Source organism: Desulfofustis glycolicus DSM 9705 (assembly GCF_900130015.1).
Lineage (GTDB): Bacteria > Desulfobacterota > Desulfobulbia > Desulfobulbales > Desulfocapsaceae > Desulfofustis > Desulfofustis glycolicus.
On the sequence record NZ_FQXS01000018.1, the window covers coordinates 57,539 to 110,382 of the forward strand.

Genomic DNA, 52,844 nt, shown 5'->3' on the forward strand with positions numbered 1-52,844 from the left:
CGAGAGCACCTTTGCCGCCGGCCCGCTGGAGAAGCGAACTTGTCGCCACCCCTTCATGAATCGCGACTCGCTGCTGGTGCTGGCCGATTACGTGACGCTCGAGGCCGGTACCGGCTGTGTGCATACCGCTCCCGGACACGGCACCGACGACTATCAGACCGGCCTGCGCTACGGGCTCGATATCCTCTCGCCGTTGGACGATGACGGTTATTACACCGCCGAGGCCGGCGTTTACGAAGGACTCCGCGTTCCCGAAGTGAATGACCGGATCAACGGAGATCTGGTCGAATCCGGGCATCTGCTCCACCAGGCGGCGATTACCCACAGCTACCCGCATTGCTGGCGCTGCAAGCAGCCGGTCATCTATCGGGCGACGCCGCAGTGGTTTATTTCCATGGAGCATGACGACCTGCGTCGTAAATCCCTGGAACAGATCCGTCAGGTGGTTTGGACGCCGGGGTGGGGGATGCAGCGCATCTACTCGATGATCGAAAACCGGCCCGATTGGTGTTTGTCGCGGCAGCGCGCCTGGGGCGTGCCGATCACGGTGATCAGTTGCCGGGATTGCGGCGCGGTGATCAACGACGAGACGATCGCCGGCACGATCGACGAGTTATTTCTGCAGGAAGGCGCCGATGCCTGGTTCAGCCACGGTGTGGACGATTTCCTGCCGGCCGATAAAACGTGTCCGTCCTGCGGGTCCGTGGAATTTCGTCAGGAGACCGATATTCTCGATGTCTGGTTCGATTCCGGGGTCAGCCATGCCGCGGTCTGCGAACGGCGCGAAGAATTGACCTCGCCGGCCGATCTCTATCTGGAGGGCAGTGATCAGCATAGAGGTTGGTTTCACAGTGCTCTGCTGACGTCGGTCGGCACCAGGGGCCGGGCTCCGTATAAAGGGGTGCTGACCCACGGCTACGTAGTCGACGGACAGGGCAAGAAAATGTCCAAATCGGTTGGTAACGTCGTGGCGCCGCAGGAGGTGATCGAGCAGTATGGTGCCGAGATCTTGCGTTTGTGGGTTGCCAGTGAAGACTATCGTGACGACGTCAAGGTGTCCGACGGCATCCTTCGTCAGGTAACCGAGTCGTATCGCAAGATCCGCAACACCATTCGCTATATGCTCGGCAATCTCGCCGATTTTCAGCCGGATCGGGACGCGGTACCGCTGGAGCAGCTCGATGAGCTGGACCGTTGGGCTCTGGCCAGGTTCGAGGAAGTCAAGGAGAAGATTGTCGCCGCCTACGAACGCTACGAGTTCCACGGGGTCTATCATGGACTCAACTATTTCTGCGGCATGACCATGAGCGCCTTTTACCTCGATATCATCAAGGACCGCCTCTACGTCTCCGGCACCGACTCGCCGCTGCGGCGCGGCGCCCAGACCGTGCTCCGGGAGATCACCGAGGGGCTGCTGCAGTTGATGGCGCCGATACTCTGCTTCACCGCTGCCGAGGCTTGGGATGCGCTGCACGGCCGCGATCGGCAGGACGATCTGGCCGGCAGCATCTTCTTTACCGATTTTCCGGCCGGCAACCGGCGCAATCATTTGGACGAAGCGACCGAGCAGCGCTGGAAGCGGCTGGCCCGGATTCGCGCCGATATTACCCGGGCACTGGAAAAGGCGCGGGCCGGCAAGATTATCGGTCATTCGCTGGAGGCCGAAGTACTCGTCGCCGGTGAAGGAGAACTTGCCGCATTTCTTGCCGACCAATGGCAAACGCTGAAAGAGATCACCATCGTTTCCGCGCTGCGGCTTGTCGGCCCCCAGGAACTGGCCGGGCTTGATGCAACGACCGGAGAAGAGGTCGAGGGCCTGCGGGTGGCCGTCGGCCCGGCACCGGGTGAAAAGTGCGAGCGTTGCTGGATCAGATCGACCAGCGTCGGGACCTCCGCCGGTCATCCGACCATCTGTGATAGGTGCCTGAACGTGATCGGCACGATGAACCTGCATGAGCAGTCATAACGGTGCGGCTCTATTTTCTGATCTTTGTTGTCATCCTTGCCGGTGACCAGCTGAGCAAGTTCATTATTGTCGCCAATCTGCCTCTCTATGACGTGCGCGAGGTGATTCCCGGCCTGTTCAATCTGGTCCACGTGACCAATAAGGGGGCGGCTTTTTCGCTGTTCGCATCGATCGACTCGCCGCTACGACACTACTTTTTTGTCGGTGTCAACAGCCTGGCGGTAATCGGTTTGACGGTTGCCGCCTGGAAAATCGGCGGCGACCTGAAGCGTCTCTACCGCATCTCGTTTGGCCTGATCGCTGCCGGGGCACTCGGTAACCTGATCGATCGGTTGCGCCACGGCGCCGTCACCGATTTTCTTGATTTTTATCTCGGCAGTTATCACTGGCCGGCCTTTAACGTCGCGGATTCCGCGATCTGTGTCGGGGTCGGGGTGATGGTTCTGGCCAATATCCTCGACATCCGCAACGAGAAAAGGAGAAGGCAATGAAACTTGGAGTACTCTTTCCCGGCCAGGGCTCGCAATTCGTCGGGATGGGCCGGGAGTTCATCGACAGACTGCCCGAGTGCGCGACGATCATGGCAACGGCCGAGGCGGTCTGCGACTTTCCGTTGCGCCGCCTCTGTCTTGACGGGCCGCTGGAGGAGTTGACCCGGGCAGCGGTCCTGCAGCCGGCCATCACCGTCACCAACCTGATGTGTTTGCAGGCTCTGCAGATGCGGCTGCCCCCTGAGCTGCCGATTTCCTGCTGCGCCGGCCACAGCCTCGGTGAATTTTCGGCCCTCTGTGCGGCCGGGGTGATCTCGGTTGAAGATGCGGTCCGGCTCGTCGAGCGCCGCGGTTTTTTCATGGAGCGGGAAGGGCTGAAACATCCCGGCGGCATGCGCGCCGTCCTCGGCCTCTCCATCGACGTGGTCGAAGCGGCAGTGGCTGCGTATCAGGGCGAAGGGAGTGTTACGGTGGCCAACTACAATACCCCGCAACAGATCGTCGTCGCCGGTAGCGAGGATGGCCTGGACGTGGTTTGCGCAGCGCTGGCCGACAAGGGTGCCAAGGTGATCGCGCTCAACGTCAGCGTCGCCAATCACTCCCCGCTGGTGGCCGGAGCGGTGCCCGATTTTGCCGCATATCTCGAAACCGTCACCTTCAATCGTCCGCAGCTGCCGGTCTTTTTCAATGTTACCGGCCAACCGGTCGATGACCCGGCGGCTATCAAAGAGATCATGGCTCGGCAGATCATCTCCCGGGTGCGTTGGTGCGAGAGTATCATTGCTATGATCGACGACGGTGTCGACACCTTTATCGAAGTCGGGCCGAAAAATGTCCTCAAGGGGATGATGCGCAAGATCGTTCCGAAGGGGCAGCGGGTTACCGCACTGCAATTCGACAGTCCGGACGGCCTGGACGAATGTTTGCAAAAACTTGGTATCAATGGCTGACAAGGAATCCCGGAGCGGTCTTCGACCGGTGAGCGATCGGCACCTGCGGGAGTTGGTAGCGCGAATTATTGGTGGCGAACAGCTGTCCCTGGAAGAGGCCCTGGAATTGGCCGACAAGACCGGTCCGGAAGAGCTCTGGGCGGCCGCCGACGAGCTGCGTCGCAGGGTCCATGGCGATCGCTTCGATTATTGCTCGATCATCAACGCCCGGTCCGGTAAGTGCTCGGAAAACTGCCGATTCTGCGCCCAGTCGTCGCGCTATCAAACGGCCATCGAGACCTATGACCGGGTGGACTATCAGGAGGTGCGGCGGCAGGCCCTGGAGAACGAGAGCCACGGGGTGGAGCGATTTTCCCTGGTCACCGCCGGCCGCGAGGTGGCAGCCGCAGATCTCGACGCCTTCGCCACCATGTACGAGCGGCTCGGAGAGGAAACCGGACTCTCCCTCTGCGCCTCGATGGGCTTTCTCACCCCGGAAAAGGCCCGGCGGCTTGTCGACGCCGGAGTCAGGCGGTATCATTGTAATCTGGAGACCTGTCGCAGTTTCTTTGCCGAAGTGTGTACGACGCACAGCTGGCAGGATAAGGTCGAAACCATCAAGATCGCCCGGCAGGCCGGCATGGATATCTGTTCCGGCGGCATTATCGGCCTGGGAGAGAGTTTTCGGCAGCGGTTGGAATTGGCGGTCGAGCTGCGGGATCTCGGTGTACTGTCGATCCCGATCAACATCCTCACCCCGATTCCCGGCACGCCGCTGGCCGAGCGGCCGGAATTGACGATTGAGGACGTGCTCACCGCCATCGCCCTGTTCCGGCTGACCAACCCCGCCGCGGTGATCAGGCTGGCCGGCGGGCGAGCCCGGTTCGGCGTCGGGCAGTATCGGTTTTTCCTGGCCGGCGCCAACGGGGCCATTGTCGGCAACTATCTGACCACCGCCGGCAACAGCATTGCTGAGGATATCGGTATGATCGAGTCTCTCGGATACCGGCCGATGGCCTGTAATAAGGAGTAAGTAGTGGAATCGAAATCGGAAATTCGCAGCTTGCTGGATTTTGACCGGGACCATCTCTGGCATCCCTACACGTCGATCAGCGAGCCGCTGCCGGTCTTGCCGGTGGCCTCGGCCAGTGGTGTCCGGCTGCGTCTGATGGACGGCCGCGAATTGATCGACGGTATGGCATCCTGGTGGTCGGTGATTCACGGTTACGGCCATCCCCGGCTGGTGGCGGCCCTGCAGGAGCAGGCGGCGTCCCTGAGCCATGTGATGTTCGGCGGTCTGACCCACCGGCCCGCCGTCGAGCTGGGTCGGCGGCTGGTGGCCCTCGCCCCGGACGGGCTGGAACGGGTCTTTTTGTGCGATTCCGGATCGGTCGCCGTCGAGGTCGCGATGAAGATGGCCCTGCAGTATCAGCACGCTCGCGGTCGGGCCGATAAGTGCCGCTTTGCCACGATCCGCTCCGGCTATCACGGTGATACCTTCCATGCGATGTCGGTCTGCGACCCGGTGACCGGCATGCACCACATCTTTGGCGGGGTGCTGCCGAAATACCATTTCGCGCCGCCGCCCCAGTGCGCTTTTCACGAGGACTGGGACCCGGAGGATAGCGAGGCCCTGGAGGAGTTGGTCGCCGGACACCGCGAAGAGCTGTGCGCCCTGATCCTCGAGCCGATTGTCCAGGGCGCCGGCGGCATGCGCTTTTATCATCCAAACTACCTGAAAGAGGCCCGCCGGATCTGCGATGAATACGACCTGCTGCTGATCGCCGACGAGATCGCCACCGGTTTCGGCCGCAGCGGCGCACTGTTCGCCTGCAACCACGCCGAAATCACCCCGGACATCATGTGCCTCGGCAAGGCCCTGACCGGAGGGTTCATGACGCTTGCCGCGGTGCTGGCCACCGATTGTGTCGGCCGGACCATCTCCGCGGCAACGCCCGGCGTGTTCATGCACGGCCCGACCTTTATGGGCAATCCGCTGGCCTGCCGGGTAGCGGTCGAATCGATCGATCTGCTGCTCGCCTCCGACTGGCGGGAAAACGTTGCCCGCATCGAGCGTGGCCTGACCGAAGGACTGGCACCGTGTCGGGTCTTGCCGCAGGTTGCCGATGTTCGCGTGCTCGGGGCGATCGGGGTGGTCGAATTACGGCGGCCGGTGGATGCGGCCGCCATCCAGCACCGCTTCGTCGCCAGAGGGGTCTGGGTGCGCCCGTTTGGCCGGCTTGTCTACCTGATGCCGCCCTATTGTATCGAAGACGGCGACCTGCAGACGCTGTGCGGCGCTGTTGCCGCTACCGTTGCCGAGGAGGGAGCCGGGCGGTGATATCGTATCGGCAGACGCTGGATCGGCTCGACGACGCCGGGATGCTGCGCCGTCTTCGGCCCTATGGTCGCAGCGGCGGAGCACTCATCGAAGATGGCGGTCGGGCGTTGCTCAACCTCAGTTCCAACGACTATCTTGGAATAGCAAGCGACAGCGCGCTGCTGAAGGCCTTCTACGAGACGATGGACATAAACGGGCCTTCACTGCTCGAACACTTTGCCCTCGGCACCGCCTCATCGCGCCTGCTTACCGGCGATACCGCGGTGGCCCATCGACTTGAAACCCACCTGGCCGGGCTCTACGGTCGTCCTGCGCTGCTGTTCAATTCCGGCTACCACGCCAATATCGGCATTTTGCCGGCCCTGCTCGGTAAAAATGATCTGATCGTTTCCGATAAACTCAATCACGCCTCCCTGCACGATGGCCTGCGCGTCGGCCGCGCTGCCTGCAAGCGTTTTAATCACCGTGACTACGAGCACCTGCGCCGGCTACTTGAACGTGATCGGCAGCGGTACCAACGAGCGGTTATCGTCAGCGAGTCGATCTTCAGCATGGACGGCGACTGTGCCGATCTGGCCCGGCTGGTAGCGCTCAAGCGCGAGTTCGACTGCCTGCTCTATATCGATGAGGCTCATGGTGTCGGTGTCCGCGGCGAGCTGGGGCTCGGTCTGGCCGAAGAAGAAGGGGTGCTGGCCGAGGTTGATCTTCTGGTCGGCACCTTCGGCAAGGCGTGCGGTTCGGTGGGTGCGTTTTTGATCTGCAGCGAGGATCTGCGCGACTATCTGATCAACCACAGCCGCTCGCTGATCTTTACCACCGCGTTGCCGCCGGTGGTGCTCTCCTGGAACCTGTTTGTCATGCAGCGCATTCCAGCGATGATCGAGCAGCGATGCCGGCTGAGAGTTTTGAGCGATCGTTTTCGGGCCGCGCTGCTGGAGCGGCGACTGCCGACTGCCGGCTCCACCAATATCGTACCGGTTATCATCGGCAGTGCCGAGCAGACCGTGGCCGGGGCCGGCCATCTCCGGGAGCAGGGCTTTCTTGTATTGCCGGTACGGCCACCGACCGTACCGCAAGGGACCTCGCGGTTTCGCCTGTCGCTGACCGCTGAGTTACACTGGCAGCAGATCGAGAGTCTGCCCGGATTGATTGGTGATTGGCTGGCCGGCAGCAGGACGTCATGATTGTCGATTGGTGTGCCCGCGGTGCAGGCCGCGATCTGATCGTCTTCTGCAACGGCTGGGGGATGGACCGGTGGCCGCTGAGTGGCTTGGCTGCGGAGCCGTTTGATGTGGTGGTCCTGTCCGATTATCATCTGCTTGACGAAATCGAACAGCTACGGGCGGAGTTGCTGCGTTATCGTCGCTGTTATCTGATCTGCTGGTCCATGGGGGTTTGGGCCGGCCAGCGTCTGTTTAGCCGGGACAGAGACTTGTTTACCCGGTGTATCGCGATCAACGGCACCCTGCAACCCGTCAATGATCGGTTCGGCATCCCGGTGGAGATCTTTGCGGCCACCCTTGAGGAGTTCTCGTCGTCGATCCTGGAGCGATTCTATCGCCGGATGTGCAAGGAAACCGGCGTCTTCACCTTTTTCCATGAGCATCGGCCGCAGCGCAGCCTGGCAAGTCAACGTCGGGAACTGGCCGTATTGCAATCCATCGTATCGGACGAGGCGGGGACGCCGACCTTCTATGATTCCGTGATTATCTCCGGCAACGACTTGATTATCCCGACCCGGAATCAGCAGGCCTTCTGGCAGGACCGGCGGGTCATTGAAATAGACGGTTGTCATTATCCGTTCTCCCGTTGGCAGCGGTGGTCCGATATCCTCGATCTGGTGGGCAGAGATGAGCGGTAGGGGAGGCGTCGTCAAGGAGCGGGTCGCCCGTGCCTTTCTGCGCGGCAGGCAGAGTTACGACCGCGAGGCGGTGATCCAGCGCGCCGTCAACGAGCGCTTGCTGTACCTGCTGGAACGGGGGCCAGACGAGATGCGGCGCGTTCTTGAGGTCGGTTGTTGCACCGGTATGCTCACCGAAGAGATCGTCCGTCGGCATGCCCCGGATCTTCTGTTCGTCAACGATCTGGTGGAACAATTCTTCGACACCGTCAGCGAACGGTTGCCCGAGGGCGATCGGGCGCGGCTGCAGCCGTGGTTCGGAGATATTGAACGGTGTGCTCTGCCCGGCCAACTGGACCTGGTCGTCTCCAGCTCGACGCTGCAATGGCTCGATGATCTCGATGCGTTTTTTGCCAGGATGGCCGGAGTGCTGGTGCCCGGCGGCCGGCTGATCTTCTCCATGTTCGGCCGGGAGACGCTCGGCGAGGTCACCGAATTGACCGGTGTCGGTCTGCACTATCCGACGTTTAGGCAGGTGCGGGACGCACTGGACCACCATTTTCGGATCGATCACGGTGAGGTGCTTCGCGACCGGCTGTCGTTTTCCGAGCCCCGGGCGGTCCTGCGCCATATCCAGGCTACCGGGGTCGGCGGGGTTGGCGGTTATACCTGGACACCGCGCCGGCTGGAATATTTTTGCCGGGAGTATCGCCGCCGCTTTGGTGATGAACAGGGCGTCGGCCTGAGCTATGTCAGCTATCTCTTCACTGCCGAGAAACGACCATGAACGAGCATCGACCCACCGCAGGCGGCACGATCATTATGATCTCCGGTATCGATACCGGGATCGGCAAGACCGTTGCCACCGGCCTGCTGGCGCGCTGGCTGTACGACGGCGGCCGCCGCGTGATCACCATGAAAATGGTTCAGACCGGCTGTGCCAATCTCAGTGAGGATATCGTCCGGCACCGGGAGTTGACCGGCGTACCGCTGCAGGAGGAAGATGCCGTCGGACTGACCTGCCCGTACGTCTTTCCGGTACCCTGTTCACCGCATCTGGCAGCGCGTCTCGCCGGCTGCCGGATTGAGCCGCAGGTCATCGTCGAACATGCTCGCCAATTGGCCGAGCAGTATGAGTATGTGCTCGTTGAAGGGGCGGGCGGCCTGTTCGTTCCCCTCAACGAAGCTGAGCTGCTGATCGACCTGCCCGCAGCGCAGCAGTGGCCGGTGATGCTCGTCACCAGCCCGCGGCTCGGTTCGATCAACCATACGCTGGCAGCGCTTGAGGCGCTCGAACATCGCAACATCAGACTGCAGGGACTGATCTACAACCTGGCCGACGCCCCGGACACCGATCCGCGCATTGTCGACGACTCCCGGCACCTCTTTGCCCGGCGACTGCAGGACATGAAGCGTGACGAACGGCTGTGCGACCTGCCGGCAGTAGCTTGTACCCCTTCTTATTGTGTTGATTTCTCATCGCTCTTTGATTGAAGGGGACCCTGAAGAGAGCAAACGCTTGCAATACTGAATCTGTCAAGGAGCATGGAGCAATGGTAAAGATCTGTCTCAGCTGTTTGTTCTTTCGCCTGGAAGACCGATATTCCGGACGCTGCCGTGTCGATCGCGGCAGTATCGATCCCCAGGCCTACCCGATGAAACTGCATCAGGATCATTGTGATCGCTGGCAGGATGCCGGCCAGCGCTACTTTATCCGTACCGGCTGGCTCAAGAAGCAGGATCGGCCATAATGTCCCGGGGAAGGGTCAGGGAAAATACCTCCTGCTCGTGATGAAAGGTACCGCCCAGGTGATTGATCAATGGCAGGAGCCTGGCGTCCGGAGCCGGCAGAGACCAGGATGCGTGCCGGTCAGACGGACGTATCTCGACAACAATGCTGGATGCTTGTTCACCCCCTTCGATCAGCAGATCGGCCTCTTCCTCGGCGCTGTTATATACCCGGCAAAACAGTTCATAGAGCAGCACCTCAAAGGCCATCGGCTTGGTGCGGCACTCGACAGCGGGCGGGCAGGTATGGGTGACGACAACTCGTTTCATCGCCGCCTGACGTGAGGAGAGGTCGATAACCAGATCAAGAACTTCTTTCAAATTTACCCAGGCGATGGGAACATCGCCGCTATGGGCGAAGCGATTGAGATTTTTCATGATGCCATTTGAGCGTTCAACTTGTCGCGCGATGGACGCCGTCGCTCCCTTGATTCGCTCGCCCGATACTCCCCCGTCATCGCCGGCCATTGCGGCGAGGTCTTCAAGCAGCCCGGCATTCTCGTTAATGATTGACAAGGTGTTTTTGATTTCGTGGGAAATCGATGCCCCGATTCGGGCGAACGTGTCGATGCAGATCTGAGAAATAGTTGCGTCTTGCTGTTCCATGAGGCCTCGTCCCTTCAGGGTGGTCAGGAGTGAGTAGGTGTCGCTCCGGTGGAGTATGATCCGACCGGTTGACAGGTGGCTTCCGTCATGTTCCGGCGACTGTCAACTACCGAGAGCATCTTCCATCTTCTTGATGAGACGGTTGAGATCCACCGGCTTCATGATGTAGTCGTTGGCACCGAGTTTCATTCCTTCTTTGCCGGCTTCAAACGAGCCGTGACCGGTCAGGATAAAGACCGTTAATTCGGGATGATCCTGTCGGATTCTGGCCAGGACCTCAAGTCCGTCGAGGTCCGGCATTTTCAGGTCGAGCAGCACTACATCCGGCAGGTCCTTGGCAATCGCCTCAAGGGTTGCTTTCCCGGAGTTGACTGCTTCAACGGAAAAATCTCTTAATTGCAAACGAGCCATCAGCGTTGAAGCAAACTCCACTTCATCATCTGCAATCAGTACTTTAGTCGGTTTGTTGGTTGCCTGTATCATAGTTTTCACTGTGCAATGGGATGGTGATGGTGAATGCGGTTCCCTGGCCAATGTGCGTGCGCACCGTAATATCGCCACCAAGTCGTTTGATCAGGCCGTAGGTGATCGATAATCCGAGACCGGTCCCTTTTCCGGTCTCTTTTGTGGTATAAAATGGTTCAAAGATATGGGGAAGGATAGCCTCATCGATGCCCGGCCCGTTGTCTTGTATCACGACGCGGATATCGCCGGCGATCGTGTGGGTCATGATGGAAATAAGACCGTCCTTGCCGATGGCATCGATCGCGTTATTGATGATATTCAAAAATACCTGCTGCAACTGCATCCGATCACTGATGACGGGCGGCAGGTACTCGTCCAGCTGCAGGTCCAATTTGATGCGACTGTAGAGCAGGGAGCTATCAAGAAACATCAGCACTTCCTTGATAACTTCGTTGATTTGCAATTCTTCGGCCACCACATCTGTCCTCCTGGCAAAACCGAGGAGGCGATGGGTGATCGCTTTGCACCGATCAACACTCTGGTTGATCACTTTCAGTCCGCTGGCGATCGTGTCCTTATGGTCAAAGGGGCCGGTCATACTGAGCAGATCCTCGATCAGACCTGTCTTCTGCCCGATAATGGCCAGGGGATTGTTGATTTCATGCCCGACACCTGCCGCCAGCCGACCGATCGAGGCGAGTTTGTCGGTGTGTTCCGCTTCTTTGAGCATGGCGAACTGCATATCGTCGGCACGATGAATGAGATCGGTAATGATCATCGACAAGGTACACACGATTATCATACTGAGAACCAGGCAGGTCAGTACGATCAGAAACAGCGTATTGCGGAAACTCTTCCAATCCTGTTGGTGAATGTAACTTTTCTTGAGTAGGACCAGGGTCCAGGGAGTGCGTTGTACCGTGCCGGATACTTGAAATAATTGCTCGTCGTCGGGTGATACGTCCCGAAGATCGGAGTTTCGCAGAAAGTTGATATTTGTCAATGTCCTTCCATGATACTTGGACTCGGTTTGTAAAATGCCGTCGTCATCCACCAGGAAGAGATCGTCTGAAGCGTTGGTTTTTATCGTGTTGATGAACTGTTGCAGCGTTGTGGCATCGATGGTGGCCCGCAAGACCCATTGCCGTTTAGTGATGGGGTCGAAATTGCTTACCGCGATGGCGAAATGCGGAACTTCCCGGTATCCGGTGTAGACGCGACTGATATAGAGGTGTCGTTGCAGAACTTCCTGGAACCAGGTTTCCTCGGAATAGTCGGCGCCCATAAGCGCGTATGGCCCATGATAGGCCTGCTGGATACCTGCATCGTCAATGACGCCGAGATCGGCAAAAAAAGTGTACTGACGGCTCAATCGTTCAAAAAGGGTGCCCAGGTTGTTCTCGCTGATCAGCTCGCTATATCGGTCTTCACGGGCGGTGAATTCGACGATCGAGGTCAGACTGTCGATCATGTGTTCTATCGATTTTATTTTCCCGTCCAGTTGCCATTCCACCTGTTGCAGTTCTGTCTTTCGGACCAGATGCCCGTAGTTATGATAACCAAGACCTGCGACAATCAGGACCGGCACCATCGCAACCAGCAGCATGATGACGCATAACGCTATCCGGAAGAGTTTGTAGTTCCGTCGGTGCAACTCTGTGTTCAGGGAACTCTTCAGTGATTTGGGAAGGAGATTTTCGAGAAAGACACTTTTTTTTCTCATAGGGTCAGGTGGTTGTTTGTAGAGATCGGGAGAATATCACCGGACTGCAGCGTGCCGGCCAAAAAAAGCTGTAATGCATCCTGCCAGCCGCCGATGATTGCATCTCGGATGGCGACTTTTTTCCATTCCAAAAAGTTAAAATGAAGCTCCTCGATACCGCCGCATATGAGATCGGTGATATTCTCCTCAACAATCATCTGGCAGAGCCCTTCATCGGACGGGCGTTCCATTATAATGGTTCGAGGTTCTCCGATTATTGTGCCGTCCTCAATTCTGACAATGAGAATCTCAGTGGCCAGATCGAAGCGGGGAGCGATATAGTCACCCTGCAATGGAATCAGCAATTTATTCATGACGCGTTGTTATTCGATCAGGCCGTATTTTTTCATCTTTCGCCACAATTTCATTCGTCCCCATCCCAACTCAGCAGCGGTGTTGATACGGTTGCCCGCGTGTTTCTTTAGCGCATCAATGATCATCTGGCGCTCAATTGCTACCCAACTTCCGGAGTTCTCAACAGTCTTCTCCCGTTCGGTGGCAGGTGGGACGGAAGTCGATCGGTCCGGAATCGACGGAGGGGCCGGTACCACCGGTGATTCGGTTTGTTTTTCAAAGATGTAGGGTGGCAGTTGGTCCTTGTTTACTTTTTTCCCTTTGCAGATATTGGCGCCGTACTCGACGATATTTCTCAACTCCCTGATATTTCCAGGGTAGGTGTAATTGAGCAGCGTCTGCAAGGCGCTTGGGGTAAAGCCGTCTATCTTTTTACCCAGTGCCGAGGAGAACTTTTCCAGGAAATGATCGAGAAGAAGCCGAGTATCGTTTTCCCGTTCGCGGAGCGGTGGCAAGTGGACATGGAGGACATTAAGCCGATAATAGAGATCTTCGCGAAATGTGCTGTTGCGCACTTGTTCCCGCAAGGGGCGATGCGTTGCGGCAATGATCCTGACATCGACGCTGACACTTTGCTCACCGCCGACCGGGACGAATTGGCGATCGTCAAGGACTGAGAGGAGCTTGACCTGCAGGGGGACCGGCATATCGCCGATTTCCGTGAGAAACAAGGTTCCTCGGTCAGCGATCTTAAACATTCCCGGTTTGTTCCTCGTGGCACCGGTGAAAGCTCCTTTGACATGACCGAACAGTTCCGACTCGAGAAGTCCGAGGGGGAGGGCGCCACAATTGACCTTGATAAAGGGGAACCGGGAGCGGGGGGAGTTTTTGTGGATAATTTCGGCGATTTTGTCTTTGCCCGTTCCTGTTTCACCGGTGATCAGAACGGAAGCATCCGTGTGCGCCATCAGCGGAATCAGATCAAGCACTTTTTGCATTTTCGAGCTGTGGCCGATCAGTTCCGGAACGCTATAACCGCTGGAGTCCTTGTCGTTACGGTAGGCAAGGGCACTGGTTTCTTCGACAATGACCAGCAGGCCGACAGGATCATTCTTTTCCGTCGAAAGATGAGAGATGTGGTATTGAACCGGCACCTTGTGTCGATAACAGTTCAGAACATCACCGCTCTCGGAGACGGGCTCTCGCGTTTTCAGTACCTGTTGATACAATTGTCCTCTGGCATTGCCGGCATTGCTGCGGACGACCAGTTCTCCGTGCAGGCCTCTGACCTGCTCTCCCTCACGGCCGCTCATCGCGACCATCAGCCGGTTCATGGTCACTATCCTAAATGAATTGTCGAGAATCATTGCAGGATAAGGAATTCCATCAAGAAGCGTGACGATGGCCGGCTGCCTGAACATATTTTTGATAACTCCGGTGTTCTTGCTTCGACAGGGTATCGGCAACCGATCATTGGGCATGCGTACCGCCACCGATTTCCTGCCGATTTCATGGTAAATCGTGAACCAGAGGAAAACGAAACCGGGTCCGTGTTACCAGGGTTTACTGAGAATGATCTTTCTGATCTCGTCCTTGCTTTTTTCTTGCAGGACAAGAACCCGTTTGCTTTTGGCTTCCTTTATTCGTTCAAGAAGGTGCTGGATATCGACTGGTTTTTCGAGAAAATCCTCGGCTCCAAGCTTCATGGCCTCAATGCCGGTCCGGATAGATCCTTGGCCGGTGAGCATGATGATTTCCGCTTCCGGATGATTTTGTTTGATACGTTTCAGAGTTTCCAGGCCATCCATCCCCGGCATCGCCAGATCGAGAATGATTGCATCGAAGTCCTGCCGGTCCGTCAGAGCGAGTGCATCTTGCCCTGAACTGGCTGCCGTCACTTTTAAGTGACGGGCTTCGAGCCGTCTGGAAAGCACGGCGATGAAGTCCTCTTCGTCGTCGACCAATAGGACGTTCGCGTTGATGTGTTCATCGGCCATTCAGGTATCCTCCTCTCCGGACGGGACGGTTGGCCCGGGTACTCTTACTGATCACCGTCGCGTTGCCGGACTTTTTCGTTAGCGGCCTTGATAGTGGCTGACAACTCTTCGATATCAACCGGTTTATTCATATAGGCAAACGCTCCGAGTTCCATGCACTGTTTCATGTCTTCGTTGGTGCCATGACCGGTGAGAATGATCACCTCCACGTCTGGAGCAAGTTCTTTGGTTCGTCTCAATACTTCGACTCCGTGGAGACCAGGCATCTTCAGGTCGAGAACCATGACATCCGGTTTGTCTTCGGTAACCAATTCAAGAGCATCTTCGCCATTATAAACGCCGTACGTACCGACGTCACGACTGATCAGGCGTTGGGACACGGTTTGCACGAAATCTTTTTCGTCGTCGACAAAGAGAACTTTGGAAGGAAGTTCAAAACGTTGGCGACGATAGATGGATTCGCGATATTTAGCGCTCCGTTCGACAGTGACATTCTTGACAGTGGGGATGGCCGCTACCAGATCGGTGAGTTCCTGCTCGAGTTTACTGAAGTTCAGGACGTTGTTGTCGACAATCAAGGTAAGGTTCCCGTCTTGGCAACGCACGGTCATCTTGTGGCCGGCGTCGAGGAGTCGACCTTGAGCCATGGTTTCCAAGCGCATATCGGCAATAGCCTGGCGAGAGGCGGTATTCTGGAGGACGGAGGTAGTGTGAAAATTTTTGGTAATTGTTTCGATCAACGCGGCCTGTCCTTTGTTCTCCACCGGAATGACCATGTCGTAGAGTGAACTGTCGTAGGCCTCTTTTGAAAAGAGAAAATCCGTCCAGGTGTAGGCGCTGACGTCGTGGACTTTTACTGCTTTTTTGGCGTCTCGTTTGGAGATCCCTTGGTTAACGGCATAATCGATCCTGTTTTGTTTGGTATCGACAATAAGAACTTTCAGAACATGAGTAACCCGCGCTGGAATGAGCGATGTCAGAAAACCATGGAACAAGTATTGGCGGGAATCATCAAGTCGCTCTGCCAAGATCGTTTTGAACAAGTTAACGACCTTTTCCTTTTCAAGAGTGAATTGATTGAAGACTGATGTCTTTCCGTATATGTAATTTTTTAGTCGCTCTCTATTGATATCGCATTGTCCCATTGCTTCTTCGATGAGATCGAGATCTTTGTAGACCTCCAACTCCAGATTTTTCGACAGTTCACCAACAATTTCTTCACCGGGAGTAAAGGTGCAGGGGAAAATGGCTATTGATGACATGGTTGATCCTCTTTGTAGATGGTTGATATGGTCGTTTGTCTCATGCTTTTATGTGTTTCATGAATGTTCATTTTGTTCCTATTTTGCACTATTTGTGCCAAAGATTACAGCAAGAAAAAGAATATCTATAAATACAGATATATAGCATGGTTATTCAAAGTACAAGAGGGGTTGATACAAAATGAAGCATAATTCAAAAAGTATCTATTTGTATCTTTATGTTTCTTTTTGTCATGGTGGTTATCTTCGGAGAGTCTGGTTGATAATTATTTCTTCTTCGTATTCAGTAGCTTAGCGTGATTATCCGGGTTTCGCTGTGACATCGATGGTTGTGGCGCACGTTTGTGTTGCGCGAGTGACACGCCTGCAAAGAGAAAACAGTGATGTGTATCATAAAATCCCATATAAGAACATAAAGTATCAAATAGTATCTTGCAACGTTGTGCAGAGATGCTGGTTGCTCTTTCGCGCATGGCAGATCAATATTCCTAATAACCTGTAATAAAAATAAATATTATTCTTTTTGAGAGGTGGCACGCCAGTTGCTTGCTCAGACAACAACTACGATGAGTATCAACCGGTAACTGCACTGTTTGAGAAGTGACAATCTCTGAAATGAAACAAGGAGCAGACATGAGCGATACAAAAAAGGCCCGGGTTTTACTGGTAGATGATGAGGAGGAATTTGTTTTTACGCTTTCCGAAAGACTGAAGGCACGGCAACTGGAAGTAACTGCGGTGACCCGAGGGGAAGATGCGATCGATATGGTTGACCGGCAGGATTTTGATGCGGTCATTCTCGATCTGGCTATGCCGGGCATGGACGGTCTGGAAACGCTCAAGCGTATCAAAGAGCGACGTCCTGCCACGGAAATTATCATGCTCACCGGGCACGGTTCGGTGAAAGCAGGCATTCAGGCGATGAAGCTTGGCGCCGACGACTTTCTCGAGAAACCCGTGGACATGACGACCCTGCTGAGCAAGATCGGAGAAGCCCATGACAAACACATCACGGTCCTGCAAGAAAAATCACAGGAAGAGATAGATCGTATTTTGAAAAGTCGCGGCTGGTAGACGTCCTTATCGGCTGACAATTATTGATTATCAACGGGAGACCACTATGAGTCCAGACAAAATGTCGGTACGCGAGGTAGCAATCACGCTCGATCGTTATCCGCACCTTCGTGAAAGCGAGCCGATCGGCGATGGAGTGGCCCAGTTGCTCCAACGGCGTTCGGCTGACGGCCTTCATCTGCATTATGACGAACTGCTGGTAATTGACGAGCAGCAGCGCCTGGTGGGCCACCTTTCGGTACAAAATATCCTGAGCAGTTTTTTCCCTTCCATCCTCACCCCGAACCCAGTCACGACATACGTCGGTAAAAAAGAGAGATACACAGATCTTTCCATACTGCTCGAAGATACTTTCCAGAAAGAATGCCGGCGACAAGCGACGAAAGTAGTGCGGGATTACATGTCGAAACCGCGGCGAACCATTGACGGTACCATGCATCCCTTGCACGCGTTGGAAATCATGGTCGCGGGTAATGTGAACAGCCTGCCGGTCGTTGAGCAGGAGAAATTGATCGGGGCTATCCGGATTAGCGATATTTTTCGTGTCCTGGGAACATACTGCACGTTGTAGCCGGGAGCGATCGAGAACTTTTAATCGAGGAAATCAACCATGAGTGAACTGACAATGGCGGATGCCCCCGCCACCAAAAGTTTTGCACAGTACCGGCGACTGTTTTTCATGCTGCTGGGCATGGCGCTGTTCGCCTTTATCTATTATTGCCCTCCCTGGCCGGACGCCATCGACCCGCTCGGAGAACACTTCGTCCTGAGCAAGGAAGCCAAAGGGGCACTTGCGGTGTTCGCCCTCGCCGCCACCTGGTGGGTCTTCGAGGTGGTGCCGATCGGTGTTACCAGTATTACCATCGGTACGTTGCAGGCGCTGTTCATGATCAGGTCGGCAAGCAGTGCCTTCAAAGATTTCATGGACCCTTCGGTGTTGTTTATTTTCGGTTCGATTGTCATCGGCATGGTTTTTACCAAGACCGGTTTGACCAAACGGCTTGCCTATAAAATGCTGGCCATCGTTGGTGAACGGACCAGTATGATCTATCTCGGCTGTTTTGTAATGACCGCAGCTTTGACCCACCTCATGGCGCATACCGCAGTAGCCGCAACAATGTTCCCGCTGCTGATGGCGATCAACTCATTGTATGCTGATGATGATTCTCCGACCAAGTTCGGCAAGGGCATGTTTATCGGCATGGCCTACGTGGCCGGGGCCGGCAGTATCATCACCCTGCTCGGAGCGGCCCGGGGTGCAGTTGCTCTGGGGTTCTACAAGGATATCATGGACGTGGAAATCAGCTTTTTTACGCTTTCCATGTATATGTTTCCCATCGGCTGGTTGATGGTCTTTTTGCTTTGGGGCTTTTTCATGATCATCTGCCGCCCGGAAAAAAGCCGTATCGAAGGGCTCAAGGAGCGTTCCAAGCGGATGTACAAAGAACTGGGGGCCTGGACGGGCAGGGAATTATTGACGTTAGCTGTAGTTTTCGCGACCATCCTGGTTATTGCTTTGAAAAATTTCATTCCGGCTCTTGATCCATTGAATAAAACGGCGATCATGCTCTGTTCGACGATTGCCTTCTTTTTGCTCAATATTCTCGATATTGAAGATCTTGAAGAAATTCCGTGGAATATCATCCTGCTCTTTGCCGGTGCCATGTCCATCGGTTTTTGTCTCTGGGAAACCGGCGCCGCTAAATGGCTGGCGGTTAACTGGCTGCAATTGTTCAAGGATGCACCCGGAATCGTTTTTATCCTCGGTATGGCTTTTTTCGTGATGATTATGACCAACTTCATTATGAACGTTGCCGCGATCGCCATCTCGCTGCCGGTGGCACTGGTCATCGCCCCGTACCTCGGGGTAGCCGGTGAGGTTATTCTCTTTTCTTCGCTGGTCACCGCCGGCATGCCGTTTCTCTTGCTGGTCGGGGCCGCGCCCAATGCAATTGCCTATAACTCCAAGCAATTTACGACCGGGGAATTCGTCATGTATGGCATTCCTGCATCGATTCTGTTGATGGTCGTGGTCTGGCTGGCCGTCACCGTTATCTGGCCGCTCATGGGGATGACGATTACCGTACCGGTACCCTAGCGCTGCCGGGTGGTCAGGACATGCCACCTGTGCCGCCGGCACACGCGATGCTGTCCGGGTTCTTTGCACGTTGTAAAGAACCCGGACATGCTTTGTTTTTCTCTGCTCAGCTTTCCCGGTGTTGTTTGCTTTACTATCAGATGAAGGCTTCAACGGTCCTGTGATCCGGCATGGACAATTTGACGCCTCTTCTCTGGCATAGTTTGTGCTAAACAAGTTAAAGGACGAGATTCTTGCAACCATTATCCGGTAGCTGAGGTGATGAAATGGCATCCATCGCTCTTTTTCCCAGCACCTTTGTCAGTGGCGCGACCATTGTCGGTGAGCTTTCAGGGCAACTGGGTCTTACGGTTTATACCGATCAATTGCTTGTTATCGACGTTGCCGAGAAATTAAATATTTCAGCAGAGCGCCTGAATCGTATCGTGTTCGGCCCACCATCCGCGCAGAACCGATTTACCCTGGAAAAAGAACTGCATGTAAATCTCTGTCGGAGCCACCTGGTTGAAATGTTGCTCTCCACACCGTCGAGAATTCTCTTTTACGGTCGACTTGCTTCCCTTTTTAGTCCTGAGATCACTTCCATTTTGCGAGTCTGCGTCATTGATTCCGAAGAGGATCGGATCAAGCGTGCCATGCATCAGGAGGGGTGTTCGCCGGAGCGGGCACTAGCGTTGATCGAGAAAAACGATGCCGAGCTTGCCGACTGGACGATGTTTCTGCACAACAAACCACCCTCCGACCAGAGTCTCTTCGACAGGGTTATTCAGTATCGTTCGCGTGATGTGTTTACCGTTGTCGAAGAAATTGTCAGGTGTTACACAGAGCGAGAAGCCTCTTCACATGAGCGTCCTGATTCGGTTAAGGCCGCTCTCCACAATGTTGCAATCGGCCTGTCGGTCGAACGAGTTCTTCTGGAGGATGGTTATCAGGCCCATATCCGGACCAATAGTGACGGGTTGGAATTGCTGGTTGAATCCAGTTCCTTTCATTTTCCCTGGTTGGCCGAAGCTATGGCCAAAAGAGCCCTTGCGGTTTCCGGGGTTGAGAAGATAAAAGTCAGCAAGAAGGCTTTTCGTTTTGAACCGTCCCAACAACTGACCGCCCGGCTTCCCCCGGCAGAGGTCTCTGCATGAAGAGAGCAACGGAAACCAAAGAACAAAGAGTGATTGATGCTTAGCGGAATCAGTCTCAGGGGAAGAGTTGCAACTATTTTTGTCCTGATGGCTCTGATCGTTACCGCTGGCGGTGTCGGCACCCTCTGGTATGCCTCTGAGGTCGACCGGATGTTCGATGATTTGGTGGATCGCGAACTTGTTCTATATAAGGAGGCGCAGGAAATGGAGTTGACTCTGGCCAACCAGAAAGGACTCCTGACCTATTATCTATTTGATGGGAACGGAAAATGGCTTAAATCGCTCGGCCAATACCGAGAAATGTTCAAGAACAGCCTGGAAGAGGCTTTGGCTCTTGACTTGACCGTTGAACAGCGGGAATCGCTTGGCCGGATTGCCGCCGGTTATCGAAGCTATATCGCTGCCAAAGATCTTGCCATCGAGAATTATCAGGAACGCACGATTGGTGAGGGCATTTCCCGATTGCATGAAAAGCAGCGCGACGAGTTTTTCGATCTGCTCGAGTTATGTCGTGGCTTCAGTAATGTTCAATGGCAGATTGTTCAGCAGACACAAGCGAAGAGTAACCGTCGTTCCACGTATTTGCGTCGACTGTCATATGCCGGTATCGTCACCTTCTTATCTCTCAGCGCCGTCTTTCTGTTCGTTATCTATCGGCAGATCCTCGTTCCTATCAGGGGACTGGCTCTCGCCACCGGAGGCTCTCCCGCTGAAAGTTCTCGCGATGAAGTCGGTTCACTGCGGCGATCATTGGAGGAAATGCTGCGTGATTTCGATGAAGCACATGACCAATTGGCAAAAAGCAGGAAACACTTGCGGCAGGCTGAACGGATGGCCATGGTCGGAGAACTGGCGGCGGGAGTTGCTCATACCATCAGAAATCCCTTTACCTCGATTAAAATGAGGCTTTTTTCCCTGAGCCGATCCCTTGAACTCAGTGATGTTCAGAATGAAGACCTCCAGGTGATTTCCGATGAGATCGGCAGAATCGATAAGATTGTTCAGAATTTTTTGGAGTTTTCCAGAACGCCGAAATTACGAATGGAGCCGTGTCATCTCGGAGGGTTGGTTCAGTCCGTCTTGAAGCTGCTCGAATATCGATTGAAGGAATACAACGCCGAAGTCTCTTTTCCTTTCGATCCGGATATGCCGAAGGTACCGGTTGATCCGGATCGTATCAAGGAAGCATTGATCAATCTGATTACCAATGCCTGTGAGGCGATGAATGAGGGTGGTCGCATCGAAATTCGTGAAGAACATCTAGAAGACGACGATCTCGGACTGGTCGCGGTCCTGACGGTAAAGGATTACGGTGGAGGCATCAGTGAAGACCTGGTGCATAAAGTTACCACGCCGTTTTTCACCACGAAAGAAGATGGCTCAGGATTGGGATTGAGCATTGTCGAGCGTATTGCCAAGGAACATAAGGGAAGACTGATTATCTCATCCGATCCCGGTCGGACTACGGAGTTTTCGTTGATGCTGCCAAAGAAGAGAGAGGGCGATGAGTCTGATTCTGATCATTGACGACGATAAGCAGTTGTGTCAGAGCTTTGCCAAGATCCTCACTCTTGAAGGATACCGGGTCGAAAGCGTGCATACCGGTCGGGCCGGGATCGAGGCGGTCGGGGTGGTTCAACCGGATCTGGTCATCCTTGACATCAGGCTGCCGGATATCAGCGGCATCCAAGTCTTTGATGCGATTCACCATTCTTTCCCGAAAGTGCCGGTGATCATTATTACCGCATTTGGCACCACCGAAACGGCCATTGGGGCGATTCGCAATGGCGCCTATGATTATATCTACAAACCGTTCGATGTCCCGGAGATGCTGCAGTTGATAGGAAAGGCCCTGATCGCCGGACGGTGCATGTCTTCGCCTGTGGAATTCAACCCGAACGTTGAAGAGATCTCCGGGCGTGAAGCGCTGGTCGGCAGCAGTGCTCAGATGCTTGAAGTCTACAAGACCATCGGCCGGGTGGCGGCCACCGATGCGACGGTATTGATCAGAGGTGAATCCGGTACCGGCAAAGAACTTGCCGCCCGGGCCATCTATAACCATTCCACCCGGGCCGACAAACCGTATATCGTTGTCAATTGTGTGGCTATTCCCGAGACACTGCTGGAAAGTGAATTGTTCGGCTACGAGAAAGGATCCTTTACCGGTGCCATGCATCGGCGGGTCGGTAAGATCGAGCAGGCGCGGGGTGGCACGGTTTTTCTTGATGAAATCGGCGATATGCCGATGAGCATTCAGGCAAAATTCCTCCGCCTACTCCAGGAAAACAGCATCGAGCGGCTCGGTGGGAAAGAGCCCGTCCAGGTTGACGTTCGTATCATCGCCGCAACCAATCGAGACCTCGAAGCGGCCGTTGCCAATGGTACTTTTCGTGAGGATCTCTACTATCGCCTGCGCGTGGTTTCTATCAGGATGCCGTCGCTGCGGGAACGCAAGGAAGACATTCCCGTTCTGTCAAAATTTCTTGTCTCTCGTTTGGCAGTCGATCTGTCAATGAGCAATCCCGGCATTTCGGAGACGGCGGCGGAGAAAATCGGGCAGTTCGATTGGCCCGGTAATATTCGCGAACTTGCCAATACGCTGAAACGAGCGCTGATATTTAATCGGGGCGCTCCAATACAACCGGAAGAAATCACCATCCCCCAGCTCAACCACGGTGCCGGTTCAGATACCCTTGAACCGTCTTCAACGGAACCGATACGTGATTGGGTGCGGGCCAATTTGGTTGGCGAAAAAAAGGAGCGACTCTTTGACTATTGCCTGGATCAGGTTGCCGCCGCGCTTGTCACGGAAGCACTTGAGCTCAACGGTGGAAACCGCTCGCAGGCGGCGCGACTTCTTGGTATTTCCCGACCGACATTGCATGCAAAGATGGAAAAATATCACCTCTATCCTGAAAAAATTCGGGAATAACAGATCTCTCTCCTGTCCTATCCTCGTTGTCTGTTAGACAGCTGCTTTTGTGGCGCGCGAATTGCATTTCCTGCAGTAGATAACATCGACAGTCAATTGTTCAGGCTCGTCGTTCGGCCGTACGGGTATTGTTGTTAAATGCTGAAGAATATCAAGGAGGACACAGGATGGTAGAAGTCAAGAAGATTCTGGCGTGTATTGATTTATCTGATTATTCAGAGGAGGTTCTGGATTATGCGATCACTCTTGCGCGGATGTTTCGGGCGGAAGTAGTGATTATCAATGTGATCAATAAACGGGAGATCGATGCGATATCGATGGCAGGGCAGCATTACCCTGAACTGGTCAATGTCGCGACGTATATGCAGCGCACCAAGGCCGATCGACGATCGCGAATCGAAACGCTGCTTGACAGCGTTTTTGCCGGAAACGGCATTGGTATCGCTATTCGGATTCAGGCTGGCGTTCCCTTCGAGGAAATCCTACTGGCAATCAACGAGGAAAAGGTTGACCTGGTGGTCCTTGGCAACAAGGGCAGGACCAACCTTGCCCGGACGCTTTTGGGAAGCCATGCGGAAAAAGTCTTTCGGCATAGCCCGGTTCCTGTTCTCAATGTCAGAAACCGTCAGAAATTCGCAGCAGCGGCGGAACGGAGGTCGAGGTGAAGGCGATTCGAAAGATTGTCGCCGGAATAGATCTTTCTCCATTTTCTTCCGGTATTTTGGCCTATGCCGGCGCCATTTCTGAAGGAGCCGGTGCCGAAGTGATCGCGGTGAATGTCATCGACCGGAATCTGGTCGATTCCGTTGAGACCATCTTTGCCAGAGAAAAACGTGATTTCTCAAGTAAACGTTTTCTCTCCGACGAAACTTACCGGCGAACTCAGGCGATGAGGGAATTGCTGGAGCATTCGTTGCCGCGGCACGTTCCTCGATCCATGAAAATCAGGTCCGGGATTCCGTTTACCGAAGTGCTCCGTGTGGTTGACGAAGAAGAGGCCGATCTGTTGGTCATATCGGCAAAAGGCGCAACGAATCAAAAGCGTCATTTGCTCGGCGGTACCTGTGAGAAGCTTTTCCGTCACGTCCCTGTTTCCGTTTTAGTTCTGCATTCCTAAACACCTCATAGAGCGGACGACTGGACGGGCGGTTATGCGATACCGCCCGTCTTCCGAGACATACAGCTGCGTACTGCTTCCTTCAGTTCCTTGATGCTGTTGGCATCTTTGTCGACGAAGCGGACGTGTTGCAGCGATTCGGTATATGCTCGTTGATCGTGGAACCCATGGATGATAATAGGGACGTTCTGTGCTGAGGCGCAGAGACTGCCTAGCAAATTTAGGCGGTATGGACAAAAAAGCTGCGGATCGAGAATAATCAGGTCAATCGATCCAGGCGAGGAGATGCTATCAAGAATATCCTGACCGTTTTTTGTCGAGAAGACCACATATCCCTCATCCTCCAGTTCACGTTTTAACAGGTCCCGGACCCTGCTGTTGCTATCCGTTATCATAATCCTGATTTGGTGTGGCTGGCGTGCGTATTCCATAGATCACATGTGTTGCCTGCTATCGGCAAGCGCACCCGTTATACGTCATGTTTGACAAACGAACCTTTACACGTTGTAAATTATTCTGACACTGCCAGGTCGTTTCGTGGAAAGTGCATCCTCAATTTCCCGGCGGCAAGATATTTGACCGAGTGAAATTGTATCAGACTGATCATTTCGTCGAGATCAAACGGCTTGGCAAGGAACGCGTCTGCACCCATCTGCAGGGCTTTGACTCGACAGAGGGCATCCCGGCAGCCGGTCATCAGAAAAACGATGGTAGTCTCGTCCAACTCCTTAACCTTCCTGATGATCTCCATCCCGCTCGTATCGCCCAATTGCAGATCGGTAATGACCAGGTCAAAACGATCGAACAGCAAGTACCTGACACCTTCTGCACCGCTCTGTGCGGCGACTGTTTCATGTCCGTTGTTCGTGAGGATTGTTTCCAGTAGCTCGCGAACGATTGCTTCGTCGTCGACAATGAGGATGCGCAGGGGAATCATGACTACCTCCGGTTCAGTGGAATGAGCGAGTGTCTTCAGTGATTCTGTAGCATAAATCGTTCCAGACACGGATTTCCTGCACATGGCACGGTGCTTGCTAAATCCCTCTTAAGGGGAGTGGCCGCCGACGGGGAGAGCGTGATGAAAACTCGGTCTTATTACGTGGAAAACGGCGCGTAGCACGCTCACCTGAAAGGTCGGATCAGGTCTTTCCGTCGGTTTGGCAGGGAATGATCACGAGATTGTTCTGATGGGTTGAGAAGGTGCATGGAACGAAAAAGAAAATATTATGTGATGATCATCCGGCGGTTGCTTCTCGCATTTTTTTGCTTGAGTATCCTGCCGATCCTGAGTTTTGCCTGGCTTGTGAAAGATTCCGTGGAACAGATGAATATCGTCAAACTGGAAGAACAGGCAAACAATACAATAGAACATCGTGCGGAAGTCATCGCTTTGTTTCTCCAGGATCGGCTTAACCTGCTGACCATGATAGTCGAGCTGTATCCTCCCGAGCAGCTCATGGCCCAGGAGACCATCGAAGAACTTTTTTTGGCGTTTGGCAAAAATGGCGACATTGTCGATTTGCATGTAATTGATAGTAGCGGCTACCAGCACGGTTATGTCGGACCGTACTGGAGCCAGATAGTCGGAAAAACCTACAATGATGCATCCTGGTTCAAGGAGACGCTGATCAACGGCGTCCACATCAGCCATGTCTTTCTCGGATACCGCAACGTTCCCCATTTTGTCATCGCGGTCACGGATCCTCTAAAGACATTTGTTTTGAGGGCGACTATCAATTCAAGCATCTTCAATTCTCTGCTGCTTTCGGCGCAACTCGGGCCAAACAGCGATGCTTTCATCGTCAATCGGGCCGGAGAATTCCAAACACCCAGTCTTCTTGATCAGCAATCATTGTCTGAGCAAGAAAAAACATTGATTTCATCGGATACGAAGGCGGGACCGTTTCATATTGGCGGCTATGTGTACGCGACACGCTGGATCGGTAATAAACACTGGCTCCTGGTCCTGAAAGCAAGCATCGATGACTCCCTGAAATTCTACTACACAATCCGGGATCGAATTCTCTTAATATTTTCGGTGATAGCACTTCTCTCGCTGCTGCTGGCAACATTTATAACCGTATTGCTGACTCGCCGAATCGAGAAAGCCGATCGTGAGTACGCTGCTGCCACCATGCAATTCTCGCATATCGAGAAGATGGCTACCATCGGCAGGCTTGCCGCCGGTATTGCACACGAGATCAACAATCCGTTGCAATTGATAACCAGCCAGGCCGGTTGGATCAAAGAGTTGTTGCCGGAAGAAGACCCAAACACCGTAAAAAATCTTGAAGAGTATCAAAAAGCGGTTGAGCAGATTCAGTATCATGTGCGCCGGGCCGGCACAATAACCCATCGACTTCTCGGTTTTTCAAGGAAAATGTCGGCCGAAAAAGGAAGTGTCCGAATCAACGATTTACTGGAAGAGACCATCTCCTTTATCGAACGGGAGGCGGACAATAACTCGATTGCCGTCATCAAGAACTTTTCCGAGGAGATGCCGCCGATTCTTACCGATGGCCCGCAACTCCAGCAGGTTTTCCTGAACCTGCTCAACAACGCGCTGGATGCGATCGGCAGGAGAGGGATGATTGAGATCGCCACCCGCCTTCATGCTGATCAGAGACTGGTGATCACCTTTGCAGATAACGGCCCGGGGATGAAGCCCGAACAACTCAAACAGATATTCGATCCTTTTTTCACCACGAAAGATCCAAACAAGGGGACCGGCCTTGGGTTGTACATCAGTTACGACATCATCAAGAAGCTTGGTGGCGAGATCACCGGGGAAAATAGAGAACAGGGCGGCATGCTCTTCACCATTATCCTGCCGCTTACCGGAAGCGGTGCTGCCGGCGATAACAGGTGATCGAGACGGCTGTCTCAATAATTAAAGAGTCCAGAGGAGGAAAGAATGAAACAATTTAACGTTCTGATCGTCGATGATGAGGATGAATTCCGGGACCTGACGATAAAACGGCTCACCAAGAAGGGGCTGATCGTCGAAGGAGCCGAAAGCGGTCGGAAAGCACTCGATATCATCAAGACCGGACGGATCGATGTGGTGGTGCTCGATGTCAAAATGCCCGGAATGGACGGCATTGAAACTCTCGGTCACATCCGCGCTCTCCAGCCGTTGGTCGAGGTGGTGTTATTGACCGGCCACGCCTCGGTCGAGTCTGGCATCGAAGGGATGAAATTGGGTGCCTTTGATTATCTGATGAAACCCATCGAGTTGGAGCCGCTGCTCGAAAAACTTAATGATGCTTATGAGAAAAAGCGGCTGCACGAAGAAAAAATCGAGCAGGCGATGATCAAGAAACACATGGCGATGCCCAGTTGACGTAACGTTCCACACGTTGTGCAAGAGCTTGAATGAAAAGCATTTAGTGCCCGTTCTACAGGGAAACTGCCCGGGCGGGAACTCGTCCGGAGAAGATTAACGTACACATAAAAGGGAACTGCTATGAAATGTTGTAGGGATTTCTATCAACTGATGCTCAAGGGATCGCAAGCGCATGCCCGGTGGGAGTTGGAGATGTCGACGAACATCCTGACGAGCCGAAAACGGCAGATACTGCTGTTCCTCATGTTGCTACCTATTTTGCTCGGTGGTATCGCACTTGCCGGCGGGGATGGGGCCGGGCTGCCCGGGATGCTTGGCGGGAAATCGGCCTATATGCCGTCCCACTACACTAACCTGATCTTTTTTGCCTCGATCTTCGTCGGACTCTGCGCCGGCTTGATCACCGGCTGCATTGGTGCCGGCGGCGGTTTCATCATCGCGCCCGCTCTGATGAGCGTCGGCGTCAAAGGAATTTTGGCGGTGGGCACCGATCTGTTCCACATCTTCGCCAAAGCGATCATGGGCAGCGTGCTCCATCGCAAACTCGGCAACGTCTCCATTTCGCTGGCGGTGACCTTTCTTATCGGCTCTCTTGCCGGTGCTACTGTGGGTGGCATACTCAACCGCTTCCTCTATGACCTCAATCCGGTGCTGAGCGACATGTTTATCACCGCTGTCTATGTCTTCATGCTCGGTTTCCTGTCGTTCTATGCCATGACCGACTTCATGAGATCGAGAAGAGCCAGCGTGAGCAAGGCCACACGCGGGCGGGGCAGTTCGGAGAACAGAGAGGCGGAGGAGATCCCGCCGCTTGGCCGGCGTTTGCAGTCAGTCAATATCCCGCCGATGCTCACCTTCGACGAGGGCATTACCCCCGGAGGCCGCAAAATTTCCTGCATTTTTCTGATTGTCAGCGGTTTTATCGTCGGCTTTGTCGCCGCTATTATGGGCGTCGGCGGCGGCTTCCTGACGTTTCCGATCTTCGTCTACGGCCTTGGTGTTTCATCGGCTACGACAGTGGGTACCGATATTTTTCAGATCGTCTTCACGGCCGGTTACACGTCCATCAGTCAGTACGCCATTTACGGTTTTGTCTTTTATACCCTGGCCATGGGGATGCTGCTCGGCTCGTTGATCGGCGTGCAGATCGGCTCGCTGGTAACCAAGGTTGTGCCCGGTCTGACCATCCGCGGGTTCTTCGCCGTGGCGGTGACTGCCGGCTTTATCAACCGCTTCTTCGCCCTGCCGCAGAAGCTCGCGAGTATGGAATATATAACGTTGAGCAAGCAGGCGGGAGCGATCCTGAACATGATCGGCAATGTCCTCTTTTTTGGTGCAATCACTGCGTTCACCGTTTGGGTTTTTTACGTTTTCTTTACCAACATCAAAGAGCTGAAGGGAGAACACTGATATGAGTATGCAACAGAAACTAAAAACCAGGGGTATTTTGATGCTGGTGGGTTTTTTCGCCGTCCTGGTGGTGATTTTCCTGCCGGTTTTCCCAGGAAAGGTAAATGGTCTTGATTACACGGACAACATCTTTAACATGATATCCAAGGGATCATCCTACTTCATTCCGGCAACGCTGCAGGAAAGCGAATTGTACAAGGGCAAGACCATTGACGTGACCGTTAAACTGGCCGATGCCGCCCAGGCGGAGCAGGTCGCCGGCCAACTGGCGAACGCCGGAGTTACGGTGTCGGTCAACGACAACGAACTGGCGGTCAATGGCGACATGGCGTCGATCACCACTGCCAGTCTGGCGGATGCGGATTTGATTTTCAATAACAACGGAACGCCGCTGGTGGAAAAGTATGGGTATTCCGAACGTCAGGTCATGTACAATTGGTGGACCCTCTTTAAGAAGATCACCCCGGAGTTGAATAAGCAGAAAATGTTTGCCGCCGCCAAATTTTTCGGCAATGTCGAGAAAAAAGCGCTTGAGCCGGCTTATAATTATTATGGTGTTGAAGCCATCAAGTGGCAGGAACACATCGGCCTGATTCTGGTGGCCTTGGCCTTCTATGTTGTTTACACTCTGTGGTATGGGTTTGGTATCATGTACCTTTTTGAAGGGCTCGGACTGAAGATCAGCCATTGATCGGTGTGCCTGGCACACTATCCTGCAGGATCGTCACGGTGGTACACCATACCCGCGATCCTGCAGGAGCACAGGGGCGGTGATACATGCGACGAATCGTTTCGTTTTTGAAGAGCAAGCTGGTTCGGGCCCCGGCACCACCGCCCGCAGTTCCTCCCGAAGGGGACCTGCGGGCCGCTTTTCGCAAACGCTACGCTCATTTTCGCAGTCTGCTGACGGCCAACAATAATACACTGCAGGCGATGGCCGACCTCGAACAGGTCTTCTACAGCGGCCAGAGCTATCGAATGGCGGTGATTCGCTCAAAAATCACCACTATCCTCGTCAATGTCTACAAGATGATTCGCGACCTGATAGCCATGGGAGATGGCAAGTATCAAGAACTCATCCCCGTGTTTGAACGGATCAGCTCGAAACTGGAGTTGATCGTCGATCGCAAGCCGGAGTACCAGTCCGGTCCGATGATCGTCCCCCTGGCGGAGTGCAACTCCGAGCAGCACCACCTGGTCGGCGACAAGATGGCTCGTCTTGGTATGATATCTCGCCTTGAAGGGATTTCTGTGCCGCCGGGGTTTGTCGTTTCGGCGACAGCCACGAGACATTTCCTCGCCGATCACCTCGATGAAATCAACCGCAGGCTGCAAGTGCTCGAGTCGGACGACCTTGACGGCCTCTATCGAACCTGTGCCGAGCTCCGCGAGATGATCACAACAGCCCCGCTGCCGGGGGATCTTCAGGAACTCTTGCAGGTACATTACTCTCGGTTGGAAAAGATCTCTCAACCCGGCTGCCGAGTCGCCTTGCGGTCCAGTGCCCTCGGAGAGGACAGCCGAGGCATATCTTTTGCCGGTTTATACAATACGATGCTTGATGCCGATCGGTCGACGCTCGTTTCCGGTTATAAAGAGGTGATCGCCGGCAAGTACGGAGCACGGGCGATCGCCTACCGCCGCCGCCGCGGCTATCGCCACGAAGACATAGAGATGTGTGTCGGTTGCATGGTGATGATCGATGCTCGGGTCGGTGGAGTAATCTATACGCGTGATCCTGCCAACCGGGATGGTGATGTTTTGCATGTGATTGTTACTTCTGGTCTCGGCAAGGGGGTCGTCGACGGAACCGGCGACTCCGAATTGATACGTTTGCAGCGCCGCTTCCCGCACGTTTCAACTGACAATTCGGCCACTCCATCGCTCGGTCCGTCTGCGGCGGCGGCTTCGCTGGTGAATGAGGAACTCCTGTCTCGTCTGGCCGTTGCGGCGTTGAAGATTGAAGCGGCGTTTGGCGAGCCCCAGGATATAGAATGGGCCCTTGATCACAACGATAAACTGTATATCCTGCAGAGTCGCCCCCTACAGATTGATGATGATGAAACCGGGGCAGCATCTGTTGAGCCCGCGGCAGCAGCAGATCCAGGGGAACCGCCTCTGATTCGCGGCGGCGTGTGTGTGTCCCGGGGCGTATGCTGCGGTGAAATATGCCGGGTAGAGAGTGAACAGGACCTCGGGACTGTTGCCAAGGGAGCAATCGTCGTGGTCAGCCACCCTTTGCCGGAATGGGCGCCGCTGTTGAACCAGGTAGCCGGCATCATAGCCGAAACCGGCAGCGAGGCCGGTCATCTGGCCACTGTTTCCCGGGAATTCGGCGTCCCGGCGCTGTTTGGAGTGGATGGCGCGATGTCCCTGCTGACGGATGGTTTACAGATCACGCTGCATGCGGATGACTGCGCTGTCTATCGCGGTCGGCGTGATGGTTTGCTCGTGGCACGACCAGTCGCAAAAGACCCGATGGCTGGTAGCCCCGTCCAGCGTTTGCTTACCGAGGCGATGCAACTGGTCACCCCGCTGAATCTGACGGATCCGGATGCGGCACAGTTCAAGCCCTCCTGGTGTGAAACGATCCACGATATCACCCGGTTCTGCCATGAAAAGTCGGTGACGGCGATGTTCAGCTTCGGACGCACGCATCATTTTGACGAGGGGAGGGCCAAGCGTCTGGTTGGAGAGGTGCCGTTGGAGTGGTGGGTCGTCGACCTGGCCGATGGTCTGCGCCCGGGGATCGACGATGACGCAAAAACGCTTCGCATTGAAGATGTCGTTTCGGTCCCGATGCAGGCCATCTGGAACGGGCTTATTGCCTATCCCTGGCAGGGCCCACCACCGGTCAGTGCCCGGGGGTTCGGTTCGATTATCTTCCAATCGACGATGCGGCCGGAGATCGATCCGTCCGTTGCTTCCCGGCTGACGGTCAAAAATTACTTTCTCGTTTCCAAACACTTCTGTCATCTCAGTGTCCGGCTCGGCTACCACTATGCGCTGATCGAGGCCTACCTCAGTGACCTGCTGACGGAAAGCTATGTGACCTTTCGCTTCAAAGGCGGTGCGGCGGACATGGGGCGAAAAACACTCCGCGTGCAGTTGCTGGCTGAGACCCTGGAACATTACGGGTTCCGGGTCGAACTGCAGGCCGATTCCTTGCTCGCCCGCCTCAAGAAACGTCCCGCCGACTATCTGGAGACACGGCTCCAGGTTCTCGGCTATCTCATTTTGCATTCCAGACAACTCGACATGATCATGGACCAGGTCGGGTCCCTGGAGCGCTACCGTGACAAATTCTTTGCGGAGATCGATTCGATGTTTGCCGAAGCACCTCTGCACGCTCTGGAGGAACATTGACATGGCCTCTTCACCCAAAGTCCTGCTCGTCGATGACGAGCGTGAATTTCTTGATATCATGTCGAGATATTTCACTCGCAGAAATATCGATTTCGCCGTGGCGGATGGTTGTCTGCAAGCCCTGGACCAACTCGACAACGGCTCGTTCGACGTGGTGGTCATGGATGTCAGCATGCCCGGACTTGACGGTCTGGAGTGCATGGAAGAAATCAAGAAACTGTATCCGGCGGTGGAAGTCATCATCCTCACCGGCCATGCCGCACCACACACCAGCCTTGTCGGCATGAAAAAAGGGGCCTTTGATTATTGCCTGAAACCAATCGATTTTGCGGAACTGCATGAAAAAATCCAGCTTGCCCGCAAAGCCATTGAGGAAAGAAAAGGTTAACGGCGCATTCGCCCTGGACCGGGTAATAACCTTGCCTATCTTGGCTTCAATATGGAGTCCAGAGGGAAATAAAGAGTCGTTTATTTCACTCTGAACCCCATATTTTTTTGTCCGCCGGCAATGTTGTGGTTGTGGTCGCATTGACCAGGCTCGATCTGAATATCTAGAAGATATGTATCATGTTGGTTCGGATCTACTTATGAAACAGGAAGAACAGTGCTGTCAGCAGCGGGTTGGAAAAAGTTATTATGAGGTTATTTTCCTCAACACCAATAATCTGATTCTTATCGTCGGCGACGACGGGGTCATTGTCGAGGCAAATCCCAAGGCATACAAGGTTTTTCAGGAGCAGAAGCTGGTTGGTAGATTCTTCGGAGAACTACTTGATTTGGATAGCAATATTTTGCAAATAATTAAGGAACGGTATCCATTTGACCAGCAGCATGAGATCGATGTGCGGATTGGTAATGAGAGTCTTATCTTCAAGATGAACGTTTCGCCGTTATTGGGCGATTCCAATTTGACTGCAGGGGTCATAGCGATTCTCAACGACCTTACACCTGAGGTTGACAACAGGGTGTTGATCGAGAGTGAAATGATGTGTCATGTTCAAGAAAAGGCGCATTTGGATAAAATGCTGGAAATGATTTTTCTTTCTGTCGGCGAAGGCATACTCTTGGTCGATGAGGATAGAGAAATTGTTCGTGCAAATTCCCAGGCAAGCGAAATTTTCGGGATATTGGAGCAAAAGCTATGCGGAGAGGAACTGGAATACCTAACTGATGGGGAGGGGATGCAAATTCTCAATGGCTTGTTTAACTCATTGGTGGAGGGGGAAAAGCAGCAGGCGGAAATTACCGGTCATTACAGTAATGGTCATCAGTTCCCAATTGCCGTGACGGTAACGCGGGTCGATTTTCGTAAAAGGAAATTCTGGCCGATTATCGTCAGGGATATTACCGAACAAAAAGAATATGAAATAAAATTGCAGTATGAAATGAAACGTAGCGAAGAGATGAATGTGACATTGAGCAATGTGCTGAAGTCGATCGAAAAAGATCGCCGGGAGCGCGAGCAGCAGGTTAAGAATAAGGTCAAGCAATCGCTGCTGCCGTCATTGCAGAAAATGACAAAAACAAATGATCTTGAGATCCGGTCAACATACAGGGAATTGATCGCGCAACAGCTAATTGAGTTGACCTCCGGATTTGAGTCGAGACTTGATGCCGGTCTGTTAAAGCTAACCGGGACGGAAATAGCGATTTGCCGGGTTATTCAGGCAGGACGTTCCGGGAAAGAGATCTGTGAACTGATGAATCTGGCTTTCGAGACACTCCAGACGCACCGCAAGAATATTCGAAAAAAACTCGGATTAAGAGGAAGAAAAGTAAACTTACAGGCGTATCTGGCGGGAAAGAACTGTGACGTGTGACGATGCAACGGAGGCGGAGAGAAAAAACGTCTTAAAGCAAGAGCAGAACTTCCGGGTTGAGGAAACGCTTTATGTGGGATCTTGAATATGATGTCGTTGTCGTCGGAAGTGGGTTTGCCGGGTTGGCGACTGCCCTGGAAGCACATGAGGGCGGAGCGACGGTAATTGTACTGGAAAAAATGCATGCGCCGGGAGGGAATTCGTCGATCAGTGGCGGGTTGGTCGCGGCAGCAGCCTCACCTTTACAGGAAGAACTGGGAATTGTGGACTCGCCGGAGCTATTGGCTAAGGATATGTTCAAGGCGGGTCAAGATATGAATCATCATGATTTGGTAAAGATCGTTGCCGAACAGTCGACCGATGCGTTGCGCTGGACGATCGAAAAACTTGGTGTTGAATATAAACCTTGCCTCAACATTCTGGGGGGACACTCGGTAGCCCGTACATATAATACGGCTAACGCCTCAGGGTCAGGAATTATTCGGCCGATGCTGCAGGCGTGCCGGAAAAATAATATTCAGATCCGGATGAAGGCGATGTTGTCTGAAATAGTAAGAAAGCCTAATGGTCGTGTTGAAGGTGTAGTGATCAAAGACGGTTATCTCTTTCCAAGCGGGAAGAGTGGCACACCGTTGCGTATTCGCGCCAGGCGTGGTGTCGTTTTAGCCACTGGCGGATACAGTCGGGATATCGCCTTTAGAACCATACAAAACCCCATCCTGAATGAAAAAATCGAGAGTACGAATCAACCGGGCGCGACAGCCGAAGGACTGGTAGCTGCGTTAAAGATCGGAGCTACGCCTATACAACTGGCCCACATACAACTCGGGCCATGGGCGTCTTCAGACGAAGCAGGGTTTGGTGTCGGATCGATGTTCAGCATGCTGGCCGGGTTCCCGTACGGTATTCTGGTCGATGCCCGCACCGGGAAGCGCTTTGTTAACGAGTTGTCAGACCGCCGTTTACGGGTGGATGCGATGTTGAAAAAAAAGCGATTTTCGATCGCTATTACCGACAGCTCCGGAGTGCGGTTTGCGTCAACTCTTAATAAATGTCTGAAGCGAGGAGTTGTCCGGCAGTATGAAACCATTGAGCAATTGGCGATCGAAAATAACATCAAGCTCGATAACCTGTTGGTAACAATTGAGCGTTACAACCGGTCGGTCAGTCTCGGACACGACATGGACTTCGGCAAACCGCTGCAAAAAGATCTGCAAGCGATAGAAACGCCTCCCTTTTACGCAATTCGTCTGACACCGAAGGTTCATCATTGTATGGGAGGAGTGCAGATAGATCGGGAAGGAAGAGTACTAGATATTGAAACCCATGAACCGATCCCGGGCCTGTTCGCGGCGGGTGAGGTAACCGGTGGAATTCACGGAGCGAGCCGGCTGGGCAGCGTTGCAATTACCGATTGCCTGGTTTTCGGTAGAATTGCCGGCCGCAACGCGGCAAATGAGCCCTTTTGATTGCCGTGTCTTCAATGATGTTCAGTCTGTTTTATTATCGGGTAGGAACTTATACCCGATAACTCCCCGAAACGTCCCCTACGATAAAATTGCTGAAGTGTCTATTATGGATACACAGACCATCCAAATAGTTGTCAGCGACCTGTCTTTGTGGACAGGTAAATATCATAAGGAGGCGAGACGATGACAAGAGAAATCAATACGGAAAGAAGGGATTTTTTGAAAAAAAGTGCGGTGGCCGGTGTTATCGCCACAGGCGGTCTGGCGTTCGGTCTAGGCGGCGGGCCTAAGGAGGCCGAGGCGAGGCCGGTTCCTGAGAAATGGGATGAGGAATTTGATGTAATTGTCGTCGGTAGCGGTTTTGCCGGACTGGCGGCGGCAATCAGCGCCAAGGAATCTGGTGCCGAAAAGGTCGTTATCCTCGAGAAGATGCCGGTATCAGGCGGGAATTCAACGATCAATGGCGGCCTTCTGGCGGTTGTCAATTCACAGCTGCAACTAAAGGAAGGGGTCAAGGATTCTGTTGAGCTGTACATGAACGATCTGCTCAAGGCCGGCCGTGGTCTCAATCATGTAGACCTGATCAAAATCGTTGCAATGAAAGGGCAGGACCTTCCTGAATGGTGCTCGGAACGTGGTGTTGAATGGAACCCGAAACTGGAGCATTTGGGAGGCCATTCTGTTGCCAGAACGTATCTGACCACGGTTTCTTCAGGTTCGGGTATTGTCAGACCGTTGACGAAATATTACCAGGAGCAGCTTGGTGGGATTTTAAAAACCGGTGTTAAACTGGTTGGCGTTATCAGGGATGAGGCCGAAACTGAAGAGGCCCCTGGTAAGATACTCGGCGTTGAGGTTCAGGACGGCTATAAGTTTAACTACAAATCAACGGACGGAGATCTCAACAACACCAGTGGTACCAAAAAATATTACCGGGCCAAGAAAGGTGTCGTTATCGCTACCGGCGGGTTCAGTCAGGATCCCTTTTTCCGTGGAGCCCAGGATCCGAACCTGGCCAAGCCGACCAACCAGCTCGACAGTACCAACCAGCCGGGAGCAACCGCGGAAACAATCGAAGAGTTGCTCAAACTCGGCGCGGTGCCGGTGCATCTGAGCTGGATTCAATCAGGACCGTGGGCGTCGCCGAACGAGAAAGGCTTTGGTGTCGGTTCTTCGTATCAGATCGCCGCCGGGTTCCGGTTCGGTATCATGATCGATAAGACGACCGGCAAACGGTTCATGAATGAGCTTGCCGATAGACGAACCAGGGCGCTGGCGATGTTCAAGGTCATTGGCGATCCGAGCAAACCGAATTACCCGTTTACGGTTGCCGATAGTCAGGAAGGTGTCCTTGCTGCGCAGACCCTTGATAAGTGTCTGGAACGCGATGTTGTTCTTAAGTTTGAGACCCTTGATGCGATTGCAGAACACTTCAACGTGCCGGTTGAACCGTTCAAACAGCAAATCAAGGAGTACAATGACGCTGTCAACGCCAAAACAGATGAACAGTTTGGAAAACCGATCGACAAGGTCATGAAGCCGATTGAAAAGGCTCCTTTCTATGTGATGGAAGGTGTGCCGAAAGTCCACCATACGATGGGCGGCGTTATGATCAATACGGAAGGGAAGGTGATCGAAGGGTCTACCCAGAAACCGATTCCCGGCCTGTATGCGGCGGGCGAGGTTGTCGGCGGGCCTCACGGCGCGAGTCGCCTGGGAAGCTGTGCGATCCCTGATTGCCTTGTCTTCGGCCGGATTTGCGGTAGTAACGTTGTGAAAGAAAAAGAGAAGTAATAGTAGCTAGTGACTTCGTCCGGTGAACCTCGATGCCGGCGGTAGACCAGTCTATCGCCGGCGTTTTGTATCGTTTCACAACGACATAACGGGTGCTTGTTGAGCTGGCAGGATGCTGATGCATCCAGCAGTCAGCCGGGGAGAAAACGATGGTATTAGGAAAAATGAGAAACGGAGGGCGGGGCTGCAGATCGTTACTGGTGACTCTGGGATGCCTGGTCATCGTTTTACCGGTGGCGGCGTGGGGAGGTTCGCTGGCCGCTACACCAATGCATATCGATAGTGAAGCCTCCCGCTGCAGCGAATGTCATCGGGAGCCAACCGTCTTGCCGGATAGGCATCCGGATGTCGCCGGAATGAATTATTCACAGTGTGTCGAATGTCACTCGGCCGAAGAGGTCAACTTTGCGCAGCCGTTGCCATTGGACCACATCCACCTGCTCAGCGGGATAGGGTGTGGGGATTGTCACAGCGATCCGGCTACTCCCGGTCCAGTGGGGATGGACACGTGCCTGGAGTGTCACGGCAGTGCCAGGGATGTTGCAGATGAGACGGCACAACTCGACCCGAATCCCCACGACTCGCCCCATTACGGCGTTGATCTGGATTGTACGCTGTGTCACTATCAGCACCAGCCGTCGGAATTGTTCTGCAGTCAGTGCCACACCTTTGATATGGTGGTACCGTAAGGTTTTCTTGTCGTCTCCACTTTCACGACTGATGCCGGGTGTCTAAATTCAAGACAGATCACCGATCCCTGACGACGGTGATCTGTCTTGAAATAAGACAGCTGGCCGCTCGCTCGCTGCTCCCGGTTGGTCTGCTCGAAATTTTAATGCGTACAATTATGGTACGTTAGGTCGTCTCCGAAATTGATTTTCCGTGGTGGCATGGCCTCTGCACTATGAGAGGTAACACGACGGCGCACTATCGGAACTGTGATCGTCCACGACACATACGATGAGCGCACTATCGGCCTCTCAATTGGGCCGCAACGGAAAACAAGGAAAAAAAGGAGACACACCATGAAGAAAATCATTATCACAACGATCCTCATTGTCGGACTGGCTGCAGGTTTTTCCTTTGCCCACAATAACGATTGGGGGATGAGAGGAAACGGCGGACACATGATGGGCGGTAACTACGGAATGATGCAGCATGGCATGATGGGCGGTGGCCAGCCGATGATGGGCCCCGGTATGATGGGCGGCTTCGGCGGTTATGGCGATTGCCCGAGAGCGACGGCGTTTGGCGATGGTCAGTGGACCAGTGAGTCGCATCAGAAATTTCTTGATGACACGGTAGAGCTGCGAAAAGAAATCAATGACACCCAGTTTGCCTATCAGGAAGCACGGAGAAATCCGAATACCACCCGGGAACAATTGGTCTCGATCGAGAAAGAATTGATCGATCTACGCAGTCAACTGCAGGAACGGGCAGCTCAGCAATAACAGTAATATAGCCGACGGGCCGGTGATGAACCGGCCCGTTTTTTATGCCGGTCCGGCCGTCTCGATTGACCACGGCCGGACCGGTGCACCTTGACGGACTAGGAGAGTTGCCGGTGCCTGACCACTTCCTGTAATCGCCCCGCGACAAACGACCGAAGCTGGTAGCCTTAACAATAAGGGCGATAGTGCCTAATATTTAGACAGAATCGATAGTCTGGCAATCAGGGGGTGTCGTGCGGTGTCTGCCGCCGGCTCAAACCCCCTGTGAAATAACGGAGATTTCCACAATGTATGGACACGGAGCAGGAGCATCAGACTGGTTGTGCGGGTTCGGAACCATGTTTCCCCACCCATTCGGCATGATCGTAACCATCATTTTCTGGCTTGTCGTCATCGTCCTGGCGGTGAAATTGTTTCAGTATCTATTCTCCGCCACGTCCGGCCGTAACGAATCCAGTTCCCTGAAAATAGCCAAAGATCGCTATGCCGCGGGCGAGATCAGCAAAGAGGAGTTCCAACAGTTGAAGAAAGATCTCACATGAACGCGGCCGTTCCTCCAAACAAAGGCCGCCCAGAGCGAAGTGGCTGGTAAGATGGGCGGCGACGGTTCCCCGAAGAGCAATTTTTTTCGCAGCAACCTGCTGTTTCGGCCGTCCAAGGCAGCTGTCGGCGTCTTGGTCGCGACGATCGTCCTGGCTGTCGTGCTCGCCTTGTCGACGTTGCAAAATATCAATCGCGAGCAAGAGCTTATGGAGCGTTTCATGCTCCAGAAGGGGGAGACGGTCGTCAGAGCGGTGCGGGCGGCCTTGAGAACCTCGATGATGCACCGGATGATGGGGAGCGGGGATGCGCTGCAGACCTTGCTGACCGAGAGCGGCAGGGAGAGAGATATCGCCTTTATCGTGCTGACCGATCGGGATGCCCGGGTCATCGCCCAGACAGAAGACGCACCGGATGTGCAGACGATGGTTGCCGACGTCAACGTACAGGGTGATGCCGATCGATTGCTCTCTTCTTTGGATGAGCAGGCCGGGTTGTTTATCGTCAGCGCCCGGCTCGCCGGCTGGGGCGGATATACCCGCAGATCGATGATGCCGATGCACCGGCTGCACGGGTATGGCGAGACCGCGCGTCTTGACGGCGCGATCATCGCCGTCGGCTTGTACACTGAGGCTTTTGACGAAGCGAGACGGCAGGATGTGCGTCATGCCATCTTCATGGGTGCGCTCCTGTTCCTGGTCGGCAGTGCCGGGCTCTATGCCCTGTTCGTCTATCAGGGGATGCGGGTGGCCAAAATGACGCTGGCCAACATGAAGCTGTACACCGACAATATAGTGGGCAGTATCCCTCTGGGCATCATCACCCTGGATAAGGAGCAGCGGGTCGTCTCCTGCAACCGCATCGGAGAGGAGATCATCGGCCGGTCGGTAGAGGAGCTTCGCGGCCGGCTGTTGCCTGAGATTCTCCCCGGATGCGGGGGCGATGCCGCGTCTTCTGACATGACGGATCTGGATCGCCGGGTCGATTGTGAAATGGCCGATGGCCGGCGGTTGCCGCTGCAGATCGGCAGGGCGCCGCTGCACAATACCGCCGGTCAGGAGATCGGCACCGTGCTGGTGCTCCGGGATATGACACTGATCCGGGACATGGAGCAGCAGCTCGAGCGATCGAGAAGAATGGCCGCACTGGGCAAGATGGCGGCCGGTATTGCACACGAGATCCGCAACCCGCTCGGCACGTTGCGCGGCTTCGCCCACCTGTTCCGCACCCAGGAAAAAGTGACCGAAGACAACAGGAAATACGCCGAACTGATGATCGGCGAAGTGGATCGACTCAATCGCACCGTCTCGGGCCTGCTGCAATTTGCCCGACCGCGGGAGCCGAGCTTTGAAATTGTCGATCTCGACGAGCTGTTTGCGCGAACCTTCGCCCTGTTGGCCAACGATTTTGCCGAACACAAGCTGAAAGCCCATCGCCAGCAGGAGGTCGACATCAAGGTGGAGGCCGATCCGGACCTGTTGCTGCAGGTCTTGATGAATTTGCTGAAAAACAGTGTTAACGCCACACCTGCAGGAGGCGAGGTGTCGCTGCGCGCTGCGGCGGACGACCGGCTGGTAAGAATTATTGTAGCTGATACCGGCAGCGGCGTCAGTGACGAGGATAAAGAGCGGATGTTCGACCCGTTTTTTACCACCAGAAAGAACGGCGTCGGTCTCGGCCTGGCGGTCAGTCACCAGATCGTCGAGCAGCATCATGGCACCATCGAAGTCCGAACCGCTCCGGGGGAGGGGACCGAGGTAGAGATACAGTTGCCGAAAAAGAGGTGAATTGATGAAGCGCAACCGCGACGATACTCCCACCATCCTGCTCGTTGACGACGATCAGGCCCATCGCCTGATGCTCACCGCCAATTTGAGTGCACATGGGTATCGTGTCGAGCAACTGGCCGACGGTGACGAGGTCTTACCCTTTCTCGCTGAGCACTCTGTCGACCTGATTGTGCTGGACATGAAGATGGAACGGCTCGACGGCCTGGCCACGCTGTCGCTGCTGCTCCAGGCGGGACACGACACCCCGGTGATCATGCTGACCGCGTTTTCCTCCGTCGAAAGCGCTGTCGAGGCAATGAAGAAGGGGGCCTTCGATTACATCGCTAAACCGGTTGATATCGACGAACTGCAGGTGCTGATCGACCGGGCGCTCAGTTTCACCGCCATGAGCGAAGAGAACCGGAGCTTGAAAACGAGGCTCGGCGAGCGCTTTTCCTTCAACAATATCGTCGGTAACAGCCCGGCCATGCAGGAGATGTTTGCTACCCTGGCCATGGTCGCCCCATCCGATGCCACCGTGTTGATCACCGGCGAGTCGGGGACCGGCAAGGAACTGGTGGCCAATGCCCTGCATCAGAACAGTCTCCGGCGGGATGCCCCGTTTATCACGTTGAATTGTGCGGCACTCAACGAGAACCTGCTAGAGAGCGAGTTGTTCGGCCATGAAGCCGGTGCCTTCACCGGTGCTTCGGGCCGGCGTCGCGGGCGTTTTGAACGGGCCCACGGCGGTACCCTGTTTCTCGACGAAATTGGCGATATGAGCCTGCCGATTCAGGCCAAGATCCTCAGGGTGCTCCAGGAAGGTGAATTCGAGCGTCTCGGCGGCACCGAGACGATCAAGGTGGATGTTCGTCTGCTAGCAGCGACCCACAAGGACCTGCAGGCGATGATAGAGGCGGGCACCTTCCGGCAGGACCTCTATTTCCGCCTGTCGGTTGTTCCGGTCAACCTGCCGCCTCTGCGCGAGCGTAGCCTCGATATCCCGGAGTTGGCGAACCTCTTCCTGCATCGTTATGCCCGGAAGAACCAGAAGGACATCAAAGGATTTCACCCCGAAGTAATTAATCTGCTGATCCACTACGAATGGCCGGGCAACATCCGGGAACTGGAAAATACCATTGAGCGGGCGGTCATTCTCTGCCATGGTGAGCAGATAACTCCCCATGATCTGCCGTCACACCTGCTGTCCAAGGAGGTCCGCGAGTTTGGCAGCGACACGCCTGACAAGACATTCACTCTGCGCGATATGGAGCGGGAAATGATTCGTTCGACCCTCGAGAAGACCGGTAACAACAAAAGCCGGACGGCGAAAATCCTCGGCGTGGCCAGGCAAACGCTGCTCAACAAGATCAAAGAATACGGATTCTGACGTTTCCGGTTTCTGAAAATCGGGCCCACTGGTGCCGGCCAATACCTCAGCGGCTGGAGGTGGAGCTTTTTTGTTTCCAAATATATCAGCCTGTTAAATGACTTTGACCACTGACTGTGCCGGCGCATCCGCATGTATTTTATCAAGCTGTGGCGGTGGTGCCGGACCAAGGTGTGTGAGCTGGTGGAGCTTGGTACCAACCTTTTTCCGGCGATCTCTAACAGAGCGACTATTGACATATCTAAATTGTTAGGATAAGCTGATATATCCTTTCCTCTTTATTGGTAGTATTTCGAGAGTGACAGGTATGCCGTGCCTGTGCACTCTCGGTGACTATTTCCTGTAGTATCACTACCACAGAAACGATTATGCCGATACATCAGTAGCATAATCTGTTTCTCTTCTTCATTGGTCATCAACCAAGTCGTATACTTCTCTCCCTCACACATGGGAGGTTTTGGTTATGCCAGGATTCTCACCCCACTTTATTCAACTTGCCCGACACATAAACAATGCAGTGCAAAGGTGCACGCAATCAGTTCTTGGCTCTCTGCGAGCGGGATAAAGGCAGTTCTTTCTGACGGCCAGGGGAGACCGGGCAAACGAGGAACGGGAGGCACAAGATCATGAAGCGGATCATTCTCTGTGCTGATGGCACCTGGAACGAACCGGAAAGAAAAGACAAAAAGACGGGGCGACTGCAGCCGACCAATGTTCTCAAAGTCGCCCGTGCCATCCTGCCCCGTTCACGTGACGGCTTCGATCAGGTCGTCTACTACCATGAAGGTGTGGGGACCGAAGGTGGGCTGGATAAATTCACCGGCGGCGCTTTTGGCAGAGGCATGGAGCAGAACGTGCGGGCGCTCTATCGCTTCTTGGTCTTCAACTTTGAACCGGGCGACGAATTGTACTTGTTTGGCTTCAGCCGCGGAGCTTTCACGGTTCGTACGCTCGCCGGGTTCATGAACCAGGTTGGTTTGTTGGAAAAGGACGACGAGTATTATACGCCCGAGGTGTACGGCCTCTACCAATCGAGCACGCAGAAAGGCTCGTCTAAATGGCAGCACGCGTTCCGCAATATTAGCGGGACGCGTCCTTGCCCGGCAATTCAATTTATCGGTGTCTGGGACACCGTCGGTGCCTTGGGGGCGCCTGGACTTCTCGGCCAACTGGTGAATCCGGGGAAATATAAATATCACGATATCGGGCTTCACACTAACATCCAACACGCCTTTCACGCGCTGGCTATCGATGAACGCCGGAAACCATTTTTGCCAAGCATGTGGATCAAACCGCAAAACTGGTCCGGCGCGCTGGAACAGGTCTGGTTTCCCGGCGTGCATTCCAATATAGGAGGCAGCTACAGCCCTGACGGCCTGGCGAATGAAGCGCTGCACTGGATCGTGGAAAAAGCGGAGAATCTGGGCCTGGAGTTTGATGCCAACCATCTCGGCCACTATCGGCCCTGTTTCAATTCGGTGCTCAACGATTCCATGACCACGCTCTATACGGTTATGGGCCCGATACAACGAAAGCTGGGCGAACATACCGGCCATGGAGAAGCGGTCCATCAGTCAGCGCTTGATCGACGAAACCTTCCGGAGTGTGCCTATGATCCCGATAATCTAAGGAGCTATCTGGCCAGTGGCAGTGCACCCGTAGTGAACACGCACCGGATCGCCCGCGGCACACCGTGCCCCTAACCGTGATACGGTTGTTGTTGATGTCACGAATTACTTTTCTGGAGATTTGTCATGTCCCTCCTCGCAAATGCCAATGCCGTTGCCGCTCTCGGAACGTTATGCAAGATCGACAACACATCACCTGCTGAGATGCGACTCGCACCGAATAGGGAGCAGGACGTGCGACAAGCGGTGGCGCACGGTTCAGTCGATTTGAACCTCGACCTGACCGCACTGGCTGAATTGGCTATCAGCGAGGAGGGGATAGAAGACTTGCAGCGGGTATGGGAATCGGCAGCCGTAGAGTACGAGCGCAATCACCCCTATCAAAAGCTTCGTTTGCGCGTCGAAACCGGTACCCTGGAGCAGGCACCGGAGATCGTCAAGATCATCAGGAAGGCCGACAACGCCGGTGCGGTTACCATTGTAGCTCGTGACCTTGTCGGTCCCTCGCGCTGGGACCTTCCACTGAACATCGGCGCTTATGGTGCTGAAGCGCGATCCGCTATTGAGTCGTACTGGCACGCACAACTCATTGAGTTCGATTTCACCGATACCGCGCGGCACAACTTCGATCTTCTGATTTTCGAATCCCTCGCCGAAGTCGAACGTGTGCGCGATAAGCGGCTGACAGCCGGTTTCCTCGTCGTGCAGGTGGAAACGCCAGATGATTTGAGCGTGGCTACCGTGCGTCGCCTCAATGAGGCCATCGGTTTCCGTGCCGCCGCGCTTATCCAAAGACCGGACTCGTTCACCACTTGTATCCAGATATTTCTCGATAATCTGGCGCATAATAATCAGCCCGACATTGCCATCACGCAGGCCGGTGTTCACGATGCACCCCTTTTCATTGTTGGGGATCCCGCTTTTTTGGATCGCGCCCGTATAAGTACCGTTACGGCCCACCTGGAAGACGAGTTGGAGCGGCAATTTCACTCCGGTGCGATCGAAACGGACGAGTTTTCCGACATGGTCGACGAGGTAGCTGCCGCGCCGGGACCCGATTCCGAGGCATGGGATGCCGAGTCAGGCGCTGCCACCGAAACGGTGCATCGCACGGCGAGGATAGGCGCTTTATTAGTGAGCCGGGCAGGGACACTCCGTGAGGCCACCATGGTGCGGCCACAGCGCCATCTGCAGGCACAGGTCTTTGATGTGAGTGGCGGGGCACCGGTGCAACGCATGCGCTCATTTGAAGCAGGCGCCGATCATGAAATCAATGTTCGCATCGGCCCAACCAGCATGAATTGGATCAATGCGCCGCGGGGGTTTCCTGATCATGCATTACCAGAGCAGGAGACACGGCTTACGGTAACGCTGCTGGCGCCGGCTTTTGTCAGCACACCAGTTGCTCAGGAGATTCTGATCGGTCCCACGGGAAGCAGCGAGGTGGCCAAATTTTCCGGGAGCGTTCCGGCCGATGCCATTGAAATCGATGCCACCATCATCGTCTACCATAAAGGCAATCATCTGCAGACCGCACAGTTGTCCGGCCCCGTGACCCATGGCGAAAACGTGCCGGAAGCCACCGGCATAGATTTCTCGCTCGGCCTGCCGAGCGAGGCGGAACTTGGACGCCAGCGGCCCTTTGATCTGTCCATATGGAAAGACGAAACTGAACTTGAACTCACCATATTCGATGCAAACGCAGCCCCGGGCCAGCCTTCAAACACCATCCTGCACCCGGCACTGGGGGGAATAGATGCTGTCGTTGCCGCTATCCGCGAAGAGTTGTTCGACGCTGCCCGGAGAATCGAGCAGCTGGAGACAGGTATCGAAAATGCCGGCCTGCGCACGCTGAATAATCTCGCCGCGCAGGGTGAATACCTGCGTCGCATCCTTTTTGGTACAACCTCGCAGGAACATATTCGCCGGGTTCAGGTAACCAGCCCTCACTCGTCGGACTTCTTCCCGGTGGAGTATCTCTATGATTACGTGCTACCGGATGAAACAGCAGCCCTGTGTCCCGAGTTCAAGCGGAGTGACGGTCCGGACTGCTCGCCCAATTGCCCCGCGGCCGCCGGTGACAGTCGTTTTGTGTGCCCGTCGGGATTATGGGCGCTCAACAGAGTTATCGAACGACAGGTGCGACCGCATAAACGTGCGGGAAGTCGCCAACCGGAGGTTGCAGCACACCAGCAAACCCGGCTCGGGCTCAATGGCATTATTTTCGCCGCTTCCAACGAAGTAAACACGCCCGAGCATCCGAATGAAACCGCCGATACCATTGTCACCATGCAGGCTGCAGCCCCTGTCTACCCGGCGAACACCTGGCAGGAATGGGTTGATCACGTGCGAGATCACTACCCCTCGCTGTTGGTCGCACTGCCCCATAATGTAGAATCGCGCCCGTTCCATAAGCTGCAAATCGCTGCATCGGAAGAACTGGCGCTCAATCGTATCACCCTGGAACATGTCCGACCCGGGACCGATACGCTCGGGTCGGCAGTGCTGCTCCTCGGCTGTAACACCGCGAATGCCACGGTAGCCTATCAAGATTTTGTCAATGAACTGCGCTGCGCCGGCGCCTCACTCGTGATCGCTACACTCACCTATGTTCTCGGTCCGCAGGCAGCAAAAGTAGCCAGGGAATTCGTGGCGCAGATCTGGCGATCCAGGGACTCCGACACGGTGGGAGAAATCATGCGACAGGTCCGCGGGCGCATGTTGGCACAAGACAATATCATGGCGCTGGCGATCACCGCGTTTGGTGACGCGGACTGGCGTTTTTACACGGAGAGACAGTGACATGCTGCACCTTGAAATGCTGTCGGCAGCACACGGTGACGCACTGCTGATCGAATACGGCCCGGTCGATGCCCCCTATCGCATACTCATCGACGGCGGACCATATTTCGCCTACGACGATCCCGGTGGTCTGCGCGAACGGCTCAAGGCGCTCCAGGACAGCGGAGCAACCACCTTTCAACTGCTCGTCATCACCCACGTGGATACGGACCATATAGACGGCATCATCCGCCTGCTGCAGGACCCGGAACTGGCCGAAATCAGATTCAACGACATCTGGTTCAACGACTGGAAGCACCTGGAGGCGGCAACAGCGGGTATTCTGGCGGGTGTGCAGGGAGAGTTTTTAGGGGCACTCCTGGAACACCGTGATCTGCCGTGGAAGAACCATCCAAACTTGTCCGGCAACCCCATTGTCGTGCCCGATACTGGCCCGCTGCCGGTATTCAATCTGAACGGCGACGCCACCATCACCTTGTTGTCCCCGGGGCTTGCTCAACTCGACAACCTCAAGAAGAACTGGCGCCAGTCTGTGCGCCACGCAGGCTTCACCCCAGGCGATCGTGCTGCAGCCCTTGCCGAGTTGGAACAGCGCGCCCGCTATGGCCCACCGCCCGGTGTGTTGGGCGGCACAGAGGACGATTCACCGGCCAATGGCTCAAGTATCGCTTTTATACTCGAGCACGGAGGAGAGCGACTACTCCTTGCCGGCGATGCCTGGCCGACCCTGCTGGAAAAATCGCTCGTGCGCTATGCCCAGGAGCACGAAAGCCCGATCAAGGTGCTAGATTTCAAACTCCCGCACCATGGCTCATTCAGCAATCTGAACAAGAACATCATCAAGGCCCTGCGGCCGGATCGGTACCTGGTTTCCTCAAGCAGCCAGTATTACGGACATCCGGATGCTGACGCCATAGAACTGATCCTGAAACACCATGAAGGCGACGCACCAACGTTCGTCTTCAATTATCTGAGCCCGAAAACGGCGCCCTGGGCGGACGCAACTCGCCAACAGGAACTCGGTTACACGGTCTCTTTTCCGACTGGAGCAAGGTGGGGGGGATGAAGCAGCCAAGGCCATCGGAGATAACGTGGGATCCTGGGGCCACATGATGAGCAGCCCAAGCGTCAACAGCTTTCAAGGAGAACGATTGAATGAGTAGGTCGAGTGGAACGCCCGTAAGCTGCCTTTCGGATTCCCAGTGCGCTTCGCGCTCCGGGGCCCCCTAACCACAGACGTTAGCGAAAAGGACATAATGGAAGGGCGAATTCAGCACCCGCGGCCTCTCCGAAATCCAAGACTTTTTAACGGAGGGTATTATGAGATGGGTATCAAGGTCCTTTTTTGTATTCTTCGTCAGTCTATGCTTGGTATTTTATGGTCAGCCTTCACTAGGCGAACCGATGTTGGACGCTGATCGCACCGTAGACAAAACCATAATACACCCGGGCCAACCGGTTGAAGTCACCCTGACCCTGACCGGTGATCACGAAGCTCAATGTGCCTCTACCGCACTTGCAGTAGTGCTTGACGTCTCTGGCAGCCTTGCCGATTGGCATGGTCAACTCAGTGCCGCGATCATTGGGTCTTTGCCATACATCGACTTTCAGAACGATCAGGTGGCTGTTTCCACTTTCAACCAGAATTATAACGTGCTTCAGAGCTGGCAGGGGTCAAACGAGGCATCGGTGATCCTGGCCTTCACCAAGCTTCAAGCAGGGGGAGGAACAAACATCCCAAACGCCCTGAGAAAAACTAATACACTTTTAGAAGCCGCTCCCGGCAATCCTGCCTGTAAGGCTGCGCTCTTTGTCACCGACGGGCAGGATAGTTGCCCGGATCAGACGGACATGGACTTAGCAAAAAACAACGGATGGACCTACGCCTTTATAGGCGTCGGCTTCCAAAACCAGAATGTCTTGAAATGCATGGAGATCGGCACGGGTGGAACATATTACGACACGACCCAACCGCCCTATTCGAACGCTCTGGACGGCGCAATTCGGGCAGCAGTTGACGATTTTATCCGGAAAGCACTGAGGATTGTGGCACCGAGCAACATCGTCGTCACCGAAAAGTTGACGAATGAGGTAGAAGTCACGGCAACCGAGGCGCCAAACCCGCCGCCGAACCAAGCAAATCCGAATGCTTTTGTTCAAGCCGCCGCACCGGCATGGGCAGCCCTCAAGACCACAGGAAGCGCCACCCTTCCGGCTATCGACCGGCTGGATATTGAGTCAAACGGGGCTGTGGCGGAATACTCATTGCACTACACGATCACAGTGGATGAGTGCGACCCACTCTACACGACCTATTTCAAGATTGACGCGCCCGACGCCTCGGTCGTCTACGATCTTCCAGGATTAGGTGTGCGCAGCGTCAAGGCTAACCCGATTAGCATCTCAGTGCATCCCTGTGCCGTCGAGTTCAGCAAATGGTGGGATTCTGAAGCTCACCGTTTGAGGTTGAGTTTCGCAAACCACTATCCTTACGTTGCTGAAGGGTTTCAGGTGCTCGAGATTCTGAACCCCCCGCTCAAAATTCGACGTGCCATGCCTCAACCCCAATCAGGGGGTGTTGGCTTCAGCCACGCACGTTTTGACCTACCGCCACTCGCTCCAGGTGCAAGCCACGAGATTACATTAGCTATTTCCCCTTCTTCTCCTTTGCCGCAGAGCAACCAACCCTTCCCTGTCAATGCCGTGAAAGATCCGTACTTTTCCTTTATCGTCCCTTGGTACGCTACTACGATCTCGCCAGCTTCGAGTGACCATACGACGTTGAAACAGGCAATCCAGACCGGTTTAGTGAGCTCTCCTGCTAAAAACGTGCTTGAAAAGGCCGCCTATGCCGTACCGCATGCCCACAATACCGAGGCCACGGTAGGCACTCCGGTCAAGCCGGCCGGGTCTACTCCTTGGCCGGGTTTCGACTGGCGCGTGCCTGGTTCAACAGGGGATTTTCTCATCAGATCCGAAGGCACGAGCTATGTGATCTATGTCGCGCACAGGCAATGGCAGTACAATTTTCCACCGCTGCCGGTCAGCCGAGATGAGTTGAACCATTGACCCCGTGAACAGATCTTTTGGCGACCCAAGGGGACACGACCCCCCTGTTCCCGGTGTCAGAGGAGCAACTGAACTTCGCCAGGATAAATCCACTATTTTGATTTTACGTCAAAAAAAGTTCGAAGAAATTTGAAGAAAGTCGAAAAGGTCAAAATAAAATCCACAACCACCCCACACAACGATGTGAACGAAAACATCTGCGGCTTGTCCGCAGAATGTTCTAACTAGAAGTTATTCTGGTGAGCGAAAATAGTTCGAATATTTGTCAAAACTAAAGATTTGCCCCCCTTTCTAGCCAACCTTCATCTGGAGATCTCTATCTGCTTGAGCCGGAAGAGCCCATGGCGACTGGCCAAGTCCAAAGCCACGCAGATGGGTATGAGCAATCAATGGCTTCAGGATCAAGGTCTGTTATTTTTCTTTAAAATATGATTTAAGATTTCTGTAATAGTTCTCATGCGGACCAAGCATGATGAGTTCAAGATCTTCATCTAAAAAACGGTATGATAAAAGGTACAGCACCCCTTGAATTTTGAACTTGTAGACAAAAACTCCCTTCAAATCGCCTCTTTTCTCCACACCAATGTGGGGGGCAGGGATAATATCTTTTATAGCAGCGTCTAAATGCTGCTTTTGTTTTGCTTTTAATTTCTTTACTTTTTTGGCGAAAGAACTTGATTGAAAGACTTTCATAGGAGTTCAACCGAATTGGTACTCTTCTCTTTCGCCTTGATTTAATTCTTCAATACCTATCAGTATTTCTTTGATAAGGTCGTAGGTTAGATCAGGGTTTTCTTCTGCACACTTGCCAATTCTGGCCCAGTGTTCTATTTGACCAGTTAATGATCGGTGATCTACCTTGCTGAATTTGCGTGCATCATTCAACAGTGCTTCAGATATTCTTACTGCTGTTGGCATTTTGCTACCTCCATATTCTTTGAAGTTTGAGCCTTTTGAAAAACTTAGATTTTCGTTCAAAATCAAGGCATGCGAAAAATTTTACCACAGGCATATAATTGATATTCCGAGGATAAAATTTTGAGCATAACGCAGAGTTTGGGCGAAAAGATTGTTTTGCAAATGGCTCGTTTATTCATTTTAACTAGAAACATAGCAATATGCAACGTAACGATTCATTTTGCAGTCACTGAGCCCGTAGCTGTAACCACCAACTGGTGACCTGTGATCGGCAGTGATCAGGACACCTCCTCTTCCTTGCGAGTAAGATGATGCAGAACAAAACTGGTAACCGCCCCGAAAAGAAGACACCGAAATCAGACAAAGTGACTGTTGAGCACAGCGGTTCGCTGCTTACCAGCCTCATTGAGGCCTTCCCACAGAAGAGCCGTAGTTTGTTGAAAGCCGTGTTGCGAGATCAACAGGTCCTGGTCGATGATAAACCGGTAACGCAGTTCGATCATCTGCTCACGGCGGGTCAAATCCTGGAAGTTTTCTGGGAGAAGACTTCTCCCAGGCACCGCCCGCACGGTCTCAAAATCGTTTTTGAGGATGAGGACCTGATCGTGGTCGAGAAACCGGCCGGGCTCCTGACAGTCGCTACGGACAAGGAAAAGCGCAAAACCGCCTATGCCCTCTTGAGCGACTATGTGAAAGCGGAAAATCCGGATAATAAAATTTATATCGTCCACCGAATCGACCGGGAAACTTCCGGTCTCCTGCTTTTTGCCAAAAATGAGGCAATCAAGCACAAGATCCAGGAGACCTGGGGGGCGACCATCAAAGAACGTATCTATGTGGCGGTAGTTGAAGGAGTGGTCGAGCGGGAAGGGGGAACCATCACTTCCTTTTTAAAAGAGAGCAAGGCCTTTATCGTCTATTCTTCGCAGAATCCCAAAAACGGCCAGAAAGCCGTGACCCACTATACGACGTTGAAGACCGGCAAGGATTACTCCCTGCTGGAGATCCAGCTTGAAACCGGGAGAAAACACCAGATTCGTGTCCACATGCAGGATATCGGGCACCCGGTGGTCGGTGATACCAAATACGGTTCCCGACAAAAACCGCTCGGCCGGCTCGGCCTGCACGCCCGGGTACTCGCCTTCACCCATCCTGCAACCGGCAGACTGTGTAGATTCGATACCGGTATCCCTTCAAAATTCCACCGACTTTTTCCCCGTGAGTAGGGATCCAGCACCTTACCCGGTGTGGCTTCCGCCAATCGTTAGGCCGATATTTCTGAGAGTTCCGGCCTCATACTTGTGGAGTCATTTTCTGTTTTTTCTGTGTATTCAAAGGGGGGGGCGCAGCGACCGGTGAATTGTGATAATTGATCCGATTGGCATTTACAGCGAATTTGGGAAACAAAGGCGAGACGGCCCCCAAGATTAGGACCACGAGCTAAGTTATAGTAAGATGTTCATAGTTTCTCAACCCAAGATCATGAGGAATTATGAAACGACAGCGACGCAAGCACACCCCGGAGTTCAAGGCCAAGGTAGCCTTAGAAGCGATCAAAGGGATCAAAACCCTCAGTGAGATCTCCAAGGAGTACGAAGTCCACCCGGTCATGGTCAGTGCCTGGAAAAAGGACATGATGGAACGTCTTCCGGAGGTTTTCGAGAAGAAAAATACCAAGAAGGATAAACTGACAGAGAAGGAAACAGAGCAACTGCAACGCAAGGTCGGGCAGCTGACGATGGAGGTCGATTTTCTCGAAAAAAAGTGCAGGCAGTTGGGAATAACCGGCAAAGAGCGCAGCTCATAGAGCGCGATTCCCAACTGAGTATCCGCCGCCAGTGCCAACTCTTGAGCATCTCGAGATCAATGGTCTACTATGAGCTGACCGGCGAGTCGGAAGAAAACCGTGCTCTGATGAAAGAGATGGATCGTCTTTATCTGGAAGATCCGACTGCCGGTTCGAGACGAATGAGC

General features: G+C 54.1%; 49 protein-coding genes (1 of these 49 cut by a window edge). 38 read left to right on the plus strand and 11 right to left on the minus strand.

Annotated elements, in window-relative coordinates:
* The 10 genes in view from ileS to BUC26_RS14415 are tightly spaced (at most 59 nt apart) and all read left to right on the plus strand, a layout consistent with a single transcriptional unit that may run on beyond the window.
* On the plus strand, positions 1-1,966 hold the 3' portion of the coding sequence (ileS, locus tag BUC26_RS14370; RefSeq protein ID WP_073377199.1) for an isoleucine--tRNA ligase. Its footprint begins 863 nt before the window's first position; only the last 1,966 of its 2,829 coding nucleotides appear in the window; its start codon lies beyond the left edge, outside the window; the stop codon is at positions 1,964-1,966.
* Positions 1,967-1,968: 2 nt separating this feature from the next.
* Positions 1,969-2,457, plus strand: a complete 489-nt coding sequence (gene lspA / locus BUC26_RS14375; RefSeq protein ID WP_244155859.1) for a signal peptidase II — start codon at positions 1,969-1,971, stop codon at positions 2,455-2,457.
* Positions 2,454-3,407: an ACP S-malonyltransferase gene (locus BUC26_RS14380; RefSeq protein ID WP_073377203.1), complete on the plus strand. Its 954-nt coding sequence runs from the start codon at positions 2,454-2,456 to the stop codon at positions 3,405-3,407. Before lspA ends, BUC26_RS14380 begins: the two co-directional genes overlap by 4 nt.
* A gap of 28 nt (positions 3,408-3,435) precedes the next feature.
* Positions 3,436-4,419: a biotin synthase BioB gene (bioB, locus tag BUC26_RS23760; protein WP_244155860.1), complete on the plus strand. Its 984-nt coding sequence runs from the start codon at positions 3,436-3,438 to the stop codon at positions 4,417-4,419.
* Positions 4,420-4,422: 3 nt separating this feature from the next.
* Entirely contained in the window at positions 4,423-5,727 is a 1,305-nt protein-coding gene (gene bioA, locus BUC26_RS23765; protein WP_208609803.1) for an adenosylmethionine--8-amino-7-oxononanoate transaminase, read from the plus strand.
* On the plus strand, positions 5,724-6,911 hold the full coding sequence (locus BUC26_RS14395; RefSeq protein WP_244155861.1) for an aminotransferase class I/II-fold pyridoxal phosphate-dependent enzyme: 1,188 nt from the start codon (positions 5,724-5,726) through the stop codon (positions 6,909-6,911). Before bioA ends, BUC26_RS14395 begins: the two co-directional genes overlap by 4 nt.
* Positions 6,908-7,588, plus strand: a complete 681-nt coding sequence (locus BUC26_RS14400) for an alpha/beta fold hydrolase (protein WP_073377207.1) — start codon at positions 6,908-6,910, stop codon at positions 7,586-7,588. Before BUC26_RS14395 ends, BUC26_RS14400 begins: the two co-directional genes overlap by 4 nt.
* Positions 7,578-8,354, plus strand: coding sequence for a methyltransferase domain-containing protein (locus BUC26_RS14405; RefSeq protein WP_073377208.1), 777 nt, complete (start codon positions 7,578-7,580; stop codon positions 8,352-8,354). The genes BUC26_RS14400 and BUC26_RS14405 overlap by 11 nt, the downstream gene beginning before the upstream one ends.
* A complete protein-coding gene (bioD, locus tag BUC26_RS14410) occupies positions 8,351-9,061 on the plus strand; it encodes a dethiobiotin synthase (RefSeq protein ID WP_073377210.1) in 711 nt (236 codons plus the stop codon). The genes BUC26_RS14405 and bioD overlap by 4 nt, the downstream gene beginning before the upstream one ends.
* Positions 9,062-9,120: 59 nt before the next feature.
* Positions 9,121-9,318 carry a hypothetical protein gene (locus BUC26_RS14415; RefSeq protein ID WP_073377212.1) on the plus strand — a complete coding sequence of 66 codons (198 nt, stop codon included), beginning with the start codon at positions 9,121-9,123 and terminating at the stop codon, positions 9,316-9,318.
* Here BUC26_RS14415 and BUC26_RS14420 read toward each other — a convergent pair.
* The 7 genes from BUC26_RS14420 to BUC26_RS14450 form a co-directional block, all read right to left on the minus strand.
* The gene (locus tag BUC26_RS14420) at positions 9,296-9,961 is read right to left on the minus strand and encodes a sensor histidine kinase (RefSeq protein WP_073377214.1); all 666 of its coding nucleotides are present in this window, start codon (positions 9,959-9,961) and stop codon (positions 9,296-9,298) included. The two genes, BUC26_RS14415 and BUC26_RS14420, sit on opposite strands and share 23 nt — an antisense overlap.
* Before the next feature lie 102 nt (positions 9,962-10,063).
* Positions 10,064-10,444 carry a response regulator gene (locus tag BUC26_RS14425; protein ID WP_073377216.1) on the minus strand — a complete coding sequence of 127 codons (381 nt, stop codon included), beginning with the start codon at positions 10,442-10,444 and terminating at the stop codon, positions 10,064-10,066.
* Complete coding sequence (locus BUC26_RS14430; RefSeq protein WP_084540687.1) at positions 10,416-12,149, minus strand: sensor histidine kinase; 1,734 nt, start codon at positions 12,147-12,149, stop codon at positions 10,416-10,418. The genes BUC26_RS14425 and BUC26_RS14430 overlap by 29 nt, the downstream gene beginning before the upstream one ends.
* Entirely contained in the window at positions 12,146-12,379 is a 234-nt protein-coding gene (locus BUC26_RS14435) for a hypothetical protein (RefSeq protein WP_143166020.1), read from the minus strand. The genes BUC26_RS14430 and BUC26_RS14435 overlap by 4 nt, the downstream gene beginning before the upstream one ends.
* A 132-nt stretch (positions 12,380-12,511) precedes the next feature.
* The gene (locus BUC26_RS14440) at positions 12,512-13,975 is read right to left on the minus strand and encodes a sigma-54 interaction domain-containing protein (protein WP_244155862.1); all 1,464 of its coding nucleotides are present in this window, start codon (positions 13,973-13,975) and stop codon (positions 12,512-12,514) included.
* Positions 13,976-14,035: 60 nt separating this feature from the next.
* Positions 14,036-14,479 (minus strand): response regulator, encoded by a 444-nt coding sequence (locus BUC26_RS14445; RefSeq protein WP_073377224.1) that lies wholly within the window; start codon positions 14,477-14,479, stop codon positions 14,036-14,038.
* A 44-nt stretch (positions 14,480-14,523) separates the two neighbouring features.
* Positions 14,524-15,741: a response regulator gene (locus tag BUC26_RS14450; protein WP_073377226.1), complete on the minus strand. Its 1,218-nt coding sequence runs from the start codon at positions 15,739-15,741 to the stop codon at positions 14,524-14,526.
* A gap of 633 nt (positions 15,742-16,374) precedes the next feature.
* On the opposite strand from BUC26_RS14450, the gene BUC26_RS14455 reads away from it, so the two are divergent.
* From BUC26_RS14455 to BUC26_RS14490, 8 genes are all read left to right on the plus strand, one after another.
* Positions 16,375-16,815 (plus strand): response regulator, encoded by a 441-nt coding sequence (locus BUC26_RS14455; protein WP_073377227.1) that lies wholly within the window; start codon positions 16,375-16,377, stop codon positions 16,813-16,815.
* A 46-nt stretch (positions 16,816-16,861) separates the two neighbouring features.
* Positions 16,862-17,386 carry a CBS domain-containing protein gene (locus tag BUC26_RS14460; protein ID WP_073377229.1) on the plus strand — a complete coding sequence of 175 codons (525 nt, stop codon included), beginning with the start codon at positions 16,862-16,864 and terminating at the stop codon, positions 17,384-17,386.
* A gap of 54 nt (positions 17,387-17,440) precedes the next feature.
* The gene (locus BUC26_RS14465; protein WP_073377291.1) at positions 17,441-18,913 is read left to right on the plus strand and encodes an SLC13 family permease; all 1,473 of its coding nucleotides are present in this window, start codon (positions 17,441-17,443) and stop codon (positions 18,911-18,913) included.
* Positions 18,914-19,179: 266 nt separating this feature from the next.
* Entirely contained in the window at positions 19,180-20,049 is an 870-nt protein-coding gene (locus BUC26_RS14470; RefSeq protein ID WP_073377231.1) for a cytidylate kinase-like family protein, read from the plus strand.
* Between the two features lie 36 nt (positions 20,050-20,085).
* Positions 20,086-21,576, plus strand: coding sequence for an ATP-binding protein (locus tag BUC26_RS14475; protein WP_073377233.1), 1,491 nt, complete (start codon positions 20,086-20,088; stop codon positions 21,574-21,576).
* On the plus strand, positions 21,554-22,981 hold the full coding sequence (locus BUC26_RS14480; protein WP_073377235.1) for a sigma-54-dependent transcriptional regulator: 1,428 nt from the start codon (positions 21,554-21,556) through the stop codon (positions 22,979-22,981). The genes BUC26_RS14475 and BUC26_RS14480 overlap by 23 nt, the downstream gene beginning before the upstream one ends.
* Positions 22,982-23,112: 131 nt before the next feature.
* Positions 23,113-23,646: a universal stress protein gene (locus BUC26_RS14485; RefSeq protein ID WP_244155864.1), complete on the plus strand. Its 534-nt coding sequence runs from the start codon at positions 23,113-23,115 to the stop codon at positions 23,644-23,646.
* Positions 23,643-24,098 carry a universal stress protein gene (locus BUC26_RS14490; protein ID WP_073377238.1) on the plus strand — a complete coding sequence of 152 codons (456 nt, stop codon included), beginning with the start codon at positions 23,643-23,645 and terminating at the stop codon, positions 24,096-24,098. The genes BUC26_RS14485 and BUC26_RS14490 overlap by 4 nt, the downstream gene beginning before the upstream one ends.
* Positions 24,099-24,130: 32 nt before the next feature.
* Here BUC26_RS14490 and BUC26_RS14495 read toward each other — a convergent pair whose 3' ends face one another.
* Positions 24,131-24,493, minus strand: a complete 363-nt coding sequence (locus tag BUC26_RS14495; RefSeq protein ID WP_073377240.1) for a response regulator — start codon at positions 24,491-24,493, stop codon at positions 24,131-24,133.
* Between the two features lie 116 nt (positions 24,494-24,609).
* Positions 24,610-25,035, minus strand: coding sequence for a response regulator (locus BUC26_RS14500; RefSeq protein ID WP_073377241.1), 426 nt, complete (start codon positions 25,033-25,035; stop codon positions 24,610-24,612).
* Between the two features lie 267 nt (positions 25,036-25,302).
* Here BUC26_RS14500 and BUC26_RS14505 point away from each other — a divergent pair, with 267 nt between their 5' ends.
* The 18 genes from BUC26_RS14505 (at position 25,303) to BUC26_RS14590 (ending at position 49,952) form a co-directional block, all read left to right on the plus strand.
* Positions 25,303-26,967, plus strand: coding sequence for a sensor histidine kinase (locus BUC26_RS14505; RefSeq protein WP_073377243.1), 1,665 nt, complete (start codon positions 25,303-25,305; stop codon positions 26,965-26,967).
* 45 nt (positions 26,968-27,012) lie between these two features.
* The gene (locus BUC26_RS14510) at positions 27,013-27,441 is read left to right on the plus strand and encodes a response regulator (RefSeq protein WP_073377245.1); all 429 of its coding nucleotides are present in this window, start codon (positions 27,013-27,015) and stop codon (positions 27,439-27,441) included.
* Between the two features lie 123 nt (positions 27,442-27,564).
* Positions 27,565-28,854: a sulfite exporter TauE/SafE family protein gene (locus BUC26_RS14515; RefSeq protein ID WP_073377247.1), complete on the plus strand. Its 1,290-nt coding sequence runs from the start codon at positions 27,565-27,567 to the stop codon at positions 28,852-28,854.
* Position 28,855: 1 nt separating this feature from the next.
* Positions 28,856-29,545, plus strand: a complete 690-nt coding sequence (locus BUC26_RS14520) for a hypothetical protein (RefSeq protein ID WP_073377249.1) — start codon at positions 28,856-28,858, stop codon at positions 29,543-29,545.
* Positions 29,546-29,631: 86 nt separating this feature from the next.
* Entirely contained in the window at positions 29,632-32,220 is a 2,589-nt protein-coding gene (locus tag BUC26_RS14525) for a PEP/pyruvate-binding domain-containing protein (RefSeq protein ID WP_073377251.1), read from the plus strand.
* A gap of 1 nt (position 32,221) precedes the next feature.
* Positions 32,222-32,608 carry a response regulator gene (locus BUC26_RS14530; protein ID WP_073377253.1) on the plus strand — a complete coding sequence of 129 codons (387 nt, stop codon included), beginning with the start codon at positions 32,222-32,224 and terminating at the stop codon, positions 32,606-32,608.
* 199 nt (positions 32,609-32,807) lie between these two features.
* Positions 32,808-34,040 carry a PAS domain S-box protein gene (locus BUC26_RS14535; RefSeq protein ID WP_161949866.1) on the plus strand — a complete coding sequence of 411 codons (1,233 nt, stop codon included), beginning with the start codon at positions 32,808-32,810 and terminating at the stop codon, positions 34,038-34,040.
* Positions 34,041-34,111: 71 nt separating this feature from the next.
* On the plus strand, positions 34,112-35,509 hold the full coding sequence (locus tag BUC26_RS14540) for a flavocytochrome c (RefSeq protein WP_073377257.1): 1,398 nt from the start codon (positions 34,112-34,114) through the stop codon (positions 35,507-35,509).
* A gap of 183 nt (positions 35,510-35,692) precedes the next feature.
* Positions 35,693-37,303 carry a flavocytochrome c gene (locus BUC26_RS14545; protein WP_073377259.1) on the plus strand — a complete coding sequence of 537 codons (1,611 nt, stop codon included), beginning with the start codon at positions 35,693-35,695 and terminating at the stop codon, positions 37,301-37,303.
* Between the two features lie 149 nt (positions 37,304-37,452).
* A complete protein-coding gene (locus tag BUC26_RS14550) occupies positions 37,453-37,992 on the plus strand; it encodes a cytochrome c3 family protein (RefSeq protein ID WP_084540691.1) in 540 nt (179 codons plus the stop codon).
* A gap of 336 nt (positions 37,993-38,328) precedes the next feature.
* Positions 38,329-38,754 (plus strand): hypothetical protein, encoded by a 426-nt coding sequence (locus BUC26_RS23770; protein WP_073377261.1) that lies wholly within the window; start codon positions 38,329-38,331, stop codon positions 38,752-38,754.
* Between the two features lie 287 nt (positions 38,755-39,041).
* Complete coding sequence (locus tag BUC26_RS14560; protein ID WP_073377263.1) at positions 39,042-39,296, plus strand: SHOCT domain-containing protein; 255 nt, start codon at positions 39,042-39,044, stop codon at positions 39,294-39,296.
* Positions 39,297-39,335: 39 nt separating this feature from the next.
* Positions 39,336-41,081, plus strand: coding sequence for a two-component system sensor histidine kinase NtrB (locus BUC26_RS14565; RefSeq protein ID WP_143166021.1), 1,746 nt, complete (start codon positions 39,336-39,338; stop codon positions 41,079-41,081).
* A 4-nt stretch (positions 41,082-41,085) separates the two neighbouring features.
* Positions 41,086-42,453: a sigma-54-dependent transcriptional regulator gene (locus tag BUC26_RS14570; RefSeq protein ID WP_073377267.1), complete on the plus strand. Its 1,368-nt coding sequence runs from the start codon at positions 41,086-41,088 to the stop codon at positions 42,451-42,453.
* Positions 42,454-43,079: 626 nt separating this feature from the next.
* Positions 43,080-44,156: a DUF2235 domain-containing protein gene (locus BUC26_RS14575; protein WP_073377268.1), complete on the plus strand. Its 1,077-nt coding sequence runs from the start codon at positions 43,080-43,082 to the stop codon at positions 44,154-44,156.
* 51 nt (positions 44,157-44,207) lie between these two features.
* Positions 44,208-46,883: a hypothetical protein gene (locus BUC26_RS14580; protein WP_073377270.1), complete on the plus strand. Its 2,676-nt coding sequence runs from the start codon at positions 44,208-44,210 to the stop codon at positions 46,881-46,883.
* A gap of 1 nt (position 46,884) precedes the next feature.
* The gene (locus BUC26_RS14585; protein WP_073377272.1) at positions 46,885-47,949 is read left to right on the plus strand and encodes a ComEC/Rec2 family competence protein; all 1,065 of its coding nucleotides are present in this window, start codon (positions 46,885-46,887) and stop codon (positions 47,947-47,949) included.
* Between the two features lie 338 nt (positions 47,950-48,287).
* Complete coding sequence (locus BUC26_RS14590; RefSeq protein ID WP_161949867.1) at positions 48,288-49,952, plus strand: vWA domain-containing protein; 1,665 nt, start codon at positions 48,288-48,290, stop codon at positions 49,950-49,952.
* Positions 49,953-50,363: 411 nt separating this feature from the next.
* Here the strand turns inward: BUC26_RS14590 and BUC26_RS14595 are convergent, their stop codons facing one another.
* Both BUC26_RS14595 and BUC26_RS14600 read right to left on the minus strand, forming a co-directional pair.
* Positions 50,364-50,645 carry a type II toxin-antitoxin system RelE/ParE family toxin gene (locus tag BUC26_RS14595; RefSeq protein ID WP_073377276.1) on the minus strand — a complete coding sequence of 94 codons (282 nt, stop codon included), beginning with the start codon at positions 50,643-50,645 and terminating at the stop codon, positions 50,364-50,366.
* A 6-nt stretch (positions 50,646-50,651) separates the two neighbouring features.
* Positions 50,652-50,930 carry a ParD-like family protein gene (locus BUC26_RS14600; protein WP_244155865.1) on the minus strand — a complete coding sequence of 93 codons (279 nt, stop codon included), beginning with the start codon at positions 50,928-50,930 and terminating at the stop codon, positions 50,652-50,654.
* A 248-nt stretch (positions 50,931-51,178) separates the two neighbouring features.
* Here BUC26_RS14600 and BUC26_RS14605 point away from each other — a divergent pair, with 248 nt between their 5' ends.
* Both BUC26_RS14605 and BUC26_RS14610 read left to right on the plus strand, forming a co-directional pair.
* Positions 51,179-52,096: an RluA family pseudouridine synthase gene (locus tag BUC26_RS14605; protein ID WP_244155866.1), complete on the plus strand. Its 918-nt coding sequence runs from the start codon at positions 51,179-51,181 to the stop codon at positions 52,094-52,096.
* A 266-nt stretch (positions 52,097-52,362) separates the two neighbouring features.
* Positions 52,363-52,677: an IS3 family transposase gene (locus tag BUC26_RS14610; RefSeq protein ID WP_073377279.1), complete on the plus strand. Its 315-nt coding sequence runs from the start codon at positions 52,363-52,365 to the stop codon at positions 52,675-52,677.
* The last annotated feature ends 167 nt before the right edge of the window (positions 52,678-52,844 follow it).

What these genes read in the sequence shown, in the direction of transcription:
- BUC26_RS14535 (WP_161949866.1), top strand. Translation starts at nt 32,808, where the DNA reads ATGAAACAGGAAGAACAGTGCTGTCAGCAGCGGGTTGGAAAAAGTTAT.
- BUC26_RS14425 (WP_073377216.1), bottom strand. Translation starts at nt 10,444, where the DNA reads ATGATACAGGCAACCAACAAACCGACTAAAGTACTGATTGCAGATGAT.
- BUC26_RS14585 (WP_073377272.1), top strand. Translation starts at nt 46,885, where the DNA reads ATGCTGCACCTTGAAATGCTGTCGGCAGCACACGGTGACGCACTGCTG.
- BUC26_RS14435 (WP_143166020.1), bottom strand. Translation starts at nt 12,379, where the DNA reads ATGGAACGCCCGTCCGATGAAGGGCTCTGCCAGATGATTGTTGAGGAG.
- BUC26_RS14605 (WP_244155866.1), top strand. Translation starts at nt 51,179, where the DNA reads ATGATGCAGAACAAAACTGGTAACCGCCCCGAAAAGAAGACACCGAAA.
- BUC26_RS14550 (WP_084540691.1), top strand. Translation starts at nt 37,453, where the DNA reads ATGGTATTAGGAAAAATGAGAAACGGAGGGCGGGGCTGCAGATCGTTA.
- BUC26_RS14405 (WP_073377208.1), top strand. Translation starts at nt 7,578, where the DNA reads ATGAGCGGTAGGGGAGGCGTCGTCAAGGAGCGGGTCGCCCGTGCCTTT.
- BUC26_RS14575 (WP_073377268.1), top strand. Translation starts at nt 43,080, where the DNA reads ATGAAGCGGATCATTCTCTGTGCTGATGGCACCTGGAACGAACCGGAA.
- BUC26_RS14540 (WP_073377257.1), top strand. Translation starts at nt 34,112, where the DNA reads ATGTGGGATCTTGAATATGATGTCGTTGTCGTCGGAAGTGGGTTTGCC.
- BUC26_RS14590 (WP_161949867.1), top strand. Translation starts at nt 48,288, where the DNA reads ATGTTGGACGCTGATCGCACCGTAGACAAAACCATAATACACCCGGGC.
- BUC26_RS14495 (WP_073377240.1), bottom strand. Translation starts at nt 24,493, where the DNA reads ATGATAACGGATAGCAACAGCAGGGTCCGGGACCTGTTAAAACGTGAA.
- BUC26_RS14455 (WP_073377227.1), top strand. Translation starts at nt 16,375, where the DNA reads ATGAGCGATACAAAAAAGGCCCGGGTTTTACTGGTAGATGATGAGGAG.
- BUC26_RS14500 (WP_073377241.1), bottom strand. Translation starts at nt 25,035, where the DNA reads ATGATTCCCCTGCGCATCCTCATTGTCGACGACGAAGCAATCGTTCGC.
- BUC26_RS14525 (WP_073377251.1), top strand. Translation starts at nt 29,632, where the DNA reads ATGCGACGAATCGTTTCGTTTTTGAAGAGCAAGCTGGTTCGGGCCCCG.
- BUC26_RS14460 (WP_073377229.1), top strand. Translation starts at nt 16,862, where the DNA reads ATGAGTCCAGACAAAATGTCGGTACGCGAGGTAGCAATCACGCTCGAT.
- BUC26_RS14380 (WP_073377203.1), top strand. Translation starts at nt 2,454, where the DNA reads ATGAAACTTGGAGTACTCTTTCCCGGCCAGGGCTCGCAATTCGTCGGG.
- BUC26_RS14560 (WP_073377263.1), top strand. Translation starts at nt 39,042, where the DNA reads ATGTATGGACACGGAGCAGGAGCATCAGACTGGTTGTGCGGGTTCGGA.
- BUC26_RS14445 (WP_073377224.1), bottom strand. Translation starts at nt 14,479, where the DNA reads ATGGCCGATGAACACATCAACGCGAACGTCCTATTGGTCGACGACGAA.
- BUC26_RS14515 (WP_073377247.1), top strand. Translation starts at nt 27,565, where the DNA reads ATGAAATGTTGTAGGGATTTCTATCAACTGATGCTCAAGGGATCGCAA.
- BUC26_RS14475 (WP_073377233.1), top strand. Translation starts at nt 20,086, where the DNA reads ATGCTTAGCGGAATCAGTCTCAGGGGAAGAGTTGCAACTATTTTTGTC.
- BUC26_RS14595 (WP_073377276.1), bottom strand. Translation starts at nt 50,645, where the DNA reads ATGAAAGTCTTTCAATCAAGTTCTTTCGCCAAAAAAGTAAAGAAATTA.
- BUC26_RS14400 (WP_073377207.1), top strand. Translation starts at nt 6,908, where the DNA reads ATGATTGTCGATTGGTGTGCCCGCGGTGCAGGCCGCGATCTGATCGTC.
- BUC26_RS14580 (WP_073377270.1), top strand. Translation starts at nt 44,208, where the DNA reads ATGTCCCTCCTCGCAAATGCCAATGCCGTTGCCGCTCTCGGAACGTTA.
- BUC26_RS14470 (WP_073377231.1), top strand. Translation starts at nt 19,180, where the DNA reads ATGGCATCCATCGCTCTTTTTCCCAGCACCTTTGTCAGTGGCGCGACC.
- BUC26_RS14570 (WP_073377267.1), top strand. Translation starts at nt 41,086, where the DNA reads ATGAAGCGCAACCGCGACGATACTCCCACCATCCTGCTCGTTGACGAC.
- BUC26_RS14545 (WP_073377259.1), top strand. Translation starts at nt 35,693, where the DNA reads ATGACAAGAGAAATCAATACGGAAAGAAGGGATTTTTTGAAAAAAAGT.
- BUC26_RS14465 (WP_073377291.1), top strand. Translation starts at nt 17,441, where the DNA reads ATGGCGGATGCCCCCGCCACCAAAAGTTTTGCACAGTACCGGCGACTG.
- BUC26_RS14420 (WP_073377214.1), bottom strand. Translation starts at nt 9,961, where the DNA reads ATGGAACAGCAAGACGCAACTATTTCTCAGATCTGCATCGACACGTTC.
- BUC26_RS14415 (WP_073377212.1), top strand. Translation starts at nt 9,121, where the DNA reads ATGGTAAAGATCTGTCTCAGCTGTTTGTTCTTTCGCCTGGAAGACCGA.
- BUC26_RS14430 (WP_084540687.1), bottom strand. Translation starts at nt 12,149, where the DNA reads ATGAGAAAAAAAAGTGTCTTTCTCGAAAATCTCCTTCCCAAATCACTG.
- BUC26_RS14520 (WP_073377249.1), top strand. Translation starts at nt 28,856, where the DNA reads ATGAGTATGCAACAGAAACTAAAAACCAGGGGTATTTTGATGCTGGTG.
- BUC26_RS14530 (WP_073377253.1), top strand. Translation starts at nt 32,222, where the DNA reads ATGGCCTCTTCACCCAAAGTCCTGCTCGTCGATGACGAGCGTGAATTT.
- BUC26_RS14505 (WP_073377243.1), top strand. Translation starts at nt 25,303, where the DNA reads ATGGAACGAAAAAGAAAATATTATGTGATGATCATCCGGCGGTTGCTT.
- BUC26_RS14510 (WP_073377245.1), top strand. Translation starts at nt 27,013, where the DNA reads ATGAAACAATTTAACGTTCTGATCGTCGATGATGAGGATGAATTCCGG.
- BUC26_RS23770 (WP_073377261.1), top strand. Translation starts at nt 38,329, where the DNA reads ATGAAGAAAATCATTATCACAACGATCCTCATTGTCGGACTGGCTGCA.
- bioD (WP_073377210.1), top strand. Translation starts at nt 8,351, where the DNA reads ATGAACGAGCATCGACCCACCGCAGGCGGCACGATCATTATGATCTCC.
- BUC26_RS14450 (WP_073377226.1), bottom strand. Translation starts at nt 15,741, where the DNA reads ATGTCATCAATAGCCATTTTCCCCTGCACCTTTACTCCCGGTGAAGAA.
- BUC26_RS14480 (WP_073377235.1), top strand. Translation starts at nt 21,554, where the DNA reads ATGAGTCTGATTCTGATCATTGACGACGATAAGCAGTTGTGTCAGAGC.
- BUC26_RS14610 (WP_073377279.1), top strand. Translation starts at nt 52,363, where the DNA reads ATGAAACGACAGCGACGCAAGCACACCCCGGAGTTCAAGGCCAAGGTA.